This window comes from Halorhabdus utahensis DSM 12940 (assembly GCF_000023945.1).
In the GTDB taxonomy this organism is placed as follows: Archaea; Halobacteriota; Halobacteria; order Halobacteriales; family Haloarculaceae; genus Halorhabdus; species Halorhabdus utahensis.
Genome location: NC_013158.1, coordinates 2035151 through 2092821 on the forward strand (window position 1 = coordinate 2035151; position 57671 = coordinate 2092821).

Below are 57671 nucleotides of genomic sequence, written 5' to 3' on the forward strand. Positions count from 1 at the left end.
CCTGTTCGATCGTAGTCTGTGGGTTATATACCGCTGGCCCAGCAATCTCGGGCCATGCAGACGGCAGTCCTCACTGAAGATCTCGAGTTCGAGTTCGAGGAGCGCGAGCGACCGACGCCGGCGAGCGACGAGGTGCTCGTCGAGATGACCGACGTCGGGATCTGCAAGTCCGACGTCCACTACTGGGAGCACGGCAAGATCGGCGAGTACGTCGTCGAGGACCCGCTCCTGCTTGGCCACGAGAGCGCGGGCGTCATTGCCGCGGTCGGCGACGACGTCGAGGGACTCGATATCGGCGACCGCGTCGCACTCGAACCGGGCATCGTCTGTGGCACGTGCGAGCACTGTCGTCGCGGCGAGTACAACCTCTGTCCGAACGTCGACTTCATGGCCACGCCGCCCTTTGACGGCGCGTTCGCGGAGTACGTCGTCTGGCCGGCCAATCTCGCACACGTCCTCCCCGACAGTGTCTCCCAGGTCGAGGGCGCGCTGTGTGAACCCTTCGCGGTCGGTCTCCACGCGACCCGTCGCGGGAGCGTCGGCCATGGCGATACCGTCGCAATCTTGGGCGGCGGGACCGTCGGCTCGGTCACGATGGAGGCCGCCAGGGCCGCAGGCGCGACGGACATCATCGTCGCGGACATCGTCGACAGCAAGCTTGAACGTGCGGAGGAACACGGCGCGGACGCGACGGTCAACGTTCGCGAGGGTGACTTCGCCGCGACGGTCGATGAGTACACCGACGGCCGGGGAGCCGACGTGGTCTTCGAGGCGACGGATTCCGAACCCGATGTCGAAGCGCTGATTGACGCGGCCCGCCGCGGTGGAACGGTCGTCATGATCGGTCTCGCCGACGAGGCGACCGTCGAGGTCGACGCCTTAGAGATCATCACCAACGAACTCGACGTGCTGGGTTCGTTCCGGGACGCCAACCGCTACGGCCCGGCGATCGACCTGCTGGCCGAGGGTGCCGCCGACATCGAGTGGATCGCCGACTTCACCGAGCCGCTTGCCAACGTCAAGGAAGCCTTCGAGCGCGCCCACGATGACGACGATGCGATCAAGGGCATGATCTCGATCGGGGAGTAGTAGGCTGCTGTTGACGAGCAGAACCGGGTTTGCCACCAGTGACGAGCTCGAAAACTGGATCAGCATACTTCTGGTCAGCGACTTCATGCGACCGCAAGTTGAAGTTGCAGAGCGTCCAAAGAGTCAGTATGGGAATCGTTCGAGACCCCGACCACAGTGATGGCACGCCGACGGTCGAGGGAACAGGGATCCGGGTGAAGGATATCGCCTCGGCGTACGAACACAGCGGCTACGATCCGGACGAGATCACGCAACTGTACCCCGATCTCGCGCTCGCAGATGTCCATCGAGCACTGGCGTACTATTACGACCACATCGAGGACTTCCGATCGCCGTCTTCGGAGCAAGCGACCGCATGACTCGGCCGTTGTATTGCGACGAGTGTATGTGGGTGTGACGGTTTCTGAAGCTTGCCTTTCGACGGGGTAGACGGTCGATGACACAGAACAGATCATTTGAATTCACTTCTCGAAAGTCACAAAGTGCGTATATTTCAAGTAGACCAACCCGGTTTGCTCTAGTAGGCGATCGTACTATCGGGTAGAGTACCACGTCGCCTGTTGGAGGAGACAACCATGGACAAAAATGAACCAGAGAAGCGAGCCGACAAGGGGCCAGATGCTGCCTATCGGAAGCGTGTTCGGGACCTGATTTCGAAGCACAAAGACACCCTCGACCTTCTCGAGTGAGAATCCCCGCGATCCGTGTTCTTTTGGTGTTCTGTGAGATAACCAGTGCGTAATGAGCGACGACACTCGCCAGGTCACCGATCCCGACTACCACAGCGAGGGCCACACCGCGGCCCAGACCTGCGGGTGGACTGACAACGCCCTCCGGGGGGAAGGCCGCTGTTATAAGTACGCCTTCTACGGAATTCGCTCGCACCAATGTATCCAGATGACGCCGGTCGTCCGGTGCAACGAGCGGTGTGTCTTCTGCTGGCGCGATCACGCCGGCCACACCTACGAACTCGACGATGTCGAGTGGGACGACCCGGAGGCAGTCGTCGACGCCTCGATCGACCTCCAGCGCAAGCTCCTCTCGGGCTATGGCGGCAACGACGACGTCCCGCGCGAGCGCTTCGAGGAGGCCATGGAACCCCGTCACGTTGCAATTTCCCTCGACGGCGAGCCCACCTTGTACCCCCACCTGCCCGAACTCATCGAGGCCTTTCACGATCGCGGGATCACGACCTTCCTCGTCTCGAACGGAACGGACCCGGAGATGCTCGCGGAGTGTGATCCCACCCAGCTGTACGTCTCCGTCGACGCCGCCGACCGCCGGACGTTCGACGACGTCGTCAAAGCTGTCGAGGACGACGCCTGGGATCGCCTGATCGACACGCTGGACGTCCTCGCCGCGAAGGACGACACCCGGACGGTCCTCCGGACGACGCTGATCGACGGCTACAACATGGCCCGGCCAGCGTGGTACGCCGCGGTGGCCGATCGCGCGGACGTCGACTTCTACGAGTTGAAGGCCTACATGCACGTCGGCCACTCCCGCGGGCGGCTGGATCGGTCGTCGATGCCCGACCACGACGATGTCCTGTCCTTCACCGAGGCTGTCGGCGAGTTCCTGCCCGCCCACGACGTCATCAAGGAGTCGGCGGACTCCCGGGTCGCGATGCTCGCCCGCGAGGAAGACACCTGGGTCGAGAAACTCGCGCCCGACAGCGACTTCTGGGAGGAGGGGACGACGACTGGCTGGACGCCGAAGGGCGGTCGGTCGTGAGATCAATCTAGCGGGAATCTCGACTCAGAAAGGTTACAGACTCCTGAACTACGAAAATCGGCGTCCTCATAGGGAAAAGTTTTCATCAAATAACCGTACAGAAATCGTCATAAATTACCTCGGTAATTTGAGTGGTCAAAGCATTGAAGGTGGATAGAAACAAACTTGAAATAGATATGGATCTTCCTGATCTTCCTTATGATAATATTCATAAATTCTTGAGTACCATTGGTTTCATCCTTATTCTTGCAGCGCTGTTCGTAGAACCCGTTTATCTCGATAGTCCTGAAATCCTATCCGTTGGAGCTGTTGCAATGATACTCGGCCTTCTCGGCTGGGGTATTGAACTGTTAAAACTCCCGTATGTCAAAGAACTGAACCAGAAAGGGAACTTGTCTTACAAGGAAAAGAGAAATGGACGACGATGGAGTAAAATATTGCGGGGGCTCCGTTTCGTTCTCCCAATTACGTTTATAATCATATCTGCAATGATACTCTTATAGTACAAATATCTCAAGAGACCTTGATCTCACGCGGTTCGGTTTATTATCTTAAACATATAAATACTGATGAATAAAACTAGACCTGCCGAATTTTGAATCAAAAGGATCCATCCGGGTTATGTGCCCGATATCTCGCACGGCAGTCCTGACTGCCCTCGGAAAAGGGCGTGCGAATACAGGACTCCTTTCCCGATCCCTCCAAAACCGTCCGTGGGAACGCCCCTGCCGCTCCCGGTGTGTTTATCCGTGATCCCGTCCAATCCGGCGGCGATGGCAGACCTCCCGGACGAGTCGATCGGATACGCCGAACTGGCGACGCTGAAACTGCTGGCGCTGGCCGGCGCGGTCGACGGCGACGCCAAGATCACCGGCTCCGGCCTCGCGTCGAAACTCGACGCCTCCACCCAGACCGCCTCGCGCCGCCTCCAGCGCCTGGAGGACGCCGATCTGGTCGCCCGGGAGATCGTCAGCGACGGCCAGTGGGTCCGGGTCACCGACGACGGCGAGCGCCTCCTCCAGGAGGAGTACGCCGAGTACCAGCGCATCTTCGAGCACGGCATCGGCGTGACGCTCGCCGGCGCGGTCGAGAGCGGCATGGGCGAGGGACGGCACTACGTCTCGCTGTCGGGGTATCATAGACAGTTCGTCGACAAACTCGGCTACGAGCCATATCCTGGCACCTTCAACCTCACGCTGGACGACCGCAGCGCCCGTGCCCGGGCGCGGATGAACGCCCTCGACCCGGTCGTCATCGAGGGCTGGGCGGACGGCGACCGGACCTACGGCCCGGCGTACTGTTATCCGATCACCCTCGAGAGCGACGCCGCGACGTACGAGGGTGCCCATGTCGTCTCGCCCGAGCGGACCCACTACGACGACGCCGAACTGGAGATCATCGCCCCCGACCAACTCAGGACGGAACTCGGCGTCGAGGACGGCGATGTCGTGACGGTCCACGTTCACGAGCGGTGATCGGCCGGCCCTGAGCCACACGAACCGTGAACACTCTTAACGGAGGGGTGCTTTTGCGCGAGTATGAGTTTCGAGGACATGGACGTCGGGACGATCTGGATGGACGGTGAATTCGTCGACTGGGAGGACGCACAGGTGCACGTCCTCACGCACGGACTCCACTACGGGACGGGCGTCTTCGAGGGCGTCCGGAGCTACGACACCGACAACGGCGCGGCGATCTTCCGGTGGGAAGACCACCTCGATCGGCTCTATCAGTCGGCCAAACCCTACGGGATGGAGATCCCCTTCAACCGCGAGGAACTCACCGAGGCCACGCTCGAACTCATCGAGCGCGAGGACCTGCCGTCGTGTTACATCCGCCCGATCGCCTTCTACGGCTACGACATGCTCGGGCTGAACCCCGGTGACGCCCCCGTGAAGGTCGCCATCGCCGTCTGGCCGTGGGGCGCGTACCTGGGTGAAGAGGCACTCGAAGAGGGCGTCGACGTGGCGATTTCCTCCTGGCGGAAGTTCGCGTCCAGCCAGATCCCGACCAACGCAAAGACCACCGGGCCGTACGTCAACAGCGTGCTGGCGAGCTTAGAGGCCGAGGAGAACGGCTACACCGAGGCGATCCTCCTCAACAAGGAGGGGCAGGTCGCCGAGGGGCCGGGGGAGAATCTCTTCCTCGTCCGGGATGGCGAGATTCACACGCCGGGCCTCGCCGAGTCGAACCTCGACGGCATCACGCGCCAGACGGTGATCGACCTCGCCGAGGAGCGGGGCTATACGGTCCACGCTGACGCGACCATCTCGCGTGGCGAACTCTACACCGCCGACGAATTGTTCTTCTCGGGGACGGCGGCGGAGGTCACGCCGATCCGGAGCGTCGACGACACCGAGATCGGCCTGGGCACGAAAGGCCCGGTCACTGACGAGATCCAGCAGGCGTTCTTCGACGTCGTCGAGTCCGGCGAGCGCGAGGAGTGGTTCACGTACGTTTGAATTACGGAGGCAGGACGCGCACGTCAGTCGGCGTCGCGCTCTCCGTCGGGACTCCCGCCAACTTCACTGACGACATCTTCGACGTCGACCTGAATCGATTTTTCGTCGCTCTCGCCGAAGCCGGCACTGAGAATCCGGGTCAGTGCGTCCTCGACGCGCTCGTCGATCTCCGTATAGCGGTCGGGTTCGACTTCGACGACGAACCCCGTCGTGATGTTCGGTGCGGTCGGGAGAAACAGCACGTCCCGTCCGTCTTCGGTGGTTTTGCCGGTCAGAAACGCGGTCATCCGCATCCCGTCCCAGGTCTCGAGCTTGACCGGTGCCTGGAGTTCGTCGGTGCCCGAGAGCGCAGTTTCGGCTGCCATCTTCGAGGCGTTGTAGACGACGCGCAGCCCCGGCAGCTGGTTCATGAGATCGTCGATCGCGTCCTCGACGATCGAGCCGACGGCGGTCCGCATCAGATACCCGACGGCGAACACCAGCAGGATGAACACGACGATCGTCAACCCGACCCGAAGCGGTGCGGGTTCGACCGGCAGTGGAATCCCCTCCAGGCGGTTGTACAGCCACAGGAGGACCATCACGGTGACCAAAAGCGGCGTGATGACGATCAGTCCGCTGGCGAAATCGCGCTTCCACGTCGAGGCCATTGTGGATATCCTGTTACGGGTCCGTAATGAGACTTCCTGTTATGCGCTACTGTTCGTCTCACCGGAATACATACGGCGTCGGGGCGTGTGCGTCGGAGCATGATCCGTGCCCGCGACGTGATGACCGAGGACGTCGAGACGGTCGCCCCTGACGACGAGATCAGCGAAGTCCTCACCCGACTGGCCCGTGCGGACTTCAACGGGTTTCCGGTCGTCGAGGACGGGGCCGTCGTCGGCGTCGTCACCGAGGAGGACCTCGTCGACATGTTCCAGCCCTCGAACCGAGTGCTGTGGATTCCGATCGGCTTTCCGCCGTTCCTGGAGAGTCGGACTTACGGCTTCGACCTCTCGTGGGACGACCTCGATGTCGGGATCGACATGGTCAAAAGCGCCCGCAAGCCGATCAGCACTGTCATGACCGAGGACGTGGTGACTGTCGATCCCGATGCTGATCTGGACGAACTCCTCGGACTGCTGGCCGACACGTCCCGGAACATCAACCGGCTACCCGTTCTCGACGACGGCCAGTTGGTCGGGATCGTCACGCGTCAGGATCTCCTGACGGCCCTTGACGACGAACGAAACGAGCGCTGAAAGGGATCGTCCCGTCGAGCGAGATGGAAACCAGTAGGTGCCCCAGGATCGAACGCCGACTGTGCGCTATCGAAACGCCACCGCGTTTCTTGCTCTCGGCGCGATCTGGGGGAGCGCGTTCGTCGCGATCAAGGCCGGCCTGTCGGCGTTCCCGCCGGTTCTGTTCGCCGCACTCCGCTACGATGTCGCCGGCGTCATCGTGCTAGGCTACGCCGCGGTCGTCACTGACCCGCTGCCCGAGAGCCGTCGCGACCTGGCGGCGATCATCGTCGGGTCGACTCTCCTCATCGCGGGATATCACGCCCTGCTGTTCGTCGGCGAACTCGAAACCACGAGCGCGACCGCAGCGGTCATCGTGAGTCTCTCGCCGGTACTGACGGCCGGGTTCGCCCGGCTTGCCCTCCCGGGGGACCGTCTTTCGGTTGCCGGCGTCGCCGGACTCGCCCTGGGGTTCGCTGGCGTCGTCGTCATCGCCCAGCCTGATCCCGCTCGACTCCTCTCCAGTGACGTCATCGGGCCGCTGCTCGTCTTTGGCGCTGCGTGCGCCTTTGCCCTGGGAAGTGTGCTCACCCGCTGGCTCGACGCTGAACTGTCGATCGAAGCCATGGAAGGGTGGTCGATGGTCGGCGGAGCCGTGCTGATGCACGTCCTCAGTCTCGCGCTCGGGGAGTCACCGGCCGCAGTCGAGTGGACGCCGACTGCCCTGCTTTCGCTCGGCTATCTCTCGCTGGTCGCGAGTGCGCTGGGCTTTCTTCTCTATTTCGCCCTGCTGGATCGACTCGGCCCGGTCGAGATCAACCTCGTCTCCTACGTTGCGCCCGTCTTCGCCGCGCTGACTGGCTTTCTCCTGCTGGGGGAACGCATCGACGTCGCGACGGCTTCCGGGTTCGTCGTCATTCTGGTTGGATTTGTCCTGCTAAAACGGGATGCGATCCGTGAGACGTATGTCGGTTGGCTGGCGGAAGCGCAACCGTAGTGGTCGCTATTCGCGGCCGTAGGTGTGGCCGACGTACAACGTGAAGACGTTGAGCGCGAGCAGCGCGAGGAACGCGGCCAGCGTCGTCCACTCGCGCAGTCCGGACAAAAGGAGGGGAACCTGGACGAACGGGAGGGCGATCGACGCCCAGAACGCGACCCCCTGGACGGGTTCGAGGAGGTGACGCTGGACTGACTGTGCTTCGGTCGGCGGCGTGTGGTCGGCGAGTGAGGGATTCGAGTTTGACATCGGGGACACCGTCGCGTGTTTCACTCATTGAGCGATATCCCCATATAACCCGGCGAGCCTTCGGGTCGTTTCAGCTCGTTTTACTCCCTCTACTGAGGAACTATTGACATTTTATGACGGGCTGAAACTGCCGGAGACGTTTTACAATGCACTCTCGTTCCGTAACATCTGAATGGCGAACAGCCGTCCCACAGCGGAGCGAAGCAGATCAGCCCCGCTGTGAGCGGGGGCAACCAGATCACGCGGAGCCGACAGTGAGCTGGGCACACTCATCGGGCTCCGTCGCCCGGCACGTCCGGTCGCAGGGATGGTCGATCCGTTCGGCCAACCGGTTGAGGCCGGCGTCGGGGAATTCGAACCCGATGCGGTAGGCGGTCTCGACGTCGATATCGAGTGCGAGTTCGCGTTCGAAAAACTGTTCGGTGACGCACCGTCGCCACAGCAGATGGCGGGCGAGCACCTCTCCTTTGCCCGTCAGCGTCGTCCCCTTGTAGTGTTCGTGATCGACGAGATCGCCGTCGCCGAACTTCTCGACCATCTCGGTGACGCTGGCGCGGCTGACGTTCAGACGGTCCGCGAGATCACCGGTGGCGACCTGTTCGCGATCGGCCAGCGAACACCGCAACAGGCCACAGAGGTACTTGCCGCCGGTTCGCGTGACTGACCGCGAGAGCGCCGTGAGCGATACGTCCGTCGGGTCCATTCGATCCTGTGTCATGTGTCTCCCCTCACCGCCACTGCTTGTCCGCTCGATCGCTTTGCTTTCCGTCTCCGAGCACGTAACGTGTTACTACGAAAGACGGATGCATAACGCTTCTGGGGAACGCCACCTGGCGAGAATCGGACACATCATCGAAACGATTCGATCTCACTCCCTGGCACGCCGACGGATCAGACTGCCGCCAGCACGACCGAGGAGATCGTCGTGATGATCTCTTCCCATAGGGAGAAGCCGGCCACGATCTTCAGGACGTTGTCCGCGGCGAAAAAGCCAAACAGCGCCGCCCCGCCGAAGTGCGCCTTCCGGAGATTGACCATGTGGGAAAACCGGTGGAAGAAGTAGGCGTTCAGCAGGCTGATCGGGATGATCGCCAGCATCTCGCCGACCCAGATCGCCGAGGTCGCGCCGTAGTCGGCCGCCAGGCCGATGGTCACGAGCTGGGTTTTGTCGCCGAACTCGCCGGCGGCCATCATCGCGAAGATCGGAAGCCACCCCCCGAGCAGTGCCGGCACCTCGTAGCCGAACACCGACACGTCGAGCGTCCCGACCGACTCCGTGACGCCACCGTCTGTCTTGGTCGTCGAGTCGTTCGGTTCGGGGGCCGATCGGATCATGAGCACCGCGAAGAGGACGAACAGTCCGGCTGTGAATGCCGTGAGATAGATCTCCGGGAGCGCGTTCTGGAGGGCGTTCCCGAAGCCGATCTCCAGGGCCGTCCACCCGGCGAAGGCGGTCCCCGCCGCCGAGACCACGACGAGGGGATGGTACCGCGTCGAGAGCCCGGCGATGATGAACTGGACCTTCTCGCCCGGCAACACCGCTAGTTGCATACCGAAGGCGACGACGAGAATCTCCAGGTACTCTGTCACAGCCCGGGCACCTCCTCGGGGACGGCATCGCTCTCTTCAGCAGGTGTCTCGACGTAAACGGACTCGGCCACGGCCGCCGAGAGGTGCTGAGTCCCCTCCTCGTGTTCGAGGACGTAGACGTCGACGGGGGTGACGTCGGTCACCGTCACCTTTCGCCCGGGAACGATCCCGCTGTCGGCCAGGTACTGCAGCGTCTCCTCGTCGCGATCCCGGACGGTCGCGACGACGATCCGTTCACCTGATTCACACGACGAAAGCGGGCGCGTGTCGGCGTCGGCCGGCGGTTCGAGGTCGACGCCAGGGATCGGCTCGCCGTGTGGATCGACCGGCGGATGCCCCAGCAAGTCGGCGATGCGCTCCTCGAAGGACTCGCTGATGTGGTGTTCCAACCGCTCGGCCTCGTCGTGGACTTCCCCCCACTCGTAATCGAGGTGCTCGACGAGGTAGGCTTCCAGAAGCCGGTGGTGGCGCACTGTTTCGAGCGCGATCCGGCGGCCGTGTTCGGTCAACTCGACGCCGCTGTATTTCTCACGCTCGATCAACTCCTCGTCGGCTAGCTTTTCGAGCATCCGCGTGGCCGTCGGTGCGGTCACGTCTAGGGCGTCGGCGATGGCCGACGTCCCGACGGGCGCGCCCTCCTCGCGCTCGAGCCGATAGATCACCTTGAGATAATCCTCCATGACGTCCGTCTGCATTGGTGGTTTGATTTAGCCGTATCAAACTATTAAGGCTGGCGGAGGAAACTTCTGTGTTCGGCAATAGAAATGGCGTTCAACGCGCTCCCGGGATCCCGTTTCGATCCCGGAACGTCTCGCCCGACAGATCGAAACACATGGCTGGTTTCCGGGTCAGTGCGACGGGATCGGCGTCGGGTGCACGCAGGTCCCACTCGTCGGCGATCCCCTCGCGGAGGTAATATCCGACGCGCTCGTTGCCCGGTTTGACGTATCGCTCGCTGAGGCGGATCGGGTCGCGTTCGAACAGGCCGCCGGGTTCCCGCCCTTCGACGATGGCGACGTACTTGTCCTCGGCACCGACTCGGTCGTAGTAGAGTTCGCCGCCGTCGGCCCGCTTGGCGTGGGCGTTTTCGGGATGGTCGGCGAGGAGATCCCGTTTCTCCGCCGGGGAGCGTCCGGCGGTCGTGACGACCGATTCGGCGGTGAAATACCCGATCAGGTATCGGTGTGGATGCCCCCCGGGCGGCGCGAGTCCGGCGTAGAACCCGACGACATCGCCGGGATCCAGCGCTTCGAGCAGCCGCACGTATCCCTGTCGCTGATCGGCGCTGCCGCGGTGTTCGCCGTAGGTGAGCGCGTCGAAGTTCGGATCCCGATGGAGCGGCCAACCGGCGATCCGTTCGGGGTCGGTGACCCACTCTTCCTCACGGCCCGGAGCCGGCCGGATCTTCGAGAGGAGATCTGCGGCGACGCCGCCGTTCCGAAGCGGCCAGGTCCCGAACGTCTCGGATTCGTCGGTTTCGGGCGTTTTCTCCGGGATCGGGACGTACTCGAAGGTCCCGTCGTCGTACAGCGGGAGGTTCCGCCCGACATTGGATTGATCCGCGCCGACGCCTGCGAGGACGACTGTCATCACTCCCGGTAGGGGATCCCCGGGGAAAAGGCATTGCCGTGGATGGGGCTATCGGGAACTCCTCTTGGCGGGCGGACTCCACCCTGAAAGCGTCGTCCGCTTAGAACTCGTCGAGGAGGTTCGCCATCTCGATGGCACTTTCGGCGGCCTCGCTCCCCTTGTTCCCCTGCTTGACGCCCGCGCGATTGATCGCCTGCTCGGTCGTGTCCGTCGTGAGTACACCGAACGAGATCGGAACGTCGGTGTCGAGAGTCGCCTTCGCGACCCCCTTGGTTGCCTCGTTGGAGACGTACTCGAAGTGCGGAGTTTCGCCGCGGATGACCGCGCCGAGTGCGATCACGGCGTCGTAGTCGCCGCTTTCGGCCATACGTTTGGCCATCAGGGGGATCTCGAACGAGCCGGGAACGCGGGCGACATCGATGTCGTCCTCGCTGGCCCCGTGACGGGTCAGCGTATCGAGCGCGCCGTCGAGAAGTTTGCCGGTGATGAGGTCGTTGAATCGGCTGACGACGATGCCGACGGTCAGTCCACTCGCGTCCAGTTCGCCTTCGAGTTCGGTGACGTCGTAGTCTGTCATGGGTGAAAGAGTGTTGTGTCGGGTGGTAAGTGTGGCGTTGCGCGATCGTCTTCAGTCGGAGTTGAACACGTCGAGTTGATGGTCGAGCTTTTCGGCTTTGGTCGCGAGATAGGCCTCGTTCTCGGGGTTGGGTTCGATCTCCAGGGAGTCGATTTCGACGTCGAACTCGAACCGTTCGAGCGCGGCGGCCTTCCGCGGGTTGTTCGTCAGCAGACGCACGCGATCCAGCCCGATGTCCCTGAGCATCTGGGCGGCCGCGTCGAAGCGTCGCTCGTCGGGTTCGAACCCGAGTTCGACGTTGGCCTCGACGGTGTCGTAGCCGTGCTCCTGTAACTCGTAGGCCTTGAGTTTGTTGAGCAGGCCGATCCCGCGTCCCTCCTGATCGAGGTACAGCAGGACGCCACCCTCGTCGCTGATGCGTTGCATGGTCTCTTCGAGCTGGAACCCGCAGTCACACTTCAGGGAGTGCAAGGCGTCGCCGGTCAGACACTTCGAGTGGATCCGGACCAGCGGCCGGTCGGTCTCGGGATCGACGTCGTCGAGGTTGACCAGCGCGACGTGGGTCTCGCCGCGGTAGTCGTACCCGTACATGTCGAAGGTACCGAACGCCGTCGGCAGCCGGGTGTCGACTTCCCGGGAGACGAGCGTCTCGGTCAGGTGGCGATACTCGAGGACATCGGCAACGGTTACGATCGGCAACTCGTGTTCGTCGGCGAATTCCAGCAGCCGATCCTCCCGGGCCATCGTGCCGTCGTCGTCGACGACCTCGCAGATCACGCCGCCGGGCCGGTAGCCGGCGATTCGGGCGAGGTCGACCGCCGCTTCGGTGTGACCCTCGCGGTCGAGCACGCCGTCGGCTTTGGCCTCCAGGGGGAAGATGTGTCCTGGTTTGTCGAGATCTGCCGGTTCGGTCTCGGGATCGACCAGCGCCTGGACCGTCTCGGCGCGATCGTACGCCGAGATGCCCGTCCCCGTCGAGGCGGCGTCGACCGAGACGGTGAAGCGGGTACTCATCTCCTCGGTGTTCTCGGAGGCGGGGACCATCTGTTCGAGGCCCAGATCGTCCGTGATTTCGGGGCTGACAGGCGCACAGACCAGTCCACGGCCGTGCTTGAGCATGAAATTCATCTGCTCGGGGGTGATCGCCTCCGCGGGCACGTACAGGTCGCCCTCGTCCTCGCGACTCTGCTCGTCGACCAACAGGATCATCTCGCCGTCCTCGATGGCGTCGATCGCCGTCTCGATGTCGTCGAAGCGCGAGCGATCCCGGTCCGATTCGATGACTGTCATTGGTTGAGTGCTTCGAGTTTGCTCATGAGGTCCGTCTCGCCGTCTGCCTCCCCGGCCAACCGCTCGACGTAGCGTGCGATCACGTCGACTTCGAGGTTGACCTCGTCGCCGACGCCGGTCTCCGTGAGGATCGTCTCGTCTTCCGTGTAATCGGTGATCGAGACGCTGAAGGTCCGATCGACGTCGACGACGGTCAGGCTGACGCCGTCGACCGCCACCGACCCCTTCTCGGCGAGGTAGGGCAACAACTTCTCCGGCGGTCGGATCGAGTAGATCCGTGCTTTCTCCTCGCGGCGGAGATCGGTCACGACGCCGGTCCCGTCGATGTGACCCGTCACGAGGTGGCCGTCGAGGCCGTCGTTCAACTGTAGCGCCGATTCGAGGTTGACCGGACTGCCCGGCTGTAGCTCACGAAGGTTGGTCCGCCGGTAGGTCTCGGGCGTCACCTCGACGGTGAACGTCTCGGCCGATTCGTCGATTTCGACGACCGTGAGACACGGACCGTTGACCGCGACGCTGTCGCCGAGTTCGAGGTCGGTCAGTTCCGTCGAGTGGACTGTCAGGACGAGCGCGTTCGCCCGCCGGTCGATGGCCTCGACGGATCCGACGTCCTCGATTATGCCCGTGAACATCGTTCCCCTCGTGTCGCAGGAATACCGGAGTGCGTCCGAATCGACCGGTCCCCTGTGTCCGGCCAGTTCGACGCCCGGATTGTCGCGTTCGCGTCACCTCGATGCATTCCCATAACAGTTGGCCGCGCACCCGTATAAAATAATTGGAATCGGTCTCAATTGTGTATGGGCTGGGTTAGCGTCTCCGTCTGAACCATGTAGCTGTTTGACGGGCACGGATCAACCGGTTCGAATGGGACGGCCCACTTGTAGAAGCACGCAGCCGGATTTGACAAATCCATCAGCTGCTCGCTGTTTCACACTTGGCTTAAAACACCTTTGAATTACATTTATTCCGATACATTTATATCGTTTTTACTTATCAGGCATCAATATGGTTTGGCGTGGGGACACAACGGCGCAAGCGTATGACCGGAACGAAATTAGACGTAGACTGTTTGCACTGATCGCGGCAGTACTACTCGTCTCTTCTGCGATAACCGCACCGATCACGGCTGCGGGGTTTCAGGATACGGATTCGTCCATTATGTCGTCGTCCGGCAACGTCGCAACTGAACCATCATCACCGAATGTAGCCAATCCTGAAATTGCACGATCTGGCAATGGTACCCTCTCCATCGTCTCTTCGATTCGGGGGCCGCGTTCGCTGTTGGCTAATGCCTCGCTACGGCTCGAACGCCTCAACGCAACCCAACAGACGAAACAGATTCATTTACAACGAGCGCAATCACGGCTCGCCGATACAATTGCGGGATACGAAACGCAGGTCCGTCCCGTAAATCACCGTGTATTCACCGACGCGAAACAGTCGATCCACGGATTACGTCAATTCGGCAATGTCAAGCGCCAAAAACGCTCTCCAACGCAGACCCGGATACTGCATGCGGTATCCAAAGAGATCATGGATGCCACGAATCGAACGGCGGCGTTGCGAGTGCTCCAGGCCGAATGGCGACTTGAGCGAGCTGAATCTTCGCTGTCGAAAGGCACCAATCGAAGCCTGCATAACGTATTAGAGCAGGCCCAGGACAGGCTCGTCTTATCAAAATCACTTCGCAAAAAGATCTCCGCAGGGGACTCAACGAAGAATACAAACGTACGAAAGGTCCTGGGATCGCGGGCGAACGCCATCTCTCGCTATCGGACTGCCTGGACCAAAGCGACACGGGTGCTGGAACGATTAGGGCAGAAAGGAGGTGACGTCAATACGACGGACACCGACGGTGATGGACTCACGGATCAGCGCGAAATCGCGTTAGGAACGAACCTGAGTCAGCCAGACAGTGACGCTGATGGGCTATCTGACCTGACGGAGACTGCCGGTGGCTTCCCGATCGACAGCGACGGCGACGGAACGATCGACGCGCTGGACCTGGACAGTGACGATGACGACATTCCGGACGCGGACCGCCGTGAGGGAACGAACGACACAGACGGAGACGGCATCGCGAACTTCAGAGACAGCGACGACGACGGTGACGGGATCCCGACGAAACGCGAGGTCGCTGATGGGTTCGAGTTCGCTCATGACGTCGATTTCGATGGGACAGTCAACTGGCTCGACACTGACAGCGACGGGGATGGAATGCCGGATTCCGTCGAAGGGCTCTCGGATTCTGACGGCGATGGAATGCCGGATTATCTCGATAACGACAAGGACAACGACGGGTTGCCGGACTTCTACGAACGGAACGTCACGCACACGGATCCCGCGAACAACGACAGTGATGCTCCGTCGACGAGCTACGACGAAGCGGGCAACGACGTCATCGACGGAATGGAGGACTTCGACAACGATACGCTCGGGGCGTATCGAGAATACACACTCGGCACTGATCCGTTCGAAGCGGACACGGACGGTGATGGGCTCTTAGACGGGTTCGAGGTCCGGCACAACCTCGATCCGCTCGAACCGGACACCGATGACGACGGGACACCGGACGGTGCGGAGGACCCAGACGGGGATGGTCTGACGAACCGAAACGAAAGTACCCACGGGACAGCGATGGGGCTCGCGGACACTGATGGCGATGGACTCGACGACGGGACCGAGATCGAACTCGGAACGGATCCGCTGAGAGCCGATACCGACGACGACAGACTTCCCGATGCTGAAGAAGGCGAACTCGGCACGGATCCGACTGACCCGGACACTGACGACGACGGAACGATCGACGGCAACGAGACGTACGCGACCGAGAAACGAGATGCAGACAGCGGCGTGGCAGTGACGATGCGTGGGTCCGGCAACCTGTCTTCGACGGTATCAATCAGCCACAAACCGTCCTACTTCGACAATTCGAGCATGGTTGCCGGTCCGACCGTGCGGTTGGTCAATCGGACGGACTTCGAGAACGCGACCGTACAAATCCCGATCAACGAGTCGGTCCCGGAAGACGAGTACGGAAACCTCTCAGTGTTCAAGTGGAATGGGTCAACTGGAGATATATGGTCGCCTGTGGCGACAACCATCGAAAACGGGACTGCAAAAGCGACCGTTGACTCGTTTTCGTACTTCACTGTCTTGGACACCGACGAGTGGATCAGTGCAATGGAGGCCCCAGAGACGTCCGGATCTCCGATTTCGTTCCCTCAGCAAGCGTCTTTCAGCTGTCGGGGGGCCTGTAACGTCACTAACGAGACGACGCTAGTCCTTGGTGGCGAGCCTAGCGCCCGGAAGATCACTATCGAACAGGAGAACGAGAGCATCAAAGTCGTCCCGATGAGCAATGGCCAGGAGATCACGACGTTCTACGACTACGGCAACTCACAGATCAACTCACCGCTGCCCATTGCCGAGAGCGATAAAAGTCAGGTGTTCTTCTGGAGCGGCCCTCAAGGACTGAGCCTCGTTTTCCTGCACGACAAGCCCAGGGACGGAAGTGGTGGTGCTGTCTCTATGGATTTCTCGGGATTACCAACCGACACTGGGTCCTGGGTCGTCAAGGATGACCCTCCTGATTTTGTCTCGCCGACGCGCTTCGATTGGGCCTGGAACTGGAAACGAACCGATGGGGGAGTCTTTCGTGGCGGTCTCACAAATCAGTCAATTACGATCGAACCGCGGTTTAACGACGAGGCGCGCGAGAATCCACTTACGTCCGGTACACTCGACACGTGGCAAGCGTTGACTGGCCAGGCCACGAGTCCCCGGGCAATCGAACTGGACCAAAACGAACCGATCACGATCCACGTGCCGGAGTCACCGGGCACAGACGAAGATGAGAATGCCACGGTTGGAGACACGGGCGAAGCGTCTTGGGAACCCACAGAGGAGGTGGGCAGCAACGTCTCTGTCGTCTACCAGACCGAGCAGACGGACGTCGAACCGTCCGCGACTCTCGTCGCGACTGACCGGACCGGAAACACAGTTAGCGAATCACTGAACATCGGGACTGTTGGGACGGTCAAGGAGACTTTCGACATTTCGAGTCTCGGAAACGACGTTCGGTTCAATGCCTCCGTCTCGGGTGTCAACGCTCGAATACAGGTGGTGACTGACACACACGTCCGCCGAGACTCGGATGGTGACGGGTTGACCGATCGCAATGAAACGAGGCTTTCGAAGGCTTTCGTGGGGCCGGTTCAGTCGTTCAAAACGGATCCACACGACCCTGATACGGATGGTGATGGGATTCCAGACGGCGAAGAGGTCGGCCCTCTTGTAACTAGAACAGAAAATATATCTACGGTCCTGAAGGGTGGTGGACACGTCGGGTATGGGTCTACGAAAGAAGTTGAAGTCCAGTATCGAAAACTCAACAGCGATCCGACGAAAGTCGATACTGATGGAGATGGGCTCACAGACAGGCAGGAGGTCGTGGGGACAAACACGACTGTTGCCCTTGAACCGGACGTGGCCCGGAGGTACCGCCAAGCGGTTCGGAACAACGAGTCGGACGCCGAGCGACACCTGCAAGAGATCACCGTTACATCGTCGCCATTGCGAGTCCATACGGACTCCGACGGCCTCTCCGATATGGAAGAAGTTGCCTACGGACTCTCACCGAACAGCACGGACACTGACAATGACACTATAGATGACGATACTGAGGTTTACAACCAGTGGTACGCTCGCCTCCATGACTTCAGGCCACCACGCATCACGGGCCAGCTCCATTCCGACGGCGATAGGGAGAACTTCCGTCTGGAGTTCACGGTCCGTGATCAGAGTCAGATCGGCAGCGTCCAGGCATTCAAGGCCGGCGAGCAGCGCGCAGAGGGGACCCATTATGGCACCGACTATCATCGCGACACCCTGTCGTGGCACATCGAGAGTGACCTTGCCGGCGAGTTCATCAATCCGGTTACTGGCTGGATAGAGCCGCCGACCGCCCGCGCCAAAGCGACGGACATCCACGGAAACGAGGGGCCAAAGAAGAAGTTCCTCGGACCGAACAACTTCGGGAAGGGCGCTGCCGGGTTCGCGAACGCCGATATCCCCATCGTTTCGGAAGGAGGAGCCGCAGTCTTCTCGGTCGCCTCCGGGCTTGCTCAGGGCGTCAACGTCTTCAAGAACGACGCCATCACGACGGCGGCCGTCATCGGGAATCCCAGCGAATGGGGACCAGCCGCCCAGAAGACCGCCCAGGGGCTCAACCAGCTCTCGCAAATGGCGACGTCGTCGGAGAAGCGCGAGCGGGCGATGGCCGCCATGGTGAAACACTACGGGGAACGTCGCCAGCAGCTCAACCCCTTTGACGAGGGGAGAAAATACCACGACAGCTTCGCCGTAGGGTACAGCGGCGGCTATGCAGCCTCGTTCCTCGTGCCAGTCGCTGCGGAAGCAAAGGCCGCCCAGGCGGCCGCCAGGATGCCCTACATGGCTGCCTTGCTACGGTCGGTCAACACGATGAAACGCTCCATCAAGGGCGTCACCATCGGCAGCGCGATGTGGACCGGCGGGAAGATCGCCAGACGGATGCCGGACGTCGATTTCAATGTCGGACGGCGAGTTTCGGATGTCGAACTGGATGGCCGCGCCAAGCAGATCGTCGGCCAGACGGCCGACACACTACGGAACACGCCACTCCCGAGACAGCGGCGGATCGCGAAGCTGACGCGGAACACCGGGGATGGCGACGTGATGGAGTGGCTGACCCGGAACGTGGAGGCTTCCGACTCCGACCGGTATCAGCGCGGCCTGGTCTACCTGCGTCGGACGGGTGCGGAAGGCAAGCAATTGCTGTCGCGACTGCGGCCCGACGCCCGGTCGGCGTTACTTCGACTGCGTGAGAAGGCTGGGCTTCAACGGCAGTTGACGAAAGCCTGGGCTCGTGGCGATATTGATGCCAGTGACATCGGTAAGGCGACCCGGCGCTACGACGAAATGGACGCGGGAGAGCAGGTGTTCGTTCGGCAGTTCATTCAGCAGAACGGTGACGGCGGCGTCAATGTACTCTCGCTCGACGTTTGTAATAGTCCATGTCGGGATCCGATCGATTGGGGCTTCGAGTTGGCTCGGGAGCGTGACGGCCTGAGTAACAGAGACACGAAAAAGCTCCTCCAGGCCCTCGAAGACGGCAACGAGGTAACTATCGGGCCAGGTACTGACCGCGGTGATGCTCTCGAAACCATTGATGACTTGGCCGACGCCGACAACGTCGACGGGATCGACGAGACTATCGGCGATATCGCTGGTACCGAGACTGGCTACAAGCAGATCGTCGGCGAGACGCAGGTCGCAGACAGTGCCAGGCTACGAGGTGCCGATGAAGTCACGCTCCAGCGAGATATATCTACTAGTGAGGTACCCGACAGCGCTCCGCTCAGCAGCACTGAAGTCGATATCGACGTTGACGGCGAGATCACTATCGATGGCGAGACGCTCGATTCCCCGGCTGTTGAGTCGAAATATTTCGACCCAGACAAGCGTCCGCTGGGTCAGATGGTGGATACTGACTTTGAGGATCTACAAAAGAAACTGACCACACAAGCCCTTGCTGGCGAAGACGAGATTGTCGTCGTGACAACGAGACAGTACAGGAATGCGTACAGTGACAGATTCAATGCGCTTCCCGACGCAGTCCGACAACATCCGGATGTTGATTCGGACGTGACGATCAAGGTAACGAGCTACCAAGATTTCCGATCAAACTAGCCGGAACGGACGAGATTAGCTCACACTCAAATAATAAAAATGTATCAAGAGCCTCTAGAAATCATGTAATTCCAACGTAAATTGGGTAATATGCAAAGTCCGGAATGGGGTATGAACACAGACTTTCGAATGGTATACAGTAAGGTTGACAAGACTTTAGACAGCACATGAATGCAATGGTTGATGGCTCATTGATCGCGCTCTTCTACACCTCGGCGAGAGATGCTGAGATTTTCGAGAGAGCACTCAACGTGTGTAAAACGATCGGGTTCGATCTCGATGATACGTCTGAGCCGTTCCCTCCTCCATCGGGGGAACACGCCCGTGCTGTGCAAGTGCCAGTCGACGGATGGTCTGTCACATTTCGGTTTGATCTTAACCCGGATCGAGCGGTGAAAGAGCCTTCACTCACCATTGGTGGATTTACCGATAGTATTGATCCGGGGAGTGTCGAATCATTAGAGACGTATTGTACTCGAATGGACATTTTGTTCGAACTCCTTTGTCGGTTAGCTATCCGTCTCGAAACCGAGTACATGGTGATGGCCGATACAGAAGGAAGGCCCAACGCAGTCACTCCGACAGGTCGTCCAATTTCCGATCACGTTCAGCGACCCCCTTCTTTCGGGGTGTATTCCCCAGAAGTATTGGCTGAGTTCGGGGACGTCGACAACCTGTTTGATGCGGAACCATGGTACGTCGCGGAATTAGAAGACGGTCGAACAGTGGTGATTGAATCCGCTTCACCGTGGAACGAGAGCGGATGGGAACCGCCGACGGACACCGACTATATCGAGCGGGCCGAGATACGGACAACCATCGACCAGACTGATCCATCTGCCCAGCCCGAAGGGCAACCGAGAGACGGAAGCACTGGTAAGTTTGATCCGTTCACCGCGTTGGAACCCGGTGAGTACGGAGCGGATGTCGGCGTCCATCCGGACGATATCACATCTATCTTCCGGAATGAGGACCTCCAACTCGTTCGGGTCTACGTTGACGATCACGGTGATTTGCGCCGTGCCGATGGAGGAGCGTTCGTCCGTAACGTGGTCAGCAAAGCCGCCAACGACAAGGAGCTGGTCCAGAAAATGCTTGCGAACATCCCATTGGAGTCCAACGAGGAAGCCCGTCTTATTTCGGCGTTGCTCCACGAGGCGATACCACCAGCGTTCGTCCGCCTCGATGGCCCGGACGACGAGAACATTGTCACTCGGGTCATGGACTTAGATGTCGAGACGAACAAGTACCAACTGCTCGTTTCGCTGGGCCAAGCAGTCGAAGAAGCAAGTGGGGAACCTATCGCGAAGATCGAATCGGCGTTGGATACCCTCGCGGAGATGGAAGACGCCGAGGATATTGATTCGTGGATCGAAGCTAACCTCCTCTGATCGGTCCTGTCTGTCTCACTCGGATTTTTCGCCCACCAGAGAACCGCCGGCGAAGATGCCATCCCCAGACAGCGGCGGATCGCGAAGCTGACGCGGAACACCGGGGATGGCGACGTGATGGAGTGGCTGACCCGGAACGTGGAGGCCCCCGACTCAGAGCGGTATCAGCGCGGCCTGGTCTACCTGCGTCGGACGGGTGCGGAAGGCAAGCAATTGCTGTCGAGACTGCGGCCCGACGCGCGGTCAGCGTTGCTTCGACTGCGTGAGAAGGCTGGGCTTCAACGGCAGTTGACGAAGGCCTGGGTCCGCGGTGATATCGATGCCAGTGACATCGGGAAGGTGACCCGGCGCTACGACGGCCTCGATGCGGAGGGCCGAGCTGCATTCGTGACCTTGTCCAGCACGAGGGTCCCGACGCCGTCTCTGTGAGTGGGAAACTTGACCGGGACGCTTTCGAGGGTGTCTTGACATCGGACTTCTCGACCGCCCGCAAGGCCGAGATCATCGACAGTCTGTCGGAGGTCGATCAGATGACGTCGTTCAACACCTCTACGATCGAGTTGGTGAGCAGGCCTACCGGCTGGCGCGTCACCTGCGCGGTGACCGTCTGGAGACGCTGTTGCGACGGACCGACCCCAACACGCAGGATATCCTGGCCGACGGGTCGGGCGAATTGGACGAACAGTTCGACCGGGCAGTCGCCGGCGCGCTCGCGGACAGCGACGCTGACAGCTATGTCGTCGAGCAGGCGGTCAAACAGGTCGACGAACTGGAAGACGCCTGGGGGACGAGCACGGGGCAGTTAGGCAAGCGTCTCGTCGTCGAATCACCCGATAGCGGTAGTCAGTTCCTCAGAACCTTCGACGACGCACAGATCCACAAACTCAACACCCAAATCAGCGACGGCACCGTTAGCCAGTCGTCTGTGTTTGAGTTCGTCGACGATGTGGAGAATATCAGGCAACTCCGTTACCAGACAATAGATGCTGAAGGCATCTCGATGCCGCAACTGGCGAAATTCATTGACACATCTGACGGCTATGCCGCCCGACTCGCGAACGATCTCGGTGGTGGGAAACTCGCCGGTGCCATCGAACTCGACCCCGCTGATCGAGACATCCTCACTGAGGTCGCGTATAAGGAATCGCTGGATGGGACGGACGCCCTCGCGAGTGATACTCTCACCGCTCGGGATCTCTTGGACCTCAGCGACGACACCGACCTGAGTAGGCTCCAGATGGTCGCCAAAACAGGGCCCGACGGCAATACGCGGTTCCTGACGACGGATCGATGGGAACACATTCGCGGGCGGCACATCACCGGAACCGAACCAAATCCCAACGCCGATGTCACGGGCTTCTATCCCACAGGTGAAGAAGTCTCCAAAGCCGGTACGACCGTCGAGCTCCCAGATAGCAACATCGAAAACAACGACATCCGTGTGATGATTCGAGAGACGATCGAAGCGGGTGGCGAGGAGAGTGATTTCCCTATTAACAAACATGGAATCAAAGACTTCAAAGTTAACATAGGGAAAGACGGACAGATTGAAACGGCTTATCCCGTGCGCGGCGACGACGTAGTTCGCTGGAATGGAAACGAATTTCGGCGGTGGGATAGCGAAACCAATTCCTGGGTGGCGTATAACGGTCAGCCATCGACCCAGCAATCACTTACAGCCCCGGTCGTGAGATCCCTACAACCCGCCTAATATGATCGAAGAACTCACATTTCGGTTCGAACGGGACGTGACCGAGTTTCCCAATCGGCTAGCAATTACGGCAGTCGATGACACGGGAGAGCGACAACTCGACGAGTGGTACGAAACTGGCGTGTCCGTCGCCATGGTTGAACAGCCCCTCTTTTCTGCTGGATCCGTTCTCGAAGGGGAACAAACGAACTTGCTCAAGTGTGGACTAAGTGGAAGATGGATCGTAGCAATACCAGCCGAAAACGAAACAGTCGAACTCGACGTTCGTGATGTAGCCGACGACGACAGCAGTTACCTCGACGAGCCGCTCCCCATCGACAAGGACACGCTCGTCGAAGCGCTCATAGAGTTCGCCGAGTCGTACCGCAAGAAGCGTGCTGAATCCGACCCCGACCCCTGTGCGCTGACGCGGCTTGACGTTGGGATTGCTGACGCGCGTCGCCGACTCGAGTACTATCGCGATAATAGGTCTCAGGACGGCTACCAGCCGACGATCAATCGCGAGCACCTCGAGACGTTCCTTTTGGAGTGTCGGAGTCGCGACCGCTTGCGGGAGTTCGTCGCAGAGACTGGGGAGATCGGTCCATTCGTTCGCCAACTCCTCGAGAATGACGACGGCGAGTACGTCGAAACAATGTATCGTCAGCTGTTCAACCGCGAATACGACGCCATCGCTCGCGAGGGACTCGAAGTCCTTCGAGAACACCCAGACGAGCGCGCGTCGGTCTACATAGTGGGTGTCGCACTGGAATCAAATCCCACCTTCGCAGTCCCGGCCCTTGAAATCCTCTCGCAGGTCGATCACGAAATCCTCATCGACATCGTCCGCGAGCGGGTCAGAGCAGACGACCCAGTTATCGCTCGGGCCGCAATCGACGCGCTGGCCAGTCTCGACCCCGAGTCGCTGGATCCTAACGAGCGTGACCGGGTCGTGTCGCACTTCCAGTACGGACGGGAGGCGACCGAGGACGAAGCTCTCGAATCGCGCATCGACGAGGCCCTCTCCCAGCTTGAGTGATTTTGCTCCACCGGGATTTCAGAAGAACTCGACGACGACGCGTCGGACCTCCCGGACGTTTTCTCCAGAGTTGCGGCGGAAGTCGGTCCACAGGATTCCGACGGCGACGGACTCCCCGACACACTCGAAAAAGAGGGGATCCCGATCGGATACGCTCACGGGGGTTATCAGACGGTCGAGACCGATCCGTATGACGCGGACACCGACGATGATGGAATCCCTGACGGGCAAGAAGTCGGCCCTCTCATCTCCGAGAACATCACGGTTTCGACCGTCACTGATGGGGGCCACCCCAATTATGGGTCAACGCAGGAGATCCACGTCGAGTATCGAAAACTTAACAGTGATCCGACGAAAGTCGATAGCGATGGCGACGGGTTGACAGATCCGGAGGAATACAACGGGTGGGAGACGGCAATCGCGTCATCGATTGACCAGGCAGACTCCTACGACGAGGAACGGCAAGACAATCCGCTCACAGCGGATGATGTCCTCGATCACGAGGCAGTCACATCGGATCCACTGCTTGAAGACACCGACGAAGATGATGTCGACGATCTGGCTGAACAGATCAACCGGCTCGATCCCAGAGACCGCGACAGCGATGGTGACAAGCTCTCGGACCGTACGGAACTGCGTTTGCGAGACCAATCCGACGAGTACGCCCCGGCGATCTACGGGAATACGCCTCCTTCGGTCACCGTGCGGTCAATCTCCGCCGTGAATGGTCGAACGGAATACGATGTTGCACTCCAGGCGAGGGACGCGAGCGGCCTGGGTGCGATCGATCTGATGAAGGGTGGCGAGGTAGAAAAACGGGTTTGGGGACGCGGCGAAACCGAAATCAGCAGAGAGATTTCGTTCTACGTCGATCGCAGCTTAGTCGAAGTGATGGCAAAGAGTGACGGGCCGGCCCGGAGAGCGATGACTGACGGCGGAGTTGAAAAGGGCTTCCGTGTGACAATTGCCGATGCGGCTGACAGTGATGCAATCGACTCCTTCGATCAGTTGGACCGGGTCGTCCGCAAGGTCGACGAGCTGGACGGCCGGGCAAACCGCCGGGCGATGGAAGTCCTCGAAGAAACGGAGGGCAAGGGCGTCGTCTTCATGGACGATCTGGAGACGGGAACGCTCCGGAACGTCCTGGACAGCACTGACGTGGACCGCGGCCAGCTCACGGGCGCGATCGAAAAGTACCACGAGTTGGGGGACAGGGCCAGGTTGTTGACGACAGATCTGGTCGGCGAGACCGGAGACAAAACCATCGCGTTCATGGATGATCTGGACGCCGAGACGCTCGAAGGTATCCTGGACCTGCGTGACGCCGAGTTGACGACCAACGAGATCGCGAGCGTCATCCGGACGTACGATGGACTGGACGATGCAGCCAGTCAGTCAGCCCGCGAGTTACTCGAAGCGACAGAAGACAACGGCGTCGCCTTCATGGACGACGTGGAGGCGGGGACGCTCGATGACATCCTGAAGAGCGCTGATCTGGATAGCGATGATCTGGCGGGCGCCGTCCGATCGTACGATAGCCTGGAGGGTGCAACCAGTCACTACGCGCGAGACCTGCTCGATGAGACGGGCGAGGACGGGGTGCGGTTGTTGGACGAGGTAGATGATGCCTCACTGCAGAAGGTACTGGACAGCGACGCGATCGAATCGGACGAACTCGTCGCCGCGACGCGGAAGTACGGCGATCTGGACGGGGACAAGCGGTCGCAGTTCCGGGGGTTGCTGGCAGACGATGACTTGCGGGGCTCGTGGGTCAAGGTCGCGGCGGATAGCGAGATTACCACCGGCGATATCGAAACCGCGATTGATCGGGTAGAGACCAACAGCCAGCATTCAGTTACCAACTTCAAGGTTGGCCGGAACGCGAACCCGGATGACGCCGTACACCCACCGCATGACCCTGACTCGATCGTCGTCGAGATGGAACTCGAAGAAGGCGACGAGTTCTGGCGCGTGTATGAACGCACACCACAGACTTCGAACCCTGACGAGAACCTTGCCGGTGGGTTTGTAGCGCGGAGGTCCACACTCCAGTCGGCAGAAACGCCAGAGGAGGTCCTTGACCGGTTAGCATTACTACGGTCTGAATGGCAGGATTACAATCACGTCGGGAAGGTAGAGGTGACCGACGAGTTCGTCGAAAACAATCAGATCCGAGTCCAAGTGAGCACGACCCGCCAGGCGAGTGAAGTCAGTGGAGAAGTTCGGCCGGGTGGGGGAACTCAGTACCGCCTGCAAGACGATCTTGACCCTGACGCCCAGGGCGTAACTTGGGAAGCGGTTGAAGAACTCGAATCATACGTGGACTGACCACAGTACCCTTCGCGTTTACTCAACGACTGAGAAGAAGAATATTGTATTAGGGGCACAACATGACACTTATGGTTGATTTCAACGAAAACAAGTTGATCATTGACGACACAGCTATCGGATTGCGAAGTAATGTTGGTGACGTTCTAGAAATTGACGAACTCATTGTCGTTCGATTGGTCGTTCTGCCCGACGAAAGTGACCCAACGAACGTACTTGCATTCGACAAAGACGGGAACAAGGTCTGGGAGATTGAATCACCTCCCGAGGAGAAAGAACAGCGATCTTACAAAAGTTTGAACGTCGTGGACGGAAACTTGCGGGTGACCAACTGGAACGGATACAGGTACCGAGTCGATGTGGATAGTGGGGAAGTTACCGAAACTGGCTACACGCGATAATTCAGACGGTTCGTGTATCGCTCCCTCTTTTCGTTCGTCAAGCCATTGCCCTGAACTGAATACCGACCGACGAAGAACATCGCAATTTTGGGGATCCCCGCCGTGTCTATGTGGAGGGTCGTGACCCCCTTTATTGCGTGGGTGGCCGCGTCCGACCGGCGACGACGCGGTCGAAGTGATGGCCAAGAGCGACGAGCCGCTCGAAACGCGATGACAGACGGCGGAACGAATATTGACTTCCAAACTCCGGATCTGGTAGCGTCGGCTCCGATACCCGCCAACCGTAACATTACTCGAAACTTCTTTATATATAAGTTTCGTACTATGTTACACCGTGCTTCGACGCATCGAACTCGCGGTCCTCGCCACGGTCGACCGCGGCGACACGATATCCCAACTCGCCACAAAGCTCGACCACAGCGAGAGTTACCTCTCACGTGCCGTTGGCGACCTCGCCCAGAATGGGCTCGTCTACACGGAACGCGACGGTCGCCGGAAGCGTGTTGTCCCGTCAGATGCCCGCGCCGTTGAGATCTATCAGGACCTCGTTCGCCAGCACTCCCACATCGACTTTTCCGAGTTGCTGACCGGCAAGGCGATCGAGGTACTGTACTACATCGACCAGCCACGAACCGTCTCTGACATCGCCGACCGGAGCGACAATTACCGCAATACGGTCAACCGAGTTCTCAAGCGGTTTCGCGATCGCGGTCTCGTCGGGACGGACGACGGCCGGTATGACTTCAACGCCGACTTCGACCGCCTTCAGGAGTTCGCCCGGGAACTCGTACACCATCTGCATCGCCAACGCCTGGAATCCGTCGCCCCACAGGGCACGATTCTCTGGGAGGACTACGACGAATTCCTCGCCCAGGCAGAGACGGAGATCGACGCAGAGGGATTCCAGGAAACCGGCCTCGCCCGATTCGCGGCCTTCGACCTCCAGTTCTTGCTCACCGACCACCGGTACTACCGATTCTCCACGGAACTCGACGAAGTCTCGCCGGCGGAGCTCTGCTGTCACACTCTCTTGATCGATGACGGCAGCCGGCACCGTTCGTACTGTCTCCTCCTGCTCAGCCACGTCGACGTCGACGTCGACGAAGAGGATCTCCGAGACCAGGCGGCGAAGTATGATCTTGCAGACAAGATCGACGCCCTACTCCGGTACCTCGAGACGAACGGAGTGGTCGACGACGACCGGCTCCCGGAGTGGGACGAGTTCCAGGGGCTGGCGGCTGACTACGAGGTGGATCTCCCACAATGAGACCAACATTCGGACGAGAATATATTGAGAACGAATTCCAGCGAGTCGCGGACGGGCTTTCAGCCCCGCTCACGGTCTACCTGATCGGCGGTGGCGCGATGGCACTGCGCGACCTCAAGGGGGCGACGAAGGACATCGATCTGGTCGTCTCGGATACCCTGCTTCGGCGTCGATCCGGTCGTTGCTCGTATGTCTCGGTCAGTGCCGGCCGTCAAAAGTCTAGTGTGCCGTCACACTACCCTGTACTCCAAACGGGATCCTTTCAAGAAATATTCGGTCACCCGGATGAGGCAGCGATCGAGCGTCGCCATCGACCACTGGATTCCGCTTGCACTCAGTTCTCGACACGACTCGCGACGACGCGGTCGAACGACGTTTACCCGCTGAGCATCCCGCCGAACAGTGCCTTCCCGGTCTGGAGGTACGACGGCCGCGTCACGCGGTCGTGGTCTTCGCGCGTGAGTTTGAAGTCGAAGACGTCGAGGTTCTCGGCGATGTGCTCCTGGGAGGTCGACATCGGGATCGTGGCGACGTTCTCGTGTTGGGTCGCCCACCGGATCGCGACCTGTGGGCCGGTCTTGCCGTAGCGCTCGCCGATCTCTTCGAGCAACGCGTCGTCCAGCAACGCGCCGTTGGCCAGCGGGCTGTAGGCCGTCAGCATGACGTCCTCGCGCTGGCAGTAGGCGAGCAACTCCCGTTGTGGCCACCAGGGGTGAAACAGCACCTGGTCGGTCAGGATCGGGGCGTCCGAGAGTTCGCGCGCGCGATCGAGTCGGTCCTTCCCGAAGTTGCTCACGCCGATGTGGCGCGTCATCTCACGATCGACGGTTTCGTTCAGGCCGTCCATCACTGTCTCCAGATCGGCCAGCGGGTTCGGCCAGTGGATCAGCAGTAGATCCACGTAGTCAGTGTCGAGCGCTGCGAGGCTGTTCTCGACGCTGTCGACGATCGACTCGACCGATCGGTGGCGGGGATTGACCTTCGTCGTGAGGAAGATGTCCTCGCGATCGACGTCGGCGTCGGCGATGGCTCGACCGACGCCCGCCTCGTTCTCGTAGAGCTGGGCGGTATCGACGTGTCGATAGCCGACGTCCAGGGCGTCGCTGACGGCCTCGTACGCGATGTCAGGCTCCATTTGCCAGGTACCGATACCGATGGCGGGGACCTCGGTGCCGGCGACAGTTACGTGTTCCATGCACGATGAGAGGGGGCCAATGGCCAAGAAGGTACGCCCCGGCAATCGATCAGCGGGCAGGACGGCTCATGAACGCCGTCGTCGCCTCCTACGGCAACAACCGGCCGATCGTCCCGCGGTTGTTCGCGATCCTGCGGTATCCCCATTCCCTGAGTGACGGGTAGCCTGGAACCGACCGGAAGACGCCGAACAGCGGGGCTGGGACGAGTTCGGTTTCGGCCAGCGCGCGCTCGATCGATTCGCCACACGAGTAGACGGCGTCCTCAGTCACGAGGTGGGCACACTCGCGGTACTCCGGCGGGAGCCGCTCGCGAAGCGACGGCGACAGCTCGGCGAAGCCGACGAGTTCAACGGTGCCGTGGCGGGCGACGAACGCTGCAGCGCGCGTACAGAAGCCACAGTCGTCGTCGTAGACGAGTGTCGGTTCCATATGCGACCCATGGGCGCCCCCGGTATAGGCCCCCGGTCGGGAGCCGAGCGATCCGCCGCACGAAGGCGATACCTATACGGGATCCGTCGTCCAACAACGGTATATGGAAACCTGGAAACTGCTGGCGTGGACGACCGGCGTCTTCGTCGTTTTCGGCGTCGTCGTGACCGTCGGGAACGTCCCGCTGTCGGGACCGACCGCGCTGGTGGTGCTCGTCGTCGTCGGGATCGCGAGTGTCGTACTCTACAGCGTCTCCAAACGCGGTTATCAGTTCGGTCACGAACTCGGCGAGCAGATGAGCGACGAGGAGTGAGACTGCGGTCTTCACCACGCCGTCCGGGGGAAGGTTCTTGTCGCCGGCCGTCGATCCCGAACCCATGGCTGAAGGAAATACACTCGTCAACGCCGTCATCGGTGCCGTCGCCACCGTCGTCCTCACGTTTCTGCCGTTCTCACCCTTGCTCGGCGGGGCTCTCGCAGGCTACCTCCAGGGCGGTGACGAGTCGGCCGCCATCCGCGTCGGGGCATTGTCCGGACTTATCGCCGCGATCCCGCTGGTGTTCGCGCTGACGGTGGTGGCGACGATCATCCCGTTCCTGCCGGCGTTCGGGACGGCCGGCTCGATCACGGCGCTGTTTGGCATTTTCGGGATCATCGTGCTCACCTTCGCCCTGCTGTATAGCGTCGGTCTGAGTGCGCTGGGTGGACTCCTGGGCCAATACGTCGCCCGCGAGACCGACATCTGAGCCGGCAGTCCGGAACGCCCTTGGCAATCGGTGTCCCAACCCTGAGCATGGTCACTTCGAGCGCCCCGGGCAAGGTATATCTCTTCGGCGAACACGCCGTGGTTTACGGCGAACCCGCCGTCCCCTGTGCGATCGAGCGCCGCGCGTCAGTGACGGCCACGCGCCGAGACGACGAAGCGCTCCGGGTCGACGCCGGCGATCTCACGCTTGACGGCTTTACGGTCGAGTACAGCGGCGGAACCGACGGCCGGCCGGACGTCGACGTCGAGCAACCGCTGTTGGAGGCGGCGATGGGCTACGTCAACGAGGCGGTCGAACAGGCTCGCGACGCGACCGGCCGACCCGAGGCTGGCTTCGATGTCCACATCGACAGTGCGATCCCGCTCGGCGCGGGGCTGGGATCGTCCGCGGCGGTGGTGGTCGCCGCGATCGACGCTGCGACCCGTGAGCTCGGCGTTACCCTGGACTCCGAGGAGATCGCCGACCGGGCCTATCAGGTCGAACACGCCGTCCAGGACGGGGAGGCCTCGCGGGCGGACACCTTCTGCTCGGCGATGGGCGGGGCCGTCCGCGTCGAGGGCGACGATTGCCGGCGACTCGAAGCCGTCCCAAACCTTCCCTTCGTGATCGGCTACGACGGGGGCTCGGGCGACACGGGCGCGCTCGTCTCTGGCGTCCGCGGGCTGCGGGCGGAGTACGACTTCGCGGCCGACACCGTCGAAGCAATCGGTGACGTGGTCCGTCGCGGCGAGGACGCGCTCGCCGCGGCCGACCTGGACGAGCTTGGCCGACTCATGGATTTCAACCACGGATTGCTGTCGGCACTCGGCGTCTCCTCGCGGTCGCTCGATGCGATGGTCTGGGCGGCCCGGGACGCCGATGCGCGCGGGGCGAAACTCACTGGCGCGGGTGGCGGCGGGTGTATCGTCGCCCTCGACGACACCGACGGGACCGAGACCGCACTCCGGTATACGCCCGGGTGTGAGGACGCTTTCCGGGCGGAACTCGACACCGAGGGGGTCCGGGTGGAAGAGCGATGATCGCTGTCCCAATTCCGGGTGGTGAGTCCGCGTGACGACGATCCTCAAACTCGGGGGCAGCGTCATCACGGAGAAGGACACCCCCGAGACCGTCGATAGCGAGGCGCTCGCGGCGGCGGCCGAGGCCATCGGGACGGCCGATGTCGAGGATCTCGTGGTCGTCCACGGCGGCGGCAGCTTCGGCCACCACCACGCCGAGGCCCACGGCGTCACCGCCACGCAGGGGTCTCAGGACGCAACGGGTGTCTACGCGATCCACGACGCGATGGGCCGCCTCGACGACCACGTGATCGAGGCGCTCCAGGGTGCCGGCGTGCCGGCGGTCCCGGTCCACCCGTTCTCGGTGGCTTCCCGGGATGCGGACGGTGAAACGACGCTACCGACGGACACGATCGAGCGGCTGCGAGCCGAGGGGTTCGTCCCCGTGCTCTTCGGTGACGTGGTCGTCCAGGCCGGCGCGGGCGCGACGATCCTGAGCGGCGACGAGATCGTCGTGCTCCTCGCGCGCTCGCTCGCGGCCGACCGGATCGGTCTCTGCTCGGGCGTGCCGGGCGTCCTCGACGAGTCGGGGGCGGTGATCGACCGGATCGCGGACTTTTCGGCTGTGGCCGAGGCCCTCGGCGGGAGCGAGGCGACCGACGTCACCGGCGGCATGGCCGGGAAAGTCCGAGCGTTGCTTGAAGTGGGGACGCCGGCGTCGATCTTCGGGCCCGGCGATCTGTCGGCGTTTCTGGCCGGCGAGAATCCGGGCACGCTCATCGAGTGAGTGACGGTTCGCCAGGGATCTCGATCGAGTGAGGTACCGCGACTGCTCGGCGAGTGATTCCCCGAAATTTACTTCCCTCCGGTTTGCGTTGGCCCCGACATGGCAGCAATCACCTTCAAAGAGAGTCTGGGCCACTGGGCGCGACTGTTCGGGTATTTCCTGGCAGTCGCCATCGTCGGCGGAGCGGTTGCCGGCGGTGGGCTCGTCCTCCTCCGCGACGTCCCCGGGTGGATGCCCGGCGGGCAGGCACCCGACGTCGGGGTAAAACTCATCGCCGGCGCGGGACTGCTCGCGGTTGGCGCGTTGATCCTGCTGGCCGGGTTCCTGACGATTGTCCTCGTCGTCGTCGCCGAGGGCGTTCGGCTCGGTATCGATGCCGCACGTGACGAACCCGAGGACACAAGCGAGACGGATGACGAGCCAGCCGAGCGACCCGTGCCCGATCCTGCCGAACGGTACCGTGCCCGGCGACGGGTCATGCGCGCTCCCGCGCGAGAACAACCCGAAGGACCTCGGCGGCGAGACCGTGTGCAGTCTCAACCAACTGAGAGACCGACTGGCCAACGACAGGCGGCATCCGACCGAAGCACACCCACGGAAGCCGACGAGGATGACTGGATTCAGGAAGTCCAACGCGACCTGCAAGACCAAGCGGGTCCCGAAACGACCCGGGCCACGTCTTCGGACGCGGAACGCCCCTCCCGCGATGAGACGGGGCCGGCAAGTCAGCCAGCAGGGGGACCCACGCCAGCAGAGGACGGACCTGCACCCCAGTCCGACGACCGGCCACGTCCGGACCCCGAAGGTGAGGACTCCTCGCCAGGGGACCCTGAGGCGGCTGCCGACGACTGGATCGGTGCCGACGAGATCGATTCGGAATCGACCGACGAGGCCGAGACCGAAGACCCGACCGGGACAGTCGACGAAGAGGGCCCGTCGGTGACGGACGAACCCGATGGGTCGGCAGCCTCGCCGGTCGAGGAGACGGACGTGTCTGCCGAAAGCGTGGCATCGCCCGGTGATGCGGGCGAGGAGCCGGACTTCCTGGCCGGTGCGGACACACCCGCCGAGACGGATACCACGGGTGGGGAGACCGGCACCGACGCGTCGGCTGACATCGACTTCCCGACGGCCGAGGGTGACGAGTCGGAAGCGACTGTCGAATCCGATTCGACCACCGGGGAAGACGATCCGCTTGCCCCGGACGATTTCGAGCCCGCTGAGTCCACCGAAGCGTCGGGGTCCGAACCCGACGAAGCGCCCACTGGATGGCCAGCCGAGGCGACGGACGAACCCGAAAGCGTGTCAACCAGTGAGTCGGCGGACCCAACGGATGAACCCGAAAGCGTGCCAACCAGTGAGTCGGCGGACCCAACGGACGAATCCGACGAACCGTCGTCCGAGTCCGCCGAGAGCGAGGACGACGAGCAGTAACTGCGGCGCTGGCCGCAACCCGCACGGTTTTTACCGCCACGCCGCATAGAGCCTCATAACCGAGCGCTCGGCCGCCCGATCGGAACCGGCGGCCGACGGATGGACGTCGAACGCGACCGTCGCGACGGCGTCGGGCACCACGTGCCCACGTCGTCGCCCGGACTGCGAGCCAGCGGCCGAACGGTGGCTCACAGTCCAGTCGGTCCGGTCTTCCGGACGGCGGTCGACGCCGCTTGCAGCTGCGATCGACAGTGCGGTGCTGTCGGCCGTTGCGGCTTCCGTCGGGTGGCCCACTCGGAGGCACAACTATGGAAATCGAGATTGCCACCATCGGCGGCTACGAGGAAGTGGGACGACAGATGACTGCGGTGCGGGCGGGCGACGACGTCGTGATCTTCGACATGGGCCTGAACCTCTCGAAGGTCCTGATCCACGACAACGTCGAGACCGAGCGGATGCACAGCCTGGACCTGATCGACATGGGCGCGATCCCGGACGATCGCGTCATGAGCGAGATCGAGGGTGACGTCAAGGCCATCGTGCCGACACACGGCCACCTCGATCACATCGGCGCGATCAGCAAGCTCGCCCATCGCTACGACGCCCCGATCATGGCGACGCCCTTTACGATCGAACTCGTCAAACAGCAGATCCAGGGCGAGGAGAAGTTCGGCGTCGAGAACGACCTCGTGAAGATGGACGCCGGCGCGACGACGTCGATCGGCGACGACGGCGTCGAACTCGAGTTCGTCAACGTAACTCACTCGATCATCGACGCGATCAACCCCGTCCTGCACACGCCCGAGGGTGCGATCGTCTACGGGCTGGACAAGCGCATGGACCACGATCCGGTCGTCGGCGACCCGATCGACATGGACCGGTTCCGCGAGATCGGCGAGGAGGGCGTCCTCTGTTACATCGAGGACTGTACGAACGCCGGCAAGAAGGGGCGAACGCCGAGTGAGTCCGTCGCTCGAAAACACCTCAAGGACGTCATGTACAGCATGGAGGACTACGACGGCGGCATCGTCGCGACGACGTTCTCCTCTCACATCGCCCGCGTGAAGAGTCTCGTCGAGTTCGCCGACGACATCGGTCGCCAGCCGGTCCTGCTGGGTCGCTCGATGGAGAAGTACTCCGGGACGGCCGAACGACTCGACTTCGTCGAGTTCCCCGAGGATCTGGGGATGTACGGTCACCGCAAATCCGTCGACCGCACGTTCAAGCGGATCATGAGCGAGGGCAAGGAGAACTTCCTCCCGATCGTCACCGGCCACCAAGGCGAACCCCGCGCGATGCTCACCCGGATGGGCCGTGGCGACACGCCCTACGAACTCGAAGAAGGTGACAAGGTCATCTTCTCGGCCCGCGTCATCCCGGAGCCGACCAACGAGGGTCAGCGCTACCAGAGCGAGACGCTACTGAAGATGCAGGGCGCCCGCATCTACGACGAGGTCCACGTCTCGGGTCACCTCAACCGCGAGGGCCACTACGAGATGCTCAACACACTCGAACCCGAACACATCATCCCGGCCCACCAGAGCATGGGTGGGTTCGCGCCGTACGTCGAACTCGCCGAGAGCGAGGGCTACGAGCTCGGCGAGGACCTGCACGTCACGCGAAACGGTAACGTGATCACGCTGGTCGAATAATCCGTTTCCGATGACGGATACTGTCGACTCGCAGGCGGTCATGGAGGCGATCGAGTGGCGACGCGGGCAGGTCAACGACGCGATTCCCGAGAACCTCCCGGTCGTCGAGCCCAAGAAGCTCTATGAGGCCTCGCGGTACCTGCTGGACGCCGGCGGCAAGCGACTCCGGCCGACGATCCTGCTGCTCGTAGCCGAGTCGATCGCCGACGTCCTCCCGCGGAGCGAGCCGTATCGAGAGTTCCCGGCCGCCGAGGGCCCAATCGACATGATGTCCGCCGCGGTGAGCATCGAGATCATCCAGTCGTTTACGCTCATCCACGACGACATCATGGACGACGACGACATGCGCCGGGGCGTCCCGGCCGTCCACCGGGAGTTCGACCTCTCAACGGCGATCCTGGCGGGTGACACTCTTTATGCGAAGGCCTTCGAGAACATGCTCGAAACCGGCTCGACCGGCGACCGCTCGGTCCGGGCGCTGTCGGAACTCGCGACGACCTGTACCCAGATCTGTGAGGGCCAGTCGATGGACATCGAGTTCGAGACCGACGAGACGGTCACGACCGAGGACTATCTGGAGATGGTCGAACTCAAGACGGCGGTGCTTTACGCCGCCGCGGCGTCGATCCCGCCGATCCTCATGGGCGAGGACGACTACGTCGATCCGCTCTACCAGTACGGCCTCAACATCGGCCGGGGCTTCCAGATCCAGGACGACCTGCTGGATCTGACGACGCCGAGCGAGAAACTCGGCAAGCAACGGGGCAGCGACCTCGTCGAGAACAAGCGGACGATCATCACCGTCCACGCCCGCAATCAGGGCGTCGACGTCGAAAATCTCGTCCCGACCGACGACGTCGACGCCGTCGACGAGGCGACCATCGACGAGGCCGTTGCCGAGCTAGAGGAAGCCGGCAGCATCGACTTCGCCCGCGAGACGGCCGAGGGACTCATCAGGGACGGCAAGCGGAACCTCGAAGTGCTCCCCGACAACGAGTCCCGGGATCTGTTGGAAGGCATCGCCGACTTCCTGATCGAACGCGAGTACTGAGTGGGCCCCATTCGGCGACTCGTTTCAACGTCTTTTGACGATCTTGGGTGCGTGCGTGGGCTGAGTATTGGTCTTTGCAGGTACTGCATAACGAATCGATCGCGGATGCAAATACTTCGCCAACTACTAATTTTGAAATACACTTTCAGTAAATATTAACTACTCTTGCTTATCATAGCTGTCGTATGAGTCCACGGGCAGGGAACAATCAGACGGTTGATGTATTATTATCAGATATCCGAAATAACACCGCTGCGAAGGATGGAATCGACGCTTCGACGGACCTTCTCGATTTCGCCCAATCGAATCCACAAACGATTGTCAAAAACGCAGGTCCGATTCTATCATTGATCGATGATGGTGATTTTGAGACATCGTCGGGGATCATCTGGAGTAACGTCTTGGACGCGCTGTACGTGGGAATCGAACAAGAGGGACCCAGTGGCATCCCGGCTCGTCGACTCGTTCGGGTCTGTTGTCATTCACTTAACGGGCCACATGATGAGAAACTTCTCGACATTCTCGGAACAATACTGGAACAAGCGGATCACGAGTCAGAAGTACGGGACCAAACGATAGCGACGTTAGAAGACTGCCTCGATATTGAGTACTCACTCGATGGCTCGACCGGAGATTATGTATGCAAACTGTTCCGCATGACCGATTCATCGATACAGTCATTTGCGGGAACTAACTCTCGGGATGATGTATATAATATCGCCGTATCTATCATGGTCGTTGGAAAACTCTCAAGCCAATCAGTAACACGACGAATCGAACCCGCTTCGTCTTCGCCAGATACCGTTCCGGGCATCGCGGGCATACTTGAGGTAGTCTCCGGTGACGAAATCGACCAGGAGGCTACAGCGGATATCAGGGCCGACCTCGAAGCGGAATTTGTTGAGCACATTTCGGGCAATCAAATCCTGGAAGAGATATTCGGCTCTGGAGAAACTCAACAATCACAAACGAAGATCGAAGCGCAGACAGGCGGAATGACAGAATCGACAAGCGACAGTCAAACAGAGCGGTCTAGCACTCATCTTTCGGACGACCACTTCACCGGCGGTTCTCCATCGAACATTCCGGACAGACTGTCGAATGAGATTGATCCCATACAAGAGATATCGAATACCGTCTCAGAGAGAGGAGTTGTCTGGCACTACACTGCGACTCTCGCTTCGACACGAACAAGCGCTGATCACCGCCACATGGTCAGTACGCTCAATCCCGAGTATGTCGATGATGACGATCTCATTGAAGCGTTTTCGGAAGGCGCAACGCGGTGGGCCGGAATCAGTCAAAACCCACAGATATCTACTGTCTTCGATTGGGATGAGACACCCAGACCGTGGATTATCTACGAGGGCGGAACAAGTGGACTCGAGGACCACATCGATGACCTGCCGGAAGCTGATAAGATTCAGGTGCTCACGTCAATCTTTGAGGGATTGTATACCGGCTCGCTATACAATATCCCACACGCCTCGCTTTCGCCGGATACTATCGTATTGAATGATGTCAATCAGTCACTCGAGCCATTGCTGACGGATTGGGGTCTGACTCCCCAAATACGGAATCTCACTGAAAGTGAATTCATCTCACAATATACTGCCCCCGAACAACTCAACGGGAACATGTCCGAAACGACCGTCGTGTATCGCGCTGGAATGCTAGCGTTCCGTATATTGACCGGCCGGCATCCGTTCGAGAACACGAATAATCTTCGCGCCAAAATACGAAATTCAGAAATTCCGGACCCATCAGCCGTCGCTGCTGTTCCGAACTCCTTGGATCCGGTGATACGTACGGCCGTCGCGGCTGATCCGACCGAGCGATATCAGTCCGTTTCTGATTTACGGAGGAATATCATTGGCACATATTGACATCTATCTAATCAGTTGTTCAGTTGTGATTAAGCGAAGAGTAACTGATATATATTAGGCGCCTGATTGCACTTCTGACGAACATGAACCTGCCCGATCGGATTTTCGCAGTTGGCGGTGCCGGTAAAGAAATCACTCTCCGATTACTGGAGGCGAATTGGGTTCTTGAGGACATTCTCAAACCACGACCGAACCCTCATTCAGTAACTGTCACCGTCATCGATACTGCCGAGGGTGAAGAGAACACGGACAAGCAACGACTCCAATCCATTCGCAACCGGATCGAGTCGATCGAGTCTGACCTTCGTGACTCCGATCAGGGGCGTACCGGAACGATAGATATTCAATATAAATTGATTACTGAAGACATCCAGCTGAGCGGAAGCATCGATCTACTCGGTGATGACGCCGTTCCCCGAATTACCTCTGGAGCGGGAATGGAGCAAGAGAACTGGTGGATCAAGGAGAACCATATCAACGAGAATTTGGATTTTGCGAAAGGTGTCGTTCGAAAACGAGGGTTGGGGAAAGCGATCTATTATAAATCGTATGCTGAAGATAATTCGATCTCCTCATACATTGACCTTCCGAGCAAAGGTAAGGTCGCTGTCATCGCCGGGCTAGGAGGGGGGACGGGATCGGGTATTCTCATCGACTTGGCACGGCACCTCCAACAGCGACAACGCACCGCCGAAATCACGCTGTTTGGCGTCATGCCGAACCATACTGAAGGAATCAAAGAGAACACGAATGCGTTCGCTGCACTCTCCGAACTCGAATATATCAGTCTAAATGACAAGAACATATTTAAGGATATTGTCTTGTTGCCGATCGATCCGACCGATTTCGACGGGAAAACCGGCAACCGAATTCAAACCGGGCAGTACTTGCGCGAATTCGACGAGGCAGCCATTTATCTCATCGCGGCGTATTACAACACTGAGGGCCTCGAAGATCCGTTTGCTGGGACGCCGAAATATGCGCCCTTTACCATCGGTATTCCGCAAGTACTTCGATACAACGTTGAAGCCATCAACGAAGCCCGAGATGCAATCCGTGCAATACTCACAGACAAAGAGGAGGCTCTTAGTGTTGAAGAAGAAATATATTCTGAGGTCGAACGCTTCTTAACAAAACATTATGACGTCGAGGATGTCGAACCAGGCCTTCGTGATCTCGATGTCGCAAATCTAACAGAACGTATAGAAGAGGTAGAGAATTTCCTTGAGTTTGACTTATTCAATGAACTTAATTACCATTCTTTGGATGTATTCAGAGATATCCTCAAAGATGCTCGGTCGGAAGGGGAAGATATAATCGAACAGATCGAACTCGTCTCTGCGTCCCTTCGAGCGGTTGATGCAACGGGCCAGGAATCTGCTTCTTTTGTCGATAATATTGACGAGAACCTGGCCCAGATCTTGGAACGTGATCTCCGACTCGTTGCCCAGCGGAAAAACCTCTTGGAGCAGCGCAAAGTAATCGAGGACAATCGGATCCGGGATGCGATTGAGTACTTGATAAAATCGGGGAATACGAACGCGACGCCCGGCGTGAAATTGCAGCGTATCGAGGCCCAACTCGAGGACTTATCCGATCAACGCGAACGGCTTGAGGATGAACTCGAGAGTGTCGAATCTGAACTCGAAGCCGCACGGAGCGAGCAATCGGATGAAGTCGAGCGATTGACTTCGGAGTGGTTCCGGGCAAGCCAGGAACATATCGAGAAGCTCCAGGCGATCGATATTGACGAACTGCAACGTGAACTGAATACACTTGCGGGTGAACTTGACTCGTATGTTCAATACATCATCAATGCTGAGAGTCCGGACGAGGTAGAGACGGCCGATTCGACGCCGATTTCCTCGACCTTGGATTCGATTCAGGATACGTTGACCAGTGTGGGTATCCAATTCCAGTCGCAACGCCAGGACATAGAGGGGTCGTTATCTCAGCTCAAAAAGGCGAGAATCGCCTTCCTCAAACTCAACCAGGAGGAGGGAACGTTCGAGCGGCTGACTCCGTGGCAGAGTTCCACGGAAGAGGACAAACAGCAGGCTCACAAGGACTATCAGATGCAGAAAAACAAACTAGCGAACAACGGGATCATCGAGATAGGGCCACCCGGTGGCCAATTCACTGCAGATATTTTGTACGACTCCACACAGGTCATCGACGATGTCCATGAAAAACGTGAGCAACTTCAGGAGAACATTGTGGACGAACTCCGAACCCGGGTTGATTCGCTTTCTGAAGAATACCCGCGTTCGCTTCAGTCGTTATTGACCGAAGCCAAGCCGAGCCAGGATCAACTACGGGAGACTGTCCGGAACGCCTTTTGGGATGAAATCGGCGAAACGGAGGACATCGAGGCTGAGAAGGAGGAGATCGAGACGAAGCTCGACACGGTCAAGGAACAAATCGACAAGTTCGATCCAACGATTTCGTTGTTCCAAAATCTCAACAATCGCCGCGATACGTGGACCGAACGGACGGCCGCCTTCCGGAGCAAGTGGGAGGAATATGAAGACAAATCCGAGCAATCTGTCTCGACCCAGGATGAGGACTACGTCTACGTCAAAAACGTCCAGCCCGAGGATGTGTTCCGCGCAACAGGCAACGAAACCATCGCTGATAGCGACTTCTTCAATAGCCGGGAGGAGAATCAGCGCGTTCGAAATAATCTGGAAGAGCTCTCTAAGAACGCTCGAAATCAGCAATATACCGGACTACGCCGACGCAAATTATCCAAGGGCCGGACACGATACGACGAGTTGAAAGTCCGGCTTGCAGTCTTGAGTGATGCGGTTGGATATATCGACAACGACGCTATCGATTTCGAGGAAACGTTCAGCGGGGCATTTGATCTCGGGGGGAGTGGAAAACGGACTGAGAGTCCCTATACTAGCTGGGCAGCAGAGTTAGGTGGTCCATGGGATATTGGTCTTACTGTCTTCATTGATGGTGTGTTTCTGGATAATATCAGGAAAGTTGTGCAGGCTGATGGCTATCATAACGGTTACCGTAACCGGGAATCGGAGATCGGGGACGATATTCTCGTCCACCACAGCTATGGATTGGAAGACGGCTATTTCGTTCGTCGGAATGGTCTATTGAATATGGAATACGATGACGATGTCGACTTTTACCTCCGTGATGAGTCTGCTATCGTTGACGACCTACTTACTGACTATTACGACCAAATTGATCACACTTCGACTACCGATTCAATCGAGGATTAAGGTGATATCATGGCAAATAATATCATTAACTACGTACGGAAAAGCCGGGAGAAGTTACTACTGCTGGGATATTTCATATTGATACTTGTGCTATCATGGCCCGTCTCCCAAATGCTGGGTAATGGGTGGTGGAACTCAAACATCGTTCGTTCCATTTTCGACCTACGTCTTCTTTTTGGGGTTGAATTAGAACCAATAAGCGTTGCAATATTTGGGGTCTTCGTTGGTCTCTTGATCCTCATGACGATCGATCCGAAGAAACGAATTCAGGCTGTGCTCCTCTGGATCGGCCTAGCGATTGCGTTGCTTGGTCTCCAAGCTCGGGGCCTGTTCCTTCCGAATGTGAGCTTCGTTGCAAGCTTTCCGTGGCTTCTCGGCGGTACCGCTGCCGGATTGATTCTCGGTGGTGGCCGTGATCTGTTTAAAGTGCACACGGCTCAGGCGTTTGAATTTCGGCGTGCTTCCCAAATGCTGTTCTATTTATTGGCTGCGTTTACTATTGTAAGCCTGCTTGAGTTACACGTACAGTATCCGGAGATACTCAATGTAACCAGTGAAACGGTTGAGTTACAACAGATTCAGTCACCGACTATCGGGCTTAACGACGACAGCCTTGTTAGTAACTTGGCGTTTAGTGGGTTATTCCTCGTTGTTGTGAAGCGGTTCGTTCAGTATGATGCTGAAAAGAATTTCTTCATCCTAGGGCCGCGAGCCTCGGGGAAGAGTCTTTTTCTCATCGGGGCATATCTTGAGGCGCTTGAGTGGTCTTCCCAGGACAACAGTGACACCCCATTAAAACCAACGGAAGATCTGATGTCGATGATTGAAGCGTTGGATCAAAACAACTCCGAATGGATTGTCGAAGCGACTGGGCGGGGTGAATTGAAAGAACTCGGCTTCCAATACGTTCATGGTTCTGTATTTCCGACCAACGTAAGCCTTTCTGGAGTAGATTACGCGGGAGAGTATTTATCACGATTGCCGGACGCGATTACTGGCGCGGTTTCAGAAGAAGACCTCGACACAACTACTCAGCGTCTCAGAGATGGGGTAGATGAAGCTGACACGCTAATGTTTGTCGTCGATGTCGAACGATTCGTCGATAATCAGCCCCTCGAAATATCCGAGTATTTCAGCATCTTGCAAGCGACCAATGGAAAGGACGTGATGATTATCGCAACGAAGGCAGATCATCTGGCGGAAGAGTTCGAGCAGGAGCAGGGACTCGAACCGCACCTTTACTTTGATGAATTCAAGCAGTACGTGAACACCCGTCTCAGGGAAAGTGAAAACGTAAACAGTCTCATCACTGAGACATCCGGTGCCGAAATACATCCGGTGTATTACCAGACAACGATTGACGACAATGGCAACCGTGTTCCAATGCGGGACAGCAGTGGATCAGTAACTACTGTTGGATTCAACGAGCTCCTTGAAGAGGTCGGGAGGCGTGCGTAATATGGATGAGATAGAGATATACGATTCACAGGGTCAGCCGGTCGATGATTCGACTCGCACTCAGAACGAAAAGATTCAGGACTTCTTCTTTGCTGGTGTTCGCCTAGCAATAGAAGGACGAGGACCGTCAACATCACTCACGGTCTTTTTCAGGGCTCGTGAGTCAGAAGCGAGCCGCTCAGAGCAGTACTATGCAGTGTATCGAACAAGTTCACAGGGCGATCTCATGCAGGGCTTTCGGGACCTGTTCAAGCAGCGGATCGAGCAGGAGCTTGGCATGGATGTTGTCACAACTACTGAAGACACGAAAGTATTCGAGACGATCCTCAATGATTCACCTCCCGAAATCCCCGGAGACTCCCGTGATATCAAAGATATTGACCAAATACTGAATCAAGGCGAAGAATCTGCCCATCTCGGTGTGCGAACGTATCCGCAGGCGGTTGGACTTCTCAATGAGCTACTCAGATCGTCCAGTGCGAACAAAGTAGCCATCTCCGAGAACAGAAATACACCACACCTAGAAGAGTATGATATTATAGTGGAAAAAGGGGACTACGCGGGAATAACATTCCTCGATGACACAAAGCAGGCGATCGAAGATCTGCGCGAACGAAGACGGAAACGACTCCAATCCACGGGCCCGTACAGCGGCCCCTCTGGGTTGAAACAGTACTTGCCCGGATTCCTTCAAGAGTACTACCTCGCATTCTTATCAGTATCAGCACTGCTCATCATTGGTGTCATCATCGCCGGGACGCTGCTTGGCTCCTGTCACCTCTTGGGAGGGGCCTTCCCCGTCGTGGACAATCCGGTGTGTCCAGCTGACGCCGATGGTGATGCGACTCCTCTCTACGCGACCAACATCTCCAATACTGGTAGCTCCGGTTCAATTGCAGTAAATAACGTGACCGCGACATCGATAGAATATCATCTGGATATCGGGGATGCTTCCGGATCTGAATATTCCACATATAATTTCACACTTACTATTTATAATGAGACTGCTGAAATATATGGGAATGGAACGTCATTTGCGCCACGCAACAATATTACTGCCGATCTCAATCAACCGTCCACGTTTGAATCCGGGGAGCAGTATACCCTCAATATATCCAGTGATGAGATAGATATTGCTGCCTCTGTTTCGTTTGATCTGACCGAGAATAAAACCGCAGCCGGAAAAGAAATAGCATCACCGACACAAAACACCACGGAGTCCTCCTAGACAACCACAACCGGGTCCTCCTCGACAACCACTACAGAGTCTTCTTCGACAACCACAACCGGGTCCTCCTTGACGACGACTACCGAGTCCTCGTCATCAACCACGACGGAGAACGAAACACAGACGGCCTCGGAATAACTTCAAAATATACATCCAGAACCTGATTATACGCGTAAATAGAAGTCCTCTCTCTGTGCCTTTACCTCGTCATTACGAGACTCACTACGACCATGGAGATAATCCAGGAAGCACCGAAACCATTGTATGAGAATCCTTCTATGACACTCTCGTTCAGCGTATTTACTAGCAGGTTTTCACTTGTCTCGCTAGGTCGTTTCTTCGGCCTTGTTGAAATCTTCACGTGGTGATAGGTTTCAGTAGCCGTGCAAGATACAACGCGTAAGTCTTGGGTGGAGTTTCCTCCAGAGCAGTCTCCTCTGAATGCCCAATACAGGGAATAAACTTGCATTGTACAGATATTGTAATTGTAACATATATTGTACAAATATAACTGCAATATGTATTGAAATGAATGCATTGATATACTCCACAACAACTATAGGATTTCCTTTGGATAGTATTTGTATCATTTATGACTGAGCCAGCGGAGGCGTTCGCCCGTGCGTGCCCCGACATCAGCACGGCAACCGAGATCAGCACAGGCGATATTGTCCATTACTACCATGCAAAACTCACGGATGACACTCGAACGCTGCGGGTGTTCACTGTCGGGCCGAAAAGTACCGACGAAGCGGTCGACGAAACGTTCGAACGGATCAGCGGCCAATGGCTCAATCTCAGCACTTACCCAAACGTTGTCACTGTCAAAACACGAGGTGACAAACCTCGCCCTTGGATTGCTGTCGAACTTGTCGATGGCCGGCCACTCAAAGCAGTACAGTCGGACCTTTCACTGCCAGAAATTCGGACGGTCCTCGACGATATCGCCGAAGCTTTGCGCAACGCGGCTCTCTATAATACTACTCACGGGGCACTCTCACCAGAAACTGTTTGGATACAGCAGACTGACGATGGTGTCACAGCACTTGTCGACGAGTGGGGCCTCAAAGATGCCTGCCAACAGGCGGCAGGCCGGGCTACAAATACAGCATTTACCGCACCGGAGCTGGCAAGCAACAATACGCCCGACATGGAACGGGCTGACGTCTACAGCCTCGGCGCCGTCGCCTACTACGCATTAACCGGACATCTGCCCGAAGTGCCCGATAAGCGTACTGAGGCGAGCGAACTGACTCCGCCCAGTAGCCACAACTCGCACCCTGAAGTGACCTCCAACGTCGACAATGTAATTCTGAAAGCGCTCGCTATCGACCCCGCCGACCGCTATGACTCCGCTGTCGACTTCAACAGTGCTATCTCTCGCGTGCTTCCCACCGCTGCCGAACTCCCCACCATCGAGGACGAACCTGAGTCTAATGATGGAAACGACAAGGACAGAGACGGGGACCAGCGTGATGACACAGACGAAGAACAAAGCAACACATCCGACACCACCGACGACGAGATAGACACACAGACTCGCGATATAAAACCGACTCGCCAAGCTGACATGGGCATTCTCGGTGCTGTTGTCATCGGCGTTAGTCTCAATATGATTCCTCTCTTGATACTAGACAATTTAATTACTAGAGCAGCAACGAACGTTTCGACATCAATTCCGATATATCTCGCTGTATACGGATTGATTCCAATCATTGGTATTGCTGCTCTTGGTTTGGTCTCAACTGCAAGGAGCAAAACCAAAGACGATGACTATCGCCGTGTTGTTCATAAAAAAGATCACGATCTCTTTCAAAGAAACGAACTACTTCGGAGATTAAATGATATATATGTATATTTTTGGGAACGTCCATTGCTCATGCTTGGCGTGACGATCCCCGTTACGATGATCGCACTGGCGCTGGCCATTATGTCCGACTGGGCGCCGACTTCCTTGGCAGGGATGATGGCCGACCCACTCCAGGGGACGTTCTTCTGGCTGTACGTTCCCGCCTACATCAACTTCATCCCGCTGGCTATCTTCTACGAGCGGAAAGTATCTTCCTGGAATAAGATCATCGGCAGTCTCTCCAAGAATCAAAACAATATCGACCGCAAGCGAATTTCACGCATTCAAATACAGATTATAATCATCATGATAACATATCTGGCGTCACTGGGCGTGATTGCCATGCTGGATGTGAAGTTCGAGATGATAGCTAGGCTCTATCAGCAAGGCAACAGCGTAGACGGGGGTAGTTCCGTCCATAGCGGTTCCGCCCGAAGCATTGGCAGGTACATGCCGAGCTCCGATTTCCGCGCGATGCTACTTTTCCATGCAGCCACGCTGCAGGCACTGCTATCTTCGTTCATTGCGGGGTACATCCGCGGCAGGAACTTTCGCTCAGGAATGAAGTTTGCAGTAATCCTCCTAACGATCACATTGATCATGTGGCAGACTGTCATTCCAGTGTTAAAAGTTGAATTGATATAACTCTGGGCTTTTGATCAATCTGAGCGCGTCATAGAAGCTTCACACGCACTTCCTGTCTGCGTAATGTCAAGAATTGCGTGCGAGATATAACGCGCGTATTCAGCAGTTAGATGAGCCGATAAAATGCGCGTATTCACCAGAAGAATAATTAAACCTCGTATATTGAAAGGGCATCACTCATTTTATCGACGGCAGCATCTTGGATGTCGCTACCCTTTGAGGGATACCTCATCTTACATCCAAACGGCTCTTTAGTGAAGGTCGCATACCACCTGTCTTTATTTTTGTTTTACACTTTATACTCCTTTGCCTCCTTTCTAGTTATTTGTCCGTGATTTGTTGCATTAGCTGCTACATTCGCAGCTTTTTGCGGGGCTACCTCTAACATAACTTCTGACGACATATCAAAGCATATGGATGATACTCTATTCAAACTTGCTACGAGCGTCTGACGTACTGTGATGTATATCCCTTCGAGGTGTGTCACGGCGTCCGGCAAACGTCGTAGTTTACCACAAATCTCGACACTGATTCTCTCGTGAGTTCTTGTCGCCAGTGCTGAATAGACGCTCTATATTCAGCAGTCCGTTCCTCTCAGAATCACGGACATTCGCCCCTCCTCATGTGAAATGGCGAGGCTTCGCTCCAGGTTCTGAACGATACACTTGATAACGAGTTCCCGGAACTGCTTCCACCAAAGGCGTAACCGGACGAATGCACCGAATTTCTGTTTGATTGCCGCGTTGACTGTCTCGTTCATGTTCTGCCTGTGGTAGAGATCGCTGTCCAGTCGCGCATTTCACGCTTTGTGGAGAGGTGTAAACTCTCGATGCTTGATGAGTGGTCGAATATCGTGGTCACGCGCGAACCGCCGGAGTTTCTGGTCGTCGTATCCCTTGTCAGCGGTCAACACCCCGATAGACTCTGCGTTCCGTTCCACTACCTGTGGCGCAATCTGCGTATCCTGCTTCCGCGTTGTCGTCACGTGAACATCGAGAATGGCGTTGGTCGCTGTATCGACCAACAGTGTTGTCTTCAACTGCTGAATAGTGGGGTTTGTTCGCTTCGTGTAGTGAGTTGATGCATGCGCCCGCTCAAACCCGGACGCATCGATACCGGTGACACCGTTCAGTGGCAAGTCCCCGATCGAGACGTTCAGTAACACCCGCCAGACGGCCATCTCCAGGCGGTCGAACGCCTTGCAGGGCGTCGAGGGTGCAGGGATCGAGGGCGTCACGGATGCGGGGCATCTCGATGAGTTCGTCAACGAGATCACGGTACGTGGTTGTCTTCTTGACTTTCAGATAGAGTAAGACAACGTGTTGCCGGAGCGTGAACCGCTTCAGTAAATAGGGCGTCGCGTACCGAGCAACAGCACGGCGGGCCAGCACGACAGCACGTTCGACGAATCGGAGGAGGCGTGATTTCGGGAGAGAATCCATTCTGTCTCGGACTACTCACCCGTTATGTTTGCCAGCAAGGGTTTCAACAAAGCCGTTTCTTCCAAGATAGATGCAGTAGTCTCGAAGTCCGGAATTGAACTCTACGCCCAGAGTATACGAGTTGGTGAATTTGATTCCTTTGAATAGTAAATATTTTCTAATTATAGCCCAAACTATTTCCAAACATGGATATTAAAATATCTTCTTATAGATCTAACCATGATAAATTGAATTTTACCTATAGAACAGCATGGCTTTGGATAACAATTGCTGCGGTTTATCATCTCACAATGGCCCAAACCCACGGGTGGGCTGTGAGATTCATAGAGAACGGACTATATACTGATATATTCTTACCATTACTGGTACTACTTCCATTCCTCTCTATTGGTAATGGTATCCATAGCCTCACATATCTGAAATTTATAAGTGTATTTGACAATCTTAGAAAGAGCATAGTTATTTACTTGATCGTGTTGCTTATGGTTTCAGTACTTAGCGTTGGAATTACACAAACTCAATTTACTCGCTTTCACTCGGGACCTATTGGTGGATGGGTTATTTTGCAAGCACACCATTGTTCGTTCCATTTTTATTAATACTGTTCTCTCTTGCATATTTCTACTATTTTTCAATTCGAGACAGGATAATAATAATTTTGCATGTATTCTCAATAGTGTATCCTGTCGCACAAATATTAATGTCGATTACTATGGGCTATGCATATTTGCATGACACCGAATTGACCCCTGCCCCTCCCTCAGGTGTTTTCAGCTGGTTACTTGGAATAGGCCATGTCGTAATACTCCCTATTCTAATATTTTACATATTGGGCGTAGTAGCCTATCGCCGTTTGTCAGATTCATCGGAACTCGACACACTCACGAAGTGGCCACGTCCAGGCCGCGACGCGGCAAACACCGCTGCAGCGCCGGATTGTCGTGCGGTTCAGCCCGATTCAGACAGCGCCTGGCAGGCAGGCAGTCACGAGACCACCGCACCAGTCGTCGCCGACGACAGAGTCGTGGCTGGACGCGCCGATGGGACTGTCACGGCCAGAGATAACTGGAGTGGCGAGCGACTGTGGCGCACCTCGATCGGAGACAGCATACCCACGACGCCAGCCATTGAGTTTTCATCGGTCTACGTAGCCTCTGGGACAGCGTTGGTTGCACTTGGCCAACAATCCGGTGACACCGAATGGACACTTTCGCTCCCGAGTGATGCTGCCGGCACACCGGTGCCCCACGAGGATAGGCTGTATGTGACCTGCGAAGATGGCACCGTTCTCGCGGTCAACGCGAAAGGTGGGGCCGAGCAGTGGCAAGCGTCCGTTTCGGCACCCGTCGCTAACAGGCCAGCCGTTTCCGACGATCAAGTCGTGGTGAGCACGACAGAGTCGACGGTGGCAGCCTTTGACACTGAAAACGGAGACACCAACTGGGCGATCGACGTACAAGGTAATCGCCTGTCGGCACCGATTGTGGCCGACGACACTGTGTATGTCGCAGACTGCGGTGGAACACTTTACGCGCTCAACGCTGACAATGGCAACGTCATTTGGTCCGTAGAGACAGGTATTGCACATTTGACCCACCTTGCTGCCACTGACGGGTCGGTCTGGTTGGCTAGCCAGGAGGGTACAATCGTCAGCGTTGCTACCGCGGCCTACGAACATACGTCACCCAAGCGGTTCGAGACAACGGTGACTGGACTGGCAATCGTTGATACGACTCTGTACGTTGGCGGGAAGTCGAACGTCTGGGGATTAAGTACAAAGAACAGCGAAGAACGTTGGCAGCTGGCGCTTGACAGGAAGGCGACCGGGATTGCGCCGACAAGTGAAGCCCTCTACGTCGGGACGGAGTCGGGACTCACTGGCTATCAAGCCGAGTCCGGAGACAATGAGTGGGGTGAGACGGGCACTGAGACGAAACCAGAAGCGAAACCCGAGCGGACGGATGAGGAGTCAGCGGTCTCCGAAGTCACTCAACCCGATGCCAACGAGCCCCCGTCGACCTCAGATGGGAGTGCGGGAAAGGGTAGCGCCGACAGGTTGGCCACCGATATCAGACCCCTCAACGAGCTAACGCTCCTTGCCGACGATGGCTCATTGGAAGTCTACCGTGGCCGGCACGCGGAGGAAGCGGACGAGGTTCGCGTTCTCACGCCGTCCGATCCCACAGAACCCGTTGCTGAGCGGTTCCAACGGGCAGTACTCGGCTGGGTGAACGGGAGCTCCCATCGGAACGTAGTGACGATTCACGACAGAGGGATGGAGCCACGCCCGTGGGTCGCAACCGAGTCCGATGCGGAATGGACTACGTTAGCCGAGCCTCCGGGTTGGCTTGACTTCGAGCAGACGATTGGAATCCTGACGGACGCCGCGGAGGGGTTGCGCAACGTCGCCCTGTACAACGTATATCATCACAATCTGTCTCCCCGGCACATCTGGGCCGGGCGGCAGGATGACGAAGTAGTTGGGAAGGTAGACGACTGGGGACTTGACCGTGTCGTCCGAGAGGCGGCTGGTGAGACAGTCCTCACGTCGTATACCGCCCCCGAACAGGTCAGCGATGCCTACGGCCAGCCCGATGAAGCGACGGACATCTACGGGCTGGGAGCTGTCGCTTATTACGTCTTAACAGGCACAGAGCCGGTGGAGGCCGAGCGGGATGCGATCTTGGAAGGGGATATCACCCCGCCAAGCGAGGTCGCGGAGGTGCCAGCGGGGCTTGACGAGGTACTCTTGCGGGCGATGGCAACCGATCCGGCGGAACGCTACGATTCGATGTATGCCTTCGGTCTGGCACTCAACAACGCGCTATAGATGCGTTGCTCTCATTGTTTTTCGGAAAATTGAGTGCTCCCCGACAACGAGTCCCGGGATCTGTTGGAAGGCATCGCCGACTTCCTGATCGAACGCGAGTACTGACCGGCCGTGCAATCCAGCAGTTCTGTCCGCGCCACTCACTTCACGACCGTCACTGACACGGGCGAGCGGTAGACCACGCCTTTCGTCACGTTATCGAAGAGGAACCGAGCCAGACCGGTCCGCTTGCAGTTCCCGATGACGATGTGATCGGTGTCGGACTTCTCCGCGTACGCGACGATCTCCCGGACCGGACAGCCGACGGCGGTGATCGTCGTCAGCAGGCGACCGTGAGCACTCGCCGTTCCGTTCGCCATCTCGAACAGCTGGTCGGTGTACTCCCGTTCCGCCTCGACCGGTGGTCCGTGGACGTACATGCCGCCCATGCCATGCGTTCCGTTCCGTGGTGTCACGTGTATCACCGTGATCGACGCATCGGGGTACTCGCGAAGGGCGTATTCCACCGTCTCCCGGGCCGAATCTCGACTGTTGATGGGGACGAGAACCTCCATGGAGAACAGTCGCTACTGTTCGCTCATGAACGACGCAGGTACCCGAGGGCATCTAGCGTATCTACCTGTCCTATTCCCTGATTCGGCGATTTGCGTGGATCGTCCGGCTACTCGAACATCTGGGTGGGCTATCCCTCCGGCCACCGTTTCCCACTCAACGATGGTCATGGACGCACTGGCAAACCTGGGACTGGTCGCCACCGGCACCGCCGCCGCCGGATTGATCGCACGGTACGGCATCCAGCGGTTCTCCACTCTCGTCGAGGACGGGATCGACCGCTCCGCCGAGGTCGCAGAACAGGGGATCGACCGGTCCGCAGCGGTGGTCGAAGACGGGATTGAACAGTTCTTCGAGACGAAACTCGCCCGCCAGCGGGCCGAGACCGAGGCACGGCGCGTCGCCTCCTCACGGATTCACGAGAAGCGGGCGAGTGTCGTCCGCGAACTGTACCGGCGATTCGTCCAGTTCGACCGGGACGTCCGAGCATTGGAGACGAGAGCCTCGAACGAGCAACGCCGCCGGCAGGCCACCGAGTCCCGCAACGACCTCGAAACCTACTACGCGGAACACAAGATCTACTTCCCATCCGAGACGTGCGAGGTCGTCGAAGCGCTCCTGGACGCGATGACCCACGTCGTCGACGGGGCCCGTGACACTGGGTCTCAGGACGGTCGTTCCGAGGGGGCAACGACCGTCGGAAGCGGTCTCGGGGGGCGGCGCGACCTGGCTGGGGCGGACATCGACGAACTCACGGACACCTTCGAGAACCACTGCAGAGCACTGCTCGGGGTCGACCGTGAGGGACCCTGACCGAGTGATCGCTGACAGCCTGGGGAGGGTCGCTGGCAACGACTGGTCACCGTGTGCCGGGTCGCTGGCAGATACTGGTCACCGCGTGCCGGGTCGCTGGCGTCAGTCAATGACCCGTCGCCACCCAGCCGGCGTCTACCGGCGCCTTATCGCTATTGGCGTCAGCCAGCGATCCGCTCGCCATCGCGCCGGCGGATACCGGTCAGCGTGGTCCGAAGGTACTGCGACAGCACCCCGAGAGCCCCCCGAACCCTCGAATCGTGGGTCTCCATCCGTTCGGCGACGACGCTCGTTCATGAGCGTTCGGGCGTAGAGTGCTCCCGTGGCCAAGCAGGATCGTTCAGCGCGGGGCTCCCACCTCGGGGGAGGCCAGTTCGCGTCGCGTGTCGACGTGGCGACATCGTACTGGCTGAAGGGGGCAATCGAACTCGAGGTCCGGAGCGATACCCCGTGGGAACGATCCCCTGGCGGCCCTCCCGACTGCACGGAATACCGTCGAAACTGCCGTACTGCGAGGGGTTCGACGGCGATCGGGACGACAGACAGTGCCGGGTGTACAGTGCGCGGCCGGGCGACGGTCGACGGAACGAGCGACGACAACCAATGACATGACGGACTCACACGAATGACGGACGAACGAACGAGATTACGCAGAAAACGCGAGGAACTCGACGCCGAGCTGTCGGCACTGGGCGCTGCCCTCGACGGAATGGAGGTCAGCACCGACGCGATGGACGACGCAATCGCGGCGGCGACCGAGGCACGCGATACGGCGACGGACGCGTTCCTCCCGGCCGATCGACTCCCGGAGACAGTGACCGCCGACACCCGTGGCGTCGTTGCCTCGTACCTCGATTCGATCGGGGAGTTGCGGGACGTGCGATCCGACGAGGTAGAGCTGACAGACGACCGGCTGCAAGCCGAGGCCAAGCGGGCGACGGACGCTCGTGCCGATATCGAGGAGATCTCGGCGGCCCTCGATCGCATCGGCGAACGGATCGACGAGGCCGAGACGACGGTCGCGGACGCCCGCGAGGACCTCGACGACGCTCGATCCCGGTTTAGGGACGACCTGGCCGTGCTCGGGGCACGATTGGAGAGGTTCGACATCGCCCTCTCCCCGGAGTCCCTCGGCGCAGTCACCGACGACCGGCTCCCGGAACGCAAAGCGGAGATGCGGGCGTCGGTCGAGCGTATCGAGGAACGCGTCGTGGATCTCACGACGCGGCAGTCCACCCTGGCGACCGAGCGCGACGAACTCCAGTCGATCGACGGTGGGGGGAGCTGTCCCACGTGCAACCAGACCGTCGGTTCCGATCGCACGGCCAGCGAGGTAGAGGCGATCGAGGAGGAACTGGGCCAGATCGAACACCGGCTCGAGACGGCAAGGCGGGAACGCGAGGAGTTGCTCGCCGGCATCGAGGAACTGGAGGAGCTCCGGGGCACGGCGATAAGCCTCCGCTCGCTCCGGTCGGAGACCGTCGCGGCGGCGGCGGGCCGCGTCGAGGACCGCGAGGCCAACCTCGCGGACCTTCGGGCCGATCACCAGGAGGCACGTTCGGAACGCGCCGAGGCGAAAGCGGAACGCACGCGGGCGGACGCCACGGTGGCGACCCTCGAGATCGAGCGTGCCGGTCTCGAGGCCGACATCGACAGATTGGGGGCCAAAACGGACAAAGGAGCGACCTGTCTCGACGCGTTCGAACTCGTCGAGGACCTCCAGGCAGAACTCGAAACACGGGTCGAGGAACGCTCAGCACAACAGGCGGCCTACGAGGAAACTGAAGCGGAACGTGCGTCGATCGACGTGGAACTCGAGGCGCTCACAGATGACTGACTGTTCCCCCACGCGGGCCACCCCGGCTTCGGGCATCGTGGGTCCCAATCCACGACGGACGGTGAACGAGTGACCCCCTCATCCAACGACAGCACATGTGCGTTCGTCCTCAAGGACACCTCGACCCCCGCGCTGACGGGCCCCTGGCACTGTCCACACGACGCACTCGCTGACCAGAAGCGGTGCGTGTTTCACCACACGGCCGCCGAGCGTGCGGAACTCGACATCGCTGACGAGGCGGTTCGCGAGCATTTCGAGGCGGCACTCGGGAGCGGCGACCCCGAGCGGCGGGCCTTCGTCGGTGCGACGCTGCCGAGCCTGGACTTCGATCATCTCGACTTCGACCACGACGATCAACACCTGCTCGATCTTCGCCACGCATGTATTCACGGCGACTTCGTGGCGAGTTACGCCCGGTTCGAGGAGGCTGTCGATCTCCGCGACGCGAAACTCGGGACGCTCGAACTCGACGGCGGCACTTTCCATGACGGATTTTTCTGCAAGCGAACGACCTTCGAGGGGGACGTCGACTGTGACCGCGCGACCTTCAGCGGCCACGTGGCCTTCGACGGCGCGACCTTCGAGGGCCCCGTGCGATTCGACCAGGCCACCTTCGGCGATCCCGCCACCTTCGACGACGCGACGTTCCGCGAGCGCGCGACGTTCCTCGGTTCGGCGTTCCGCGGCCGGGGGATCGACGTCGACGACTACACCTCCTTCGAGGGTGCCACGTTCGAGGATGTCGTCCGGTTCGATCACACGCACTTCGAGGCTGCCAGTTTCGAAGCGACGCGGTTTTCGGACGCAGTACACTTCGATGAAGCGACGACGACCGCGCCCGTCAGGTTCGACCGGGCCACCTTCGAATCGGCGGCCACCTTTGACGGGTCCACCTTCGAGGACGACGCGTCCTTCGCGGCGGCCACCTTCGACGGCGAGACGAACTTCCGGGGCGTCACGTTCGAGGGTGGCGGGACGGTCCTGCATCGCGACGCCGACTTCTCCGAGGTCCGTTTCGCCCGGGCAGTCAGCTTCGAATCGGGGGATATCGGCGCGGTGACCTTCGAAGATACGACGTTCGACGGCGACGCTCGCTTCCATGACGTCCTGTTTCAGGAACGGGCGAGTTTCCAGGCCGCGACCTTCGCCGGTGAGGCCGTCTTCGACGCGGCCACCTTCGACGACGAAGTCACCTTCGAGGGCGCGACCTTCGAGGGGCCCGCGAACTTCCCCGGCGTCGAGTTCGAGGGCTCGAACAACCACGACAGCGCCAGCGTGACCTTCGACGAGGTCCGCTTTTCGGGTGACGCGAACTTCCATCACGCCTGGTGTACCTCCGCGAGCTTCTGGGAGGTCTCCTTCGAGCACGCCGCGTGCTTCACCGAGGCCAAGTTCACGAAGCACCTCGACCTGAAGGTGAGCGAAAACGGGGGCGATACCGTCGTCAACTTCACTGACGCCGTCCTCGCGGACGGGGAGATCGTCCAGCCGGACGGCGGCGGGGTCCGGTACGACCTCACCATCGCGACGCTCGGCAGCGTCGGCTTCAGCGTCGAGAGTGGTGCCCACCGGGATCTTTTCCAGTACGTCCGCTTCTGTGACACCACCTTCGAGAACTTCGACTTCACCGCCCACGCTCACTTTCTCACCCGATCGGACTGGCGACTCCACGACTTCGACGACGACGGCCTCGAATACGAGTACGCCGTCGAGATGACGTCACTGAACGTCGAGAAGACCTACCAGCGGGCCAAGACCAGCGCCTCGACGGCCGGTAACGTCGAAGCCTCCGGGAAGTTCCGGTTCAAGCGCCAGCAGTTCGCCCGCCGAAACTACAAGGACATCGCCCGCGATCCCGCGGAACCATTCCGGACGCGGATCCGCAACGGCCAGCGCGTGGCCGAGAACCTGTTTCTGGGACTCACCTGTGGCCACGGGATGCGACTGTACCGGATCGCCGCGATGTTCATCTTCTTCCCCGTCCTCCCAGCGTTGCTGTACACGTTCGGCGGCCCCCCGTTCCGGACCGGGGCCGGCCAGGTCCACTCGATCGCCGATTTCATCTCGATGGGCGGCATCGAGACGTTCGCCGCAAACCTCCACTTCAGCTACATCACCTTCCTCACGATCGGCTACGGGAACGTCGTCGCCGAGGGCAACCTCGGACTCGTGCTGGTCAGCATGGAGGCCTACGCCAGCGTCGTACTGGGTGGCCTGTTCATCTACGTCCTCATCAAGCGGAGTGAGCTCTAGAAACCATCTTTTTCCGCCTCGGGTTCGCGCTCCGCGCGAACCACTCGGTGCAAAAACATGGTCCACGCGAACGAAGTGAGTGTGGGCTCGGGAGCGCTTGCGCTCCCGGTGGTGAAAAAGGCCGCCTCCGCCGTCTTCGACGGCTCCGGCGGTGAAACCCCTCGCTCCGCTCGGCGTATGCTTGTGGCCGCAACGCATATTTCTATACCTCCACCCGGCAGGTTTGTGGTCGACGTGCTGAAATATCGAATAGTCCTCTGCTGAATACACGCTCTGAGTAAGTCACACCGTTACTCACAGAGACCAACCAGATGATGAGGACGCTACTGAATAGATGGCGCTTAGTTTGAATCGAATCATTGCCGGTCAGAATTGATTAGGCATTAACTCTCGACAAGACTATGCTGCGGTAAAGAACTGGCCTCACAGTCCAATGAGGCAGTCATGCTAGAGCCTTGTAACCGACTTATGTTGATCTCCATTGACGGTACCTTCGATGAATTCGATACAAAACAACTGTACTAAAGATAAATATGATTAGCCAAATCGACATAGCAACTGCGAGAGTTAGGAATTCCGGCTGAGAAATTGAACCATATTCGTCCAGAGAGAATACGACAAGAGTCCCCCACAGGAACCAGAACGGCAGGGTAAGTGCTGCCCAGAGGACCGTCGTCATCGTTAGGAAGCCAGCGACTCCCCAGCGGTCATAATCGAGTAGCGTGGTAAGATGACGGAGGCCCGCGCGGGCTTGATATCTGGCCGGAACAACAATATCATCGGCCAATTGGTATGCTATGCGTTTTTCACCAGTCTGGACTAGAATACCGTCTTCAGAAAGTTCTCGAAGATAATTTCTAATCTGGCCTTGGCCGATTTCCAATTCTTCCCCGACCGCAGTAGTGACTTCTGTGATATCGAACCTTTGTCCGGGATGTTTTTGAAACCACTCGACAATCTGGGCCTTTTTGTGACCTGACTCCTTTCTGAGATTGAAATCTTCGATCACGTCTTGAATATATCTCATTTGAATTCACCCGAGTGCGATGGGATTGAAATACCTGAAACTGAGATTTAAATACTCGAACACCGTTTCACTTTCTAAATATCTAAATATTATATCATGTCCCGGTTCCATGGTTGAATTGCAATGTACAGACATTGCAGACCGAAAGTTCAGTGGCAGAGAATACAAGCATTCGGGTCCGACCTCTGTGCCGAATCAATTCACACTCGCATCGCTGAATTGTACTGTTGCATGCGGACGCAGGACCGTACTCTTCGAAACAGTTCAACCAGCAGGGAATCTGTGGGGAGTATACAATGAGTGATACAGAAGTCATCATCAAGGGAGAAGTCCACACCTCTAAAAGGGACTTGAAGGAAGAGCGAGAGATTCTCAAAGAGGGGGTGGACCATCTCATTCTTGAGGGTCCCGAAGAGAAAGAATGGGACTTCAAAATCACTCAGATATGGTATGCATGGATGCTTCTGATCTTCGAGTATCTCTTCGCTCAGATCATGTACGTTGACAAAACGATTCTTGAAGATATCGCGGATATTCAGGGCGCAGAGAGGCAGTACACAAGGGACTCGAACGCATCGATCCTCGAGAATTCCCACACACTGATCAAAATTGCTGCAGCAATGCTTTTCTTCCTGCTATTCGCAGC

General features: G+C 58.7%; 49 protein-coding genes and 1 pseudogene (1 of these 50 cut by a window edge). 34 read left to right on the plus strand and 16 right to left on the minus strand.

The features are described 5' to 3' along the window. Positions 1-54: 54 nt before the first annotated feature. The 6 genes from HUTA_RS09855 (at position 55) to HUTA_RS09875 (ending at position 5285) form a co-directional block, all read left to right on the plus strand. Positions 55-1089: an NAD(P)-dependent alcohol dehydrogenase gene (locus HUTA_RS09855; RefSeq protein WP_015789752.1), complete on the plus strand. Its 1035-nt coding sequence runs from the start codon at positions 55-57 to the stop codon at positions 1087-1089. Between the two features lie 128 nt (positions 1090-1217). After that, on the plus strand, positions 1218-1448 hold the full coding sequence (locus tag HUTA_RS09860) for a DUF433 domain-containing protein (protein WP_015789753.1): 231 nt from the start codon (positions 1218-1220) through the stop codon (positions 1446-1448). A 382-nt stretch (positions 1449-1830) separates the two neighbouring features. Then, positions 1831-2823: a 4-demethylwyosine synthase TYW1 gene (gene twy1, locus HUTA_RS09865; protein ID WP_015789755.1), complete on the plus strand. Its 993-nt coding sequence runs from the start codon at positions 1831-1833 to the stop codon at positions 2821-2823. A gap of 176 nt (positions 2824-2999) precedes the next feature. Beyond that, the gene (locus HUTA_RS15310) at positions 3000-3326 is read left to right on the plus strand and encodes a hypothetical protein (RefSeq protein WP_143920357.1); all 327 of its coding nucleotides are present in this window, start codon (positions 3000-3002) and stop codon (positions 3324-3326) included. A gap of 270 nt (positions 3327-3596) precedes the next feature. After that, positions 3597-4298 (plus strand): DUF120 domain-containing protein, encoded by a 702-nt coding sequence (locus HUTA_RS09870; RefSeq protein ID WP_015789757.1) that lies wholly within the window; start codon positions 3597-3599, stop codon positions 4296-4298. A 63-nt stretch (positions 4299-4361) separates the two neighbouring features. Further along, positions 4362-5285, plus strand: coding sequence for a branched-chain amino acid transaminase (locus HUTA_RS09875; RefSeq protein WP_049941299.1), 924 nt, complete (start codon positions 4362-4364; stop codon positions 5283-5285). Positions 5286-5308: 23 nt separating this feature from the next. On the opposite strand, the gene HUTA_RS09880 is transcribed toward HUTA_RS09875, so the two are convergent. Further along, positions 5309-5935, minus strand: a complete 627-nt coding sequence (locus tag HUTA_RS09880) for a DUF502 domain-containing protein (RefSeq protein WP_015789759.1) — start codon at positions 5933-5935, stop codon at positions 5309-5311. Positions 5936-6034: 99 nt separating this feature from the next. Between HUTA_RS09880 and HUTA_RS09885 the strand changes: the two genes are divergently transcribed. Both HUTA_RS09885 and HUTA_RS09890 read left to right on the plus strand, forming a co-directional pair. Continuing rightward, positions 6035-6529 (plus strand): CBS domain-containing protein, encoded by a 495-nt coding sequence (locus HUTA_RS09885; RefSeq protein WP_015789760.1) that lies wholly within the window; start codon positions 6035-6037, stop codon positions 6527-6529. Between the two features lie 37 nt (positions 6530-6566). Continuing rightward, entirely contained in the window at positions 6567-7505 is a 939-nt protein-coding gene (locus HUTA_RS09890; protein ID WP_015789761.1) for a DMT family transporter, read from the plus strand. A gap of 6 nt (positions 7506-7511) precedes the next feature. On the opposite strand, the gene HUTA_RS09895 is transcribed toward HUTA_RS09890, so the two are convergent. The 8 genes from HUTA_RS09895 to HUTA_RS09930 all read right to left on the minus strand — a co-directional run bounded on the left by HUTA_RS09895 (position 7512) and on the right by HUTA_RS09930 (position 13433). Then, positions 7512-7754 (minus strand): hypothetical protein, encoded by a 243-nt coding sequence (locus tag HUTA_RS09895; protein WP_015789762.1) that lies wholly within the window; start codon positions 7752-7754, stop codon positions 7512-7514. Positions 7755-7992: 238 nt separating this feature from the next. After that, positions 7993-8472 (minus strand): metal-dependent transcriptional regulator, encoded by a 480-nt coding sequence (locus tag HUTA_RS09900; RefSeq protein WP_015789763.1) that lies wholly within the window; start codon positions 8470-8472, stop codon positions 7993-7995. A 173-nt stretch (positions 8473-8645) separates the two neighbouring features. Continuing rightward, positions 8646-9344 (minus strand): TMEM165/GDT1 family protein, encoded by a 699-nt coding sequence (locus HUTA_RS09905; RefSeq protein WP_015789764.1) that lies wholly within the window; start codon positions 9342-9344, stop codon positions 8646-8648. Then, entirely contained in the window at positions 9341-10039 is a 699-nt protein-coding gene (locus tag HUTA_RS09910) for a metal-dependent transcriptional regulator (RefSeq protein WP_015789765.1), read from the minus strand. The genes HUTA_RS09905 and HUTA_RS09910 overlap by 4 nt, the downstream gene beginning before the upstream one ends. A gap of 76 nt (positions 10040-10115) precedes the next feature. Beyond that, on the minus strand, positions 10116-10934 hold the full coding sequence (locus HUTA_RS09915; protein WP_015789766.1) for an Nmad3 family putative nucleotide modification protein: 819 nt from the start codon (positions 10932-10934) through the stop codon (positions 10116-10118). Between the two features lie 100 nt (positions 10935-11034). Further along, positions 11035-11511, minus strand: coding sequence for a 6,7-dimethyl-8-ribityllumazine synthase (ribH, locus tag HUTA_RS09920; protein WP_015789767.1), 477 nt, complete (start codon positions 11509-11511; stop codon positions 11035-11037). Between the two features lie 51 nt (positions 11512-11562). Beyond that, entirely contained in the window at positions 11563-12801 is a 1239-nt protein-coding gene (ribB, locus tag HUTA_RS09925; RefSeq protein ID WP_015789768.1) for a 3,4-dihydroxy-2-butanone-4-phosphate synthase, read from the minus strand. Beyond that, complete coding sequence (locus HUTA_RS09930) at positions 12798-13433, minus strand: riboflavin synthase (protein ID WP_015789769.1); 636 nt, start codon at positions 13431-13433, stop codon at positions 12798-12800. The genes ribB and HUTA_RS09930 overlap by 4 nt, the downstream gene beginning before the upstream one ends. 1168 nt (positions 13434-14601) lie before the next feature. Here HUTA_RS09930 and HUTA_RS09935 point away from each other — a divergent pair. The 5 genes from HUTA_RS09935 to HUTA_RS09955 all read left to right on the plus strand — a co-directional run bounded on the left by HUTA_RS09935 (position 14602) and on the right by HUTA_RS09955 (position 23653). Then, a complete protein-coding gene (locus HUTA_RS09935) occupies positions 14602-19533 on the plus strand; it encodes a hypothetical protein (protein ID WP_049941300.1) in 4932 nt (1643 codons plus the stop codon). Positions 19534-19700: 167 nt separating this feature from the next. Then, positions 19701-20924, plus strand: coding sequence for a hypothetical protein (locus HUTA_RS15915; protein ID WP_015789772.1), 1224 nt, complete (start codon positions 19701-19703; stop codon positions 20922-20924). Between the two features lie 117 nt (positions 20925-21041). Continuing rightward, positions 21042-21353: a hypothetical protein gene (locus HUTA_RS09945; RefSeq protein ID WP_015789773.1), complete on the plus strand. Its 312-nt coding sequence runs from the start codon at positions 21042-21044 to the stop codon at positions 21351-21353. 190 nt (positions 21354-21543) lie between these two features. Further along, on the plus strand, positions 21544-22635 hold the full coding sequence (locus HUTA_RS09950) for a hypothetical protein (RefSeq protein ID WP_015789774.1): 1092 nt from the start codon (positions 21544-21546) through the stop codon (positions 22633-22635). Between the two features lies 1 nt (position 22636). Continuing rightward, positions 22637-23653 carry a hypothetical protein gene (locus HUTA_RS09955; RefSeq protein WP_015789775.1) on the plus strand — a complete coding sequence of 339 codons (1017 nt, stop codon included), beginning with the start codon at positions 22637-22639 and terminating at the stop codon, positions 23651-23653. 18 nt (positions 23654-23671) lie between these two features. On the opposite strand, the gene HUTA_RS15610 is transcribed toward HUTA_RS09955, so the two are convergent. Then, a complete protein-coding gene (locus tag HUTA_RS15610) occupies positions 23672-23812 on the minus strand; it encodes a hypothetical protein (protein WP_169304891.1) in 141 nt (46 codons plus the stop codon). A 219-nt stretch (positions 23813-24031) separates the two neighbouring features. On the opposite strand from HUTA_RS15610, the gene HUTA_RS09965 reads away from it, so the two are divergent. The 3 genes from HUTA_RS09965 (at position 24032) to HUTA_RS09975 (ending at position 27649) form a co-directional block, all read left to right on the plus strand. After that, a complete protein-coding gene (locus HUTA_RS09965) occupies positions 24032-25981 on the plus strand; it encodes a hypothetical protein (protein ID WP_015789777.1) in 1950 nt (649 codons plus the stop codon). Between the two features lie 71 nt (positions 25982-26052). Then, entirely contained in the window at positions 26053-26382 is a 330-nt protein-coding gene (locus HUTA_RS09970; protein WP_143920358.1) for a hypothetical protein, read from the plus strand. Between the two features lie 334 nt (positions 26383-26716). Continuing rightward, a complete protein-coding gene (locus tag HUTA_RS09975; RefSeq protein WP_015789779.1) occupies positions 26717-27649 on the plus strand; it encodes an ArsR family transcriptional regulator in 933 nt (310 codons plus the stop codon). Between the two features lie 376 nt (positions 27650-28025). Here HUTA_RS09975 and HUTA_RS09980 read toward each other — a convergent pair whose 3' ends face one another. Both HUTA_RS09980 and HUTA_RS09985 read right to left on the minus strand, forming a co-directional pair. Beyond that, the gene (locus tag HUTA_RS09980) at positions 28026-28844 is read right to left on the minus strand and encodes an aldo/keto reductase (RefSeq protein ID WP_015789780.1); all 819 of its coding nucleotides are present in this window, start codon (positions 28842-28844) and stop codon (positions 28026-28028) included. An 88-nt stretch (positions 28845-28932) separates the two neighbouring features. After that, positions 28933-29274 (minus strand): thiol-disulfide oxidoreductase DCC family protein, encoded by a 342-nt coding sequence (locus HUTA_RS09985; RefSeq protein WP_015789781.1) that lies wholly within the window; start codon positions 29272-29274, stop codon positions 28933-28935. Between the two features lie 103 nt (positions 29275-29377). Here HUTA_RS09985 and HUTA_RS09990 point away from each other — a divergent pair, with 103 nt between their 5' ends. The 5 genes from HUTA_RS09990 (at position 29378) to HUTA_RS10010 (ending at position 33260) form a co-directional block, all read left to right on the plus strand. Then, entirely contained in the window at positions 29378-29587 is a 210-nt protein-coding gene (locus HUTA_RS09990; RefSeq protein ID WP_015789782.1) for a hypothetical protein, read from the plus strand. Positions 29588-29651: 64 nt separating this feature from the next. Further along, positions 29652-30020 (plus strand): DUF5518 domain-containing protein, encoded by a 369-nt coding sequence (locus tag HUTA_RS09995; protein WP_015789783.1) that lies wholly within the window; start codon positions 29652-29654, stop codon positions 30018-30020. A gap of 47 nt (positions 30021-30067) precedes the next feature. Beyond that, positions 30068-31060, plus strand: coding sequence for a mevalonate kinase (gene mvk, locus HUTA_RS10000; RefSeq protein WP_015789784.1), 993 nt, complete (start codon positions 30068-30070; stop codon positions 31058-31060). A gap of 31 nt (positions 31061-31091) precedes the next feature. Then, positions 31092-31826 (plus strand): isopentenyl phosphate kinase, encoded by a 735-nt coding sequence (locus HUTA_RS10005; RefSeq protein WP_015789785.1) that lies wholly within the window; start codon positions 31092-31094, stop codon positions 31824-31826. A 99-nt stretch (positions 31827-31925) separates the two neighbouring features. Then, entirely contained in the window at positions 31926-33260 is a 1335-nt protein-coding gene (locus tag HUTA_RS10010; protein ID WP_015789786.1) for a hypothetical protein, read from the plus strand. 30 nt (positions 33261-33290) lie between these two features. On the opposite strand, the gene HUTA_RS10015 is transcribed toward HUTA_RS10010, so the two are convergent. Further along, entirely contained in the window at positions 33291-33554 is a 264-nt protein-coding gene (locus tag HUTA_RS10015; RefSeq protein ID WP_049941301.1) for a hypothetical protein, read from the minus strand. A gap of 14 nt (positions 33555-33568) precedes the next feature. Between HUTA_RS10015 and HUTA_RS10020 the strand changes: the two genes are divergently transcribed. From HUTA_RS10020 to HUTA_RS10050, 7 genes are all read left to right on the plus strand, one after another. Next, entirely contained in the window at positions 33569-34912 is a 1344-nt protein-coding gene (locus HUTA_RS10020; protein ID WP_015789787.1) for an RNase J family beta-CASP ribonuclease, read from the plus strand. A gap of 10 nt (positions 34913-34922) precedes the next feature. Beyond that, entirely contained in the window at positions 34923-35963 is a 1041-nt protein-coding gene (idsA3, locus tag HUTA_RS10025; RefSeq protein ID WP_015789788.1) for a geranylfarnesyl diphosphate synthase, read from the plus strand. A gap of 185 nt (positions 35964-36148) precedes the next feature. Beyond that, a complete protein-coding gene (locus HUTA_RS10030; RefSeq protein ID WP_015789789.1) occupies positions 36149-37849 on the plus strand; it encodes a serine/threonine protein kinase in 1701 nt (566 codons plus the stop codon). A gap of 83 nt (positions 37850-37932) precedes the next feature. Then, the gene (locus tag HUTA_RS10035) at positions 37933-41091 is read left to right on the plus strand and encodes a tubulin-like doman-containing protein (protein ID WP_015789790.1); all 3159 of its coding nucleotides are present in this window, start codon (positions 37933-37935) and stop codon (positions 41089-41091) included. 240 nt (positions 41092-41331) lie between these two features. Next, complete coding sequence (locus HUTA_RS10040; RefSeq protein ID WP_245529094.1) at positions 41332-42549, plus strand: hypothetical protein; 1218 nt, start codon at positions 41332-41334, stop codon at positions 42547-42549. A gap of 1 nt (position 42550) precedes the next feature. Continuing rightward, positions 42551-43777, plus strand: a complete 1227-nt coding sequence (locus tag HUTA_RS10045) for a hypothetical protein (protein ID WP_015789792.1) — start codon at positions 42551-42553, stop codon at positions 43775-43777. A gap of 592 nt (positions 43778-44369) precedes the next feature. Next, positions 44370-46271: a protein kinase family protein gene (locus HUTA_RS10050; protein WP_015789793.1), complete on the plus strand. Its 1902-nt coding sequence runs from the start codon at positions 44370-44372 to the stop codon at positions 46269-46271. Positions 46272-46848: 577 nt separating this feature from the next. Here the strand turns inward: HUTA_RS10050 and HUTA_RS15140 are convergent. Next, positions 46849-47713, minus strand: a pseudogene (locus HUTA_RS15140) (IS5 family transposase). Positions 47714-48737: 1024 nt separating this feature from the next. Between HUTA_RS15140 and HUTA_RS10065 the strand changes: the two are divergent. Then, the gene (locus HUTA_RS10065) at positions 48738-50543 is read left to right on the plus strand and encodes an outer membrane protein assembly factor BamB family protein (protein WP_169304892.1); all 1806 of its coding nucleotides are present in this window, start codon (positions 48738-48740) and stop codon (positions 50541-50543) included. Between the two features lie 140 nt (positions 50544-50683). On the opposite strand, the gene HUTA_RS10070 is transcribed toward HUTA_RS10065, so the two are convergent. Further along, on the minus strand, positions 50684-51097 hold the full coding sequence (locus HUTA_RS10070) for a universal stress protein (RefSeq protein WP_015789795.1): 414 nt from the start codon (positions 51095-51097) through the stop codon (positions 50684-50686). Positions 51098-51263: 166 nt separating this feature from the next. Between HUTA_RS10070 and HUTA_RS10075 the strand changes: the two genes are divergently transcribed. The 4 genes from HUTA_RS10075 (at position 51264) to HUTA_RS15615 (ending at position 56262) form a co-directional block, all read left to right on the plus strand. Next, positions 51264-51908, plus strand: a complete 645-nt coding sequence (locus HUTA_RS10075; protein ID WP_143920360.1) for a hypothetical protein — start codon at positions 51264-51266, stop codon at positions 51906-51908. Between the two features lie 625 nt (positions 51909-52533). Next, on the plus strand, positions 52534-53745 hold the full coding sequence (locus HUTA_RS10085) for a hypothetical protein (protein WP_015789797.1): 1212 nt from the start codon (positions 52534-52536) through the stop codon (positions 53743-53745). A 69-nt stretch (positions 53746-53814) separates the two neighbouring features. Beyond that, on the plus strand, positions 53815-55998 hold the full coding sequence (locus HUTA_RS10090) for a pentapeptide repeat-containing protein (RefSeq protein ID WP_015789798.1): 2184 nt from the start codon (positions 53815-53817) through the stop codon (positions 55996-55998). A gap of 57 nt (positions 55999-56055) precedes the next feature. Continuing rightward, positions 56056-56262 carry a hypothetical protein gene (locus tag HUTA_RS15615; RefSeq protein ID WP_169304893.1) on the plus strand — a complete coding sequence of 69 codons (207 nt, stop codon included), beginning with the start codon at positions 56056-56058 and terminating at the stop codon, positions 56260-56262. 202 nt (positions 56263-56464) lie between these two features. On the opposite strand, the gene HUTA_RS10095 is transcribed toward HUTA_RS15615, so the two are convergent. Then, positions 56465-57007, minus strand: a complete 543-nt coding sequence (locus tag HUTA_RS10095; protein ID WP_143920361.1) for a hypothetical protein — start codon at positions 57005-57007, stop codon at positions 56465-56467. A 314-nt stretch (positions 57008-57321) separates the two neighbouring features. Between HUTA_RS10095 and HUTA_RS10100 the strand changes: the two genes are divergently transcribed. After that, a protein-coding gene (locus HUTA_RS10100) for a hypothetical protein (protein WP_015789800.1) crosses the window boundary here: on the plus strand, positions 57322-57671 show its 5' end (the start). It continues 379 nt past the right edge of the window; the window shows 350 of its 729 coding nt (coding positions 1-350); the start codon lies at positions 57322-57324; its stop codon lies off the right edge, out of view.

What these genes read in the sequence shown, in the direction of transcription:
- HUTA_RS10085 (WP_015789797.1), top strand. Translation starts at nt 52,534, where the DNA reads ATGACGGACGAACGAACGAGATTACGCAGAAAACGCGAGGAACTCGAC.
- HUTA_RS09910 (WP_015789765.1), bottom strand. Translation starts at nt 10,039, where the DNA reads ATGCAGACGGACGTCATGGAGGATTATCTCAAGGTGATCTATCGGCTC.
- HUTA_RS09880 (WP_015789759.1), bottom strand. Translation starts at nt 5,935, where the DNA reads ATGGCCTCGACGTGGAAGCGCGATTTCGCCAGCGGACTGATCGTCATC.
- HUTA_RS10010 (WP_015789786.1), top strand. Translation starts at nt 31,926, where the DNA reads ATGGCAGCAATCACCTTCAAAGAGAGTCTGGGCCACTGGGCGCGACTG.
- HUTA_RS09945 (WP_015789773.1), top strand. Translation starts at nt 21,042, where the DNA reads ATGGAGTGGCTGACCCGGAACGTGGAGGCCCCCGACTCAGAGCGGTAT.
- HUTA_RS09895 (WP_015789762.1), bottom strand. Translation starts at nt 7,754, where the DNA reads ATGTCAAACTCGAATCCCTCACTCGCCGACCACACGCCGCCGACCGAA.
- HUTA_RS09900 (WP_015789763.1), bottom strand. Translation starts at nt 8,472, where the DNA reads ATGACACAGGATCGAATGGACCCGACGGACGTATCGCTCACGGCGCTC.
- HUTA_RS15915 (WP_015789772.1), top strand. Translation starts at nt 19,701, where the DNA reads ATGAATGCAATGGTTGATGGCTCATTGATCGCGCTCTTCTACACCTCG.
- HUTA_RS10020 (WP_015789787.1), top strand. Translation starts at nt 33,569, where the DNA reads ATGGAAATCGAGATTGCCACCATCGGCGGCTACGAGGAAGTGGGACGA.
- HUTA_RS10075 (WP_143920360.1), top strand. Translation starts at nt 51,264, where the DNA reads ATGGACGCACTGGCAAACCTGGGACTGGTCGCCACCGGCACCGCCGCC.
- HUTA_RS09995 (WP_015789783.1), top strand. Translation starts at nt 29,652, where the DNA reads ATGGCTGAAGGAAATACACTCGTCAACGCCGTCATCGGTGCCGTCGCC.
- ribB (WP_015789768.1), bottom strand. Translation starts at nt 12,801, where the DNA reads ATGACAGTCATCGAATCGGACCGGGATCGCTCGCGCTTCGACGACATC.
- HUTA_RS10040 (WP_245529094.1), top strand. Translation starts at nt 41,332, where the DNA reads ATGACGATCGATCCGAAGAAACGAATTCAGGCTGTGCTCCTCTGGATC.
- HUTA_RS09875 (WP_049941299.1), top strand. Translation starts at nt 4,362, where the DNA reads ATGAGTTTCGAGGACATGGACGTCGGGACGATCTGGATGGACGGTGAA.
- mvk (WP_015789784.1), top strand. Translation starts at nt 30,068, where the DNA reads ATGGTCACTTCGAGCGCCCCGGGCAAGGTATATCTCTTCGGCGAACAC.
- HUTA_RS09860 (WP_015789753.1), top strand. Translation starts at nt 1,218, where the DNA reads ATGGGAATCGTTCGAGACCCCGACCACAGTGATGGCACGCCGACGGTC.
- HUTA_RS15310 (WP_143920357.1), top strand. Translation starts at nt 3,000, where the DNA reads ATGGATCTTCCTGATCTTCCTTATGATAATATTCATAAATTCTTGAGT.
- HUTA_RS10070 (WP_015789795.1), bottom strand. Translation starts at nt 51,097, where the DNA reads ATGGAGGTTCTCGTCCCCATCAACAGTCGAGATTCGGCCCGGGAGACG.
- HUTA_RS09980 (WP_015789780.1), bottom strand. Translation starts at nt 28,844, where the DNA reads ATGGAACACGTAACTGTCGCCGGCACCGAGGTCCCCGCCATCGGTATC.
- HUTA_RS09990 (WP_015789782.1), top strand. Translation starts at nt 29,378, where the DNA reads ATGGAAACCTGGAAACTGCTGGCGTGGACGACCGGCGTCTTCGTCGTT.
- HUTA_RS09855 (WP_015789752.1), top strand. Translation starts at nt 55, where the DNA reads ATGCAGACGGCAGTCCTCACTGAAGATCTCGAGTTCGAGTTCGAGGAG.
- HUTA_RS15615 (WP_169304893.1), top strand. Translation starts at nt 56,056, where the DNA reads ATGGTCCACGCGAACGAAGTGAGTGTGGGCTCGGGAGCGCTTGCGCTC.
- ribH (WP_015789767.1), bottom strand. Translation starts at nt 11,511, where the DNA reads ATGACAGACTACGACGTCACCGAACTCGAAGGCGAACTGGACGCGAGT.
- twy1 (WP_015789755.1), top strand. Translation starts at nt 1,831, where the DNA reads ATGAGCGACGACACTCGCCAGGTCACCGATCCCGACTACCACAGCGAG.
- HUTA_RS10030 (WP_015789789.1), top strand. Translation starts at nt 36,149, where the DNA reads ATGAGTCCACGGGCAGGGAACAATCAGACGGTTGATGTATTATTATCA.
- idsA3 (WP_015789788.1), top strand. Translation starts at nt 34,923, where the DNA reads ATGACGGATACTGTCGACTCGCAGGCGGTCATGGAGGCGATCGAGTGG.
- HUTA_RS09915 (WP_015789766.1), bottom strand. Translation starts at nt 10,934, where the DNA reads ATGACAGTCGTCCTCGCAGGCGTCGGCGCGGATCAATCCAATGTCGGG.
- HUTA_RS09885 (WP_015789760.1), top strand. Translation starts at nt 6,035, where the DNA reads ATGATCCGTGCCCGCGACGTGATGACCGAGGACGTCGAGACGGTCGCC.
- HUTA_RS09870 (WP_015789757.1), top strand. Translation starts at nt 3,597, where the DNA reads ATGGCAGACCTCCCGGACGAGTCGATCGGATACGCCGAACTGGCGACG.
- HUTA_RS09970 (WP_143920358.1), top strand. Translation starts at nt 26,053, where the DNA reads ATGGTTGATTTCAACGAAAACAAGTTGATCATTGACGACACAGCTATC.
- HUTA_RS10035 (WP_015789790.1), top strand. Translation starts at nt 37,933, where the DNA reads ATGAACCTGCCCGATCGGATTTTCGCAGTTGGCGGTGCCGGTAAAGAA.
- HUTA_RS09930 (WP_015789769.1), bottom strand. Translation starts at nt 13,433, where the DNA reads ATGTTCACGGGCATAATCGAGGACGTCGGATCCGTCGAGGCCATCGAC.
- HUTA_RS10050 (WP_015789793.1), top strand. Translation starts at nt 44,370, where the DNA reads ATGACTGAGCCAGCGGAGGCGTTCGCCCGTGCGTGCCCCGACATCAGC.
- HUTA_RS09955 (WP_015789775.1), top strand. Translation starts at nt 22,637, where the DNA reads ATGATCGAAGAACTCACATTTCGGTTCGAACGGGACGTGACCGAGTTT.
- HUTA_RS10045 (WP_015789792.1), top strand. Translation starts at nt 42,551, where the DNA reads ATGGATGAGATAGAGATATACGATTCACAGGGTCAGCCGGTCGATGAT.
- HUTA_RS09985 (WP_015789781.1), bottom strand. Translation starts at nt 29,274, where the DNA reads ATGGAACCGACACTCGTCTACGACGACGACTGTGGCTTCTGTACGCGC.